Consider the following 54,310-nt stretch of genomic DNA (forward strand, 5'->3'; position numbering starts at 1 on the left):
AGTCGGCAGATGTCGATGAGGGCGTCGGCGCGGCGTTGGGCGGGGGTGCGGTCGTCGGTGGGGGTGGGGCGGGTGAGGGGGTGCAGGGCGGCGTGGACGGTGGCGGCGTCTTCGGCGCTGAGTACGCCGGTGACGCGGACGAGGCCGTCGAGGGGTAGCGACAGGGTCAGACTGCGTCGGCGATGGGCGCGGGTTTCTTGGCGGGTGAGGGCGGCTTCGTCGGCTTGGTCGGCCAGGTGGGGGCGATGTGGGTGAGGATGCGGTCGCCGACGCGGCGTAGTTGGTAGGCGGGCAGCCGCCCGGCCATCTCGATCATCGTGCGCTCGGCTTCGTCGATGATCCGGGTGACGTCGTCAGGGGTGAAACGCGGTGTCCCGTCGGTGCTGCCGGGGTCGGTGCTCGGGTCGGTGCTGTCCGGGTCGGCGGGGTGAGTTGGCTCGTTGAGCAGGGCCAGGTCGGCGGGGATGGCGTCGATGGTGGCGGCGATCACGGCGGCTTGGCGCAGGTTGGCTCGGCCGTCGAGGACGGCTTGTCCGATGGCGGGGTGGTGCAGGGCGGTGGCGGCCTCGGCGAGGTCACGGGCCTGGTGCGGGTCGAGGGCCAGCAGGGCGGCGAGCCATCGGGTGGTGGAGCGGTAGCCCTGGGCGGTGGGGATGCCACGGCCGGTGGCGTGGTGCACGAGCCGGGCTTGCAGGAGCATGGCGGTCTGCTCCAGGCGGTGGGCGGCGTGCAGGGCATCGGTGATGTCGTCGTCGGGCAGCGGCCACACCGGGATGGCGGCGAGTTTCGCCGCATCCTCGCCCAGCTGCTGCAGTTCCGTCATCACGGGACCCATAATCGAACACCTGTACGACACTTCTCCGCCGCGGCGAGTCGCCGAGGAGATCCACATTCACCATCTGAAAGCGGCCAAGGGCGAGTGCCGCGGGGAAGCGGTCGACCGATGAGTCGTGGGCGCCGGGACGGTCTGCCCGATCAGACGCTATGAAGGAGGAGATCCCGATGACCACCATGTTGACCGCGGCCCGGGCGGAAGCACTGTTCACCAGCGAGCTGGCCACCGGCAGCCGGCCTTCTTACGACGTCGTCGATGAGACGATTCGACTGGCCCTGCGCGCCCACGGTGGCGTGCGCGGCTGTGCGGCGGACGTGGCCGCGGAGTACGGCGATCATCCCGAGGTCGCGGTGCCTCGGATGCGCTGGGCGCTGGGGATGATCGATCGCATGTACCCGGCCCGGCGAACCGGACGCCATCGCTGGGCACTCGTCGCATGATCCCGCCGCACCGGGCGCTACCGAGGTGCGTCGGCCGACGCCATGGGCCGCGCGGCAGGCCAGGCGCCGCCCAGCCGCGCGGCAGGCCAAGCGCCGCTCAGCCGCGCGGGCAGCGATACGCGACGCGCGTGCCGGCCTGGATCGGCGCGGGCTCGACGATGTTGACGGTGGCGGTCTCGGTGGTCGTGCCGACGCCGCTGAACGTCCATTTGAGGATGAGCAGGACGGTGCGCTGACCTCGGCCGACCTGCTCGGTGAGGATGGCGCCGGGCGGTGCGTCCGAGCGGAACCACTGGTAGCGGATGACGCCGCGCTTGCCGTTGGTATGCACGGTCGCGACCACGTCGACGGTGACATCGCAGCGGTTTCCGGCGGGTCGGGGTACGGCGACCGTGGCACTTTCGATCGCGAGCGGGCTGAGCCGTTGCCACAGGTAGAGCCCGACCACGACGAGCAGCGCGAGGGTCAGCAGGCTGGACAGCAGCGAGACCAGCCGGCGCCACCAGGGGCGCGGGCGCTTGGCAGCGGCGGGCCAGTCCGGGGTGGCGGCGGTGGGCACCGGGACGCCGGGCCCGAAACGCATCTGGTCGTGGGCGCGCACGGTCGGCGCGCTCGACCCCGGGCCGGCCTGAGGCGAGCCGGCGTGGGGCAGCTGGGGCGAGCCAGCGTGAGGCGAGCCAGCCTGAGGCAGCTGAGGCGAGCCGGCGTGGGGCAGCTGAGGCGAGCCGGCGTGGGGCAGCTGAGGCGAGCCGGCGTGGGGCAGCTGAGGCGAGCCGGCGTGGGGCAGCTGAGGCGAGCCGGCGTGGGGCAGCTGAGGCGAGCCAGCCTGAGGCAGGCCGGCCCGTGGCGGGCCAGGCTGGTAATGAGCCGGCTGGTCCGAGGCAGGCGGATAAGCAGGCCGATGGGCCGCAGGAGAAGAGTCGAAGCTGACCGTCGCATCCGGTCCGCCGAAGTGCACGGTCGGGGCGGGCCGGTTGATGGTCGCCCACGGATCGGCGGCCGGCGGGAGCGCCTCGTCGTCGGCAGGTTCTCCGGGCCGCGTCATGCCCGCCGTCCCCGCGCCGACCAGTACCTCGGTGCACCAAGCACGGCTGCTCCTAACCGGGGGTACAGAAGTTTTGGAGGGTCACGTACACCGGCGACGCCGAGCTGCCCGAGTTGCCGGCGGCGTCGACCGCCACGACGGAGATCGGTATGCGGGTGGCCGTTCGCGGCATCGGCAGCGGGCCGAGCGTGCCCTGGAAGACGCCCCGCCCGTCCAGGCTCATCGCGCCGGTCGAGGTGGTTTTGCCCAGCACGTACCGGAAGCTGACCTTCAGCGCCGACGCATCGCCGCGGTCGTCGGTGACGGTGGCCCTGATGGTGCTCGCCTGGATGCCGTACGGGCAGCCCTCCGCCTCCAGCGACGCCGGGCTGGCGTCGACCTTGGTGACCGTGGGTGCGGTGGTGTCCGGCGGGGTGGCCGGAGAGGTGCTGGACGCGGAGGGGCTGGCCGACGGGGTCGGCGCGGTGGTCGCCGGCGCGCCGGTCGGCGTGGCGGTCGAGGGCGGACCGGCCGTGGCGCCCGGGTCCGCCGGGTCGGTCGGAGCGGTCGGCGCCACCGCATCGGTCGGGGTCGCGGTGCCGGCCGTGGTCGCCGGTTGGGCCGGCGTCGCCGCCGTGATCGCGCCGGACGGCCCGGACACCGGCGGATCGGCGGCGGCCGGGCTCGCCTGCCCGCCGGCGATGGCGGCCTGTTCGTCGGCGGCGACGAAGTGATAACCCGCCCCGCCGACCAGCAGGGCGGCGACGACGGCTCCGCCGGCCAGCAGGGCCCGCTTGCGCCCACTACGAAAAACCCGGAAGCGGCCCGAAGCGGCACCGCGGCCCACACTGGCGCCGAGCGCCGTCGACGCCACGCTCGTAGCGCCCGACGTGCCGTCCGGGAACGGCCACAACGCGGCGAGCAGCGCGGCCCGGCGGGCCAGGTCGCGCAGCCCGTTGTCCTCCCAGTCCGGGCCGTACGCCGCGCCGGCCACCCGCTCCAGCAGGTCGAGGAAGGCCAGGGCGTGCTGGGGCCGGTCGGCGGGCTGTTTGGCCATCCCGTGCCGGAGCAGGTCGTGCACCGGCTCCGGGGTCGACTCCGTCGGGATCGGCGCGTTGGCGTGCTGCTCGTGCAGCGCGAACAGGTTCGGCCCGTCGTACGGCGGCTTCCCGGTCAGGCACTCGAAGAACGTGGCCGTGGCGGCGTAGATGTCGCAGGCGGGCGTCACCGGCGCGCCCGTCCACTGCTCGGGAGCCATGTATCGGGGCGTGCCGGAGACGATCGTGTCGGCGCCCTGGCCGGCCGGCACCGCGATGCCGAAGTCGGCGAGCTTGCTCTGCCCCTCGCCCGTCACCAGCACGTTCTCGGGCTTGTAATCGCGGTGCACGACGCCGTGCGCGTGTGCCGCGCCCAGCCCGGCGAGCGAGCCCTTCAGCACCACCAGCGCCGACTCGGGGGTGGTCGGGCCGTGCGCGCGCAGCATCTGCCGCAGCGACACCCCATTGACCAGCTCCATCACGATCGCCGCGCCGTCGGCCGACTCGACGTACTCGTACAGCCGGCAGACGTGCGGGTCGTCGATCTGACCGAGCAGGCGCGCCTCCTCGCGGAAGGCCGCCCGGAACGAGGGGTCCGCACCCAGGTCGCGCACCAGATACTTGATCGCCACCGGGGTGCCGGTCGCGTCGTGGGTGGCGAGCACGACGCTGCCCGACGCGCCGGCGCCGAGCGGACGAACCGCCGTGTAGCCGGACGGCTGCCAACCGCTCATTCGAAGCGCTCCACGGCTCCAGGGGCGGATGCCTGCCCCCGCCGCGCCGACCATTGTGGCCACCGAAGGCCGATCGGGCATCCGCGCATCGGCTGCTCTCGCCGACCGGACGGCCGACCGTGAATGCCCGGATTTGCCGGTGTTCGGGCCGATCTCGCGGCCGATGATCGGCCGCGGGCGGTCCGTCTCATCGATGGCCGTGTAACCTTTCGGCCTCATCAGCGTCAATTCCGGCCCGGCCGTCGCGGGCCGTCCGGGACCCCGATTGCGAGAGCCATGATCCAGCGACGCAAGGTCATCATCGGGACACTGGGCGCCGCCGCCGCGGTGGCGACGATCGGTGGTTCCGCGCCGGGCTCGGCGAGTGCCGAGCCCGCGACGGTGGCCCCGGAGCGGGCCGGCGGCCCGCCGGTCGCGCCGGTCCGGCTGAGCGTGACGCCGTCGGGCGGGGCGACCGCGGTGTCGCCGGCGACACCGATCGTCGTCGCGGTCCAGTCCGGCACGCTGAAGTCGGTCGCCGTGACCTCGGGCGGCACCGTGGTCAGCGGTTCGGTCCAGGCGGACGGCACCTGGCGCTCCGCCGGCGCTCTGGCCTACGGCAGGACGTACCGGGTGATCGTGACGGCCACCGACAGCTCCGGCGTCGCGACCGAGAAGACGTCCAGCTTCACCACGGTCAAGCCGCACCATCAGGTCGAGGCGACCTTCCGGGCCAACGCCATGGCCTCGCTCAAGAAGGGCCACGCGTACGGCGCGGGCCAGCCGGTGATCATCGCGTTCAGCCGCGCCGTCAACAAGGCGGCCGCCGAGCGGGCCATCGAGATCACCACGTCCCCCGCGGTGAAGGGCAGGTTCTACTGGCGCGACGGCCGGACCGTGCATTGGCGGCCCGAGAAGTACTGGGCCGGTCGCACGTCGATCACGGTGAACGTCAACCTCTTCGGCGTCAAGCTCGGCAACGGCGTGTACGGCCGCAAGAACGCGTCGACCCGCTTCACCATCGGGCGTCAACTGATCGCGATCACCGACAACAAGGCGCATCTGACGAAGGTCTACATCGACGGCAAGCTGGTGCGCACGATGAAGTGCAGCCTCGGCAAGGGCGGATCGACCACCGGCGCCAACGGCGAGCACATCAGCTACTGGACCACCGGCGGGCCGCACGTGGTGCTGTCCAAGGAGCGCGTGCACAGCATGAGCTCGGCCAGCTACGGCATCACCGACCCGGACGACCCGAACTACTACGGGGCCGAGGACATCGAGTACTGCACCCGGATCACCTACTCCGGCGAGTTCCTGCACGCCGCGCCGTGGAATCACGCGCTGGGCCGGGCGAACCTGTCGCACGGCTGCATCAACCTGAGCGTGGCCGACGCCAAGTGGGTCTACGAGAACTTCATCGTCGGCGACGTGGTCGACGTCCGGCGCAGCCCGAGAGAGCTGCAGATCTGGAACGGGCTCGGCGACTGGACGGTCCCGTTCGAGAAATACGGCCGCTGAGCGGCATCCCCGGCCGCCGTGGACGGCCGGGGCCGCGGCGCTGCCGCCGGTCACGGTGGTGAGGGGCGACTGCGGCTTCGAGCTCAATTTCCCGTACGTGTCAAGCAGTTGATCTTCGGCCGCGAGCCACCACCGGGCCGTCACCGTCGCGACGTGCCGAGGGTCGCCGGTACCGGTTCCGGCGGCCTTTCGGGCAGACGTGGTTCCGGATCCGGTACGAGATGTCCGAAGCCTGCGTTATTGCCGATCTTCGCTGTCTTGACAGTCGCGGCCGCATGTAGCCATCTGTGTCCAGTCTGTTGCAAGCACATGACGGGAAGGACCCCTCCAGCATGACGACACGCGCCGGGCGGCAGGTCCGCCGGCAGTTCGGGCGGATCTTCGCGATAGGGCTGGCGGTGGTTACGGTCAGCACCCTGAGCGGCACCGCCGCGCACGCCCATCCCAGCAAGCCGGCCACGCCGGCCCTGGGCAGCAATGTCACCATCTTCGACCCGAGCATGCCGGTGGAGCAGATCCAGGCGGCGCTCGACGCGGCGGCGGCCAAGCAGACCGACGCCGAGATGAGCACCGACCGGTACGCGTTCCTGTTCAAGCCCGGCACCTATGGCACCGACGCAAAGCCGTTGCAGTTCAAGGTGGGCTACTACACCGAGGTCGCCGGCCTCGGCGCGAGCCCCGGCGACGTCGTGATCAACGGCAAGATCGAGGTCTACAACCGCTGTCTCGAGGACAACGGCACCAGCAACTGCCTGGCGCTGGTGAACTTCTGGCGCACGCTGTCCAACCTGTCCCTGCACATCAACGGGACCGGTCAGGAAGGCTGCCGCGCCGGGAACACCAACTTCTGGGCGGTCTCGCAGGCCGTCTCGCTGCGCCGGCTCGACGTCACCGGCGGCACGTTCTCGCTGATGGACTACTGCACCGCGGGCCCGCAGTACGCCAGCGGCGGCTACATTGCCGACTCCCGCTTCCCCACCGTGCTCAACGGGTCGCAGCAGCAGTGGCTGACCCGCAACAGCAAGCTGGACAGCTGGACGAACGCGGTGTGGAACCAGGTGTTCTCCGGCGTCGAGGGCGCGCCCGACGACGCGACGTTCCCGGACCCGCCGTACACCACCCTGGCGACGACGCCGGTCAGCCGGGAGAAGCCGTACCTGTTCGTCGACAACAAGGGCAAGTGGAACGTCCGCGTGCCCTCGGCGCAGAAGAACAGCAGCGGCGTCAGCTGGGCGAACGGGATCACTCCCGGCCGCACAGTGCCGCTGAGCGACTTCTACATCGCCAAGCCGTCCGACCCCGAGTGGAAGATCAACCTCCAGCTTCTGCTCGGTAAGAACCTGCTGTTGAGCCCTGGTGTGTACAACATCGACCAGAGCCTGCAGGTGTTCTGGCCCAACCAGGTGGTGCTCGGCATCGGCCACGCCACCCTGACCGCGGTCAACGGCGCCACGCCGCTGAAGGTGGCCGACGTCCCCGGCGCGATCGTCGCGGGCGTCACCATCGACGCCGGCACCAAGGAGTCGAAGACCCTGCTCCAGGTCGGCACCCGGAAGGGGCTGAACTTCAGCTCACCGGCCAACCCGACCACGCTGTCCGACGTGTACTTCCGCGTCGGCGGCCCGCACATCGGCAAGACCGACACCGCGCTCGAGGTCAACAGCGACAACGTGCTCATCGACCACACCTGGGTGTGGCGCGCCGACCACGGCATCGAGGGCTTCACGGGTGGCGACACCCAGCGGTGGAACACCAACACCGGCCGTCAGGGCGCCGTGATCAACGGCGACAACGTGACCGCGACCGGCCTGTTCGTCGAGCACTTCCAGAAGTACAACACCACCTGGAACGGCGACAACGGCACGACCATCCTGTATCAGAACGAGCTCCCGTACGACCCGCCGACCCAGGCCGACTGGATGAACGGCAACGTCGAGGGCTACGCCGGGTACAAGGTGGGCGCCAAGGTCAAGACCCACCAGCTGTACGGCGCGGGTGTCTACGTGTTCAACCAGAACAACCCGTCCATCCACACCGAGAACGGTTTCGAGGTTCCGGACCGTCCCGGCGTGAAACTGCACCACATCATGACCGTCAACCTCAGCGCCGGCACGATCGACCACGTGGTCAACGGCGTGGGCGAGGCGGCCGACACCACCAAGGTGGGCGTCCCGGTCTTCGTGACCGACTACCCGGCGTCCTGATCGAGGGCGGCCCGCGGCGACTCACCCGAAGAGTCGCCGCGGGCCGTTCGCTGTGCTACTCGCTGTTGACGGGGAGCAGCTCGAACACCGGGTGGCGGTCCGCCTCGGCCACGAAATCCTCGACCGGGGCGTCCTTGTCCGCGTCGAAGTAGGGCCGGGTGGCGCTGGCAACGGCGACGTAGCGCTTGAGCACCGGTCCGGCCTCGGCGGCCGGCAGCTCGCGTACGGCGTATTCGCGCCCGCCCCCGCGCCGGCCCAGGCGCACCCGGCCGGCGGCGCGGGCGTTGTGCACCCACGACACGGCTCCGTACGGCGCCACCAGCCACTGCCGCTGCCCCTCCCGGACCACCGTCGCCGGATGGGTCAGCGGGCGGCCGGTCTTGCGCCCGGTCGTGGTCAGCATGTACGTGCTGGGCACCAGGCCGGCCCGGACGAACACGCCGATGACGGCGTCGCCGATGCGGCGCCCGCGGCTGCGCCGGAACTGCCGGGCCCGCCGGCCGGGTGTGGTGTCACTCATCGATGTCTCCGTTCTCGGGTTGACGCCGGCTGCGGCTCGCCGTCCAGCCTGTTCCGCGAGCCGGGCGGGGTCAACCTCAGCGGTTCCGGAGGCGGTCGTACGCACCCGGTGATGTGATCAATATGATTTCGCCATGCTGAACTCGTCGGCGTTCCTCTCCGAGCGTCTGCTGCGGGCCGGCCTCCGCGACGTCGTGTCCGTGGAGCCGGTGTCCGGTGGGCTCGCCGCGCTCGCCGGCACGGCCACCCGCCGGAACGCGCCGCCGGTGTTCGTCAAGGCCTTCGCCGACCCGCCCGACGACGACGTCTTCGCCGCGGAGGCCGAAGGGCTGGCCGCCCTGCGCGATCGCGGCGGCGTCGCCACACCCGAGGTGATCCTGGCGAACCGCGAGCTGCTCGTCCTGACGATGCTGCGGCCGAGGCCGGCCGGCGAGAGCTTCTGGGAGCGGTTCGCGCACCAGCTCGCCCAACTGCACCTCAGCACGACCAACCCGCGGTACGGGTGGCACCGCGACAACTGGCTGGGCCGCCGCCGGCAGATCAACACCTGGGAGGACGACGGCTTCGCCTTCTTCGCGCGGCACCGCCTGCTGCGCTGGCTCGACCAGCCCCGGGTGGAGGCGGCGCTCGAGCCGGCCGACCGGGTGGCGCTCGAGCGCCTGTGCGACCGGCTGCCCGAGCTGCTGCCCGATCGGCCCGCCTGCCTGACGCACGGCGACCTCTGGGCCCAGAACGTCCTGGCCACTGCGGACGGACAGCCCGCGCTGATCGACCCGGCCGTCTCGTACATGTGGGCCGAGGTCGACCTCGCGCACGTGTGGACCACCTCGCCGCCGCCCGAGGCGCGCCGGTTCTTCGCGCTCTACGCGGAGCTGACCGGCCTCGATAGCGACTGGCGCGCCCGCATGCCGATCATCCAGTTGCGACAGCACCTGGCCGTGCTGGCCCAGTTCGACGACGACTGGGGCGCGGCCGACCAGATCCGCGCCACCCTCGCCCCGTTCCGGGCCCGGGCCTGACCGCGCCGGCCTGATCGCGCCGGCAAGGGATTCGCGCGGCCGCCGGCGAGGTACCGATCGACCTGTCCGGCTGCAATGATGTCCCTGTGCAACCTTTGCAGTCTGCCCCCGAGATCACCGTGCAGGCCCTCATGCGGGCCAGCCGGGCCTTCGTCGGGCTGACCGTGCGGGCCCTCTCGCAGGTCGACACCGACGTGACGCTGCCGCAACTGCGCGCGCTCGTGGTCCTGGCCGACCGCGGCATCCTGCGCGGCGCCGACATCGCCGAAGAGCTGCAGGTCAACCCGTCCACCGCCACCCGGATGACCGACCGCCTGGTGGCCAAGGGCCTGGTGCGGCGGGTGCGCTCGACCGACGACCGCCGGGTGGTGCGGCTGCGGCTGACCCGCGCCGGCCGGGAGATCGTCGAGCGGGTGATGGAGAAGCGCCGGGCCGCGCTCGAGCGGATCGTCGCCGAGACCGCGGAGGTCTGGCAGCCCGCGGTGATCGCGGCCCTCACGGCGTTCGCCGACGCGGCGGGGGAGATGCCCGAGCAGGAATGGTGGCTCGGCTGGGCGGGTAACAGGGTGGGCGCGGACGAAGTTTGAGGCGTGGCGGCCTGGCGCCAAAGGTTGCATGGTGCAATGGTTGGAAAATATCCGATCCATGACGGTCCAACTCGAGAGCGAGGCGGCTCAGCAATGACCACGGAAACTGCCGCCACCCAGCGCCGGGTGGCCGAGGCACGCACACACGGCCCGCTCGTCTGGCAGCGGACCGGCACGGTCGGCACCGAGCTGGTCCTGCGCGACGGCGTGGCGCCCGGCGTGGTGACCGGCACGATCGTGGTGGGCGGCCACCGGCCGTACACGTCCCGCTGGCACGCCGATCTCGACGGCGGCTGGCGGGTGTCCGCGCTGACCGTCACCACCGAGGGCAGCGGATGGCGGCGCAACCTGGCGCTGTCCCGCACCCCCGACGGCGGGTGGAACTGCGGCGTCGAGGAGTCGGGCACGCTCGACGCCCCGCCCGCGGGCATCGAGGCAGCGTCGGCGAACGACGGGTCGCGGCTCGACGGCGGCGCGGTGCTGCTGCTCGCCGACTCGCCGATCTTCCAGACCTGGGCGATGCGGGCGCTGCGCCTGAGCCCGGGGGCGGCCGCGGTGACCACTCCGGCCATCCGGGTGCGCATGCCGTCGCTGACGGTGGTGGCCGGCGAGGCGGTGTACCACCGGGTCGGCGACAGCAAGCTGCGGGTCGGTGGCGACGGCCCGGCGGTCACCTACGACCTGGATCCCGAGGGCATCGTGACCTATCGGGCGGGCCGGCTGCGCATCGCGCACTGACCGTCCGCGCCCGCTCCAGACGGTCACGGGGACAGAGTCCGGGCCACCCGGCGCAGGAAGTCCGTGTTGCCGGCGGTGCCGCGCAGCTGGTCCAGCAGCTGGCGCATGGCGTCGCGGCGGTCCTGCCCGGTCAGCGCCCGGCGCAGCTGGGCGAGCACGGCCAGCTCGGCCCGGCCGACCACGGCCTCGTCGTGCCGGGTGCCGCTCGCGGCGATGTCGATGGCCGGGTAGATCCGCGCCTCGGCCAGCGAGCGGTCCAGCTTGAGCTCCGCGTTCCCGGTGCTCTTGAACTCCTCGAAGATCAGCGTGTCCATCGCCGAGCCGGTCTCGACGAGGGCGGTCGCGATGATGGTGAGCGAGCCGCCGTCCTCGATGTTGCGGGCCGCGCCCAGCAGGCGCTTCGGCGGGTACAGCGCCGTCGAATCGAGGCCGCCGGACAGCGTACGGCCGCGGCCCGCCGCGACGAGGTTGTAGGCGCGGCCCAGCCGGGTGATCGAGTCGAGCAGCACGACCACGTCCTGGCCCTGCTCGACCAGCCGTTTGGCCCGCTCGACCGCCAGCTCGGCCAGCGCGATGTGCTCCTGCGGCGGCCGGTCGAACGTCGCCGCGACGATCTCGCCGCGCACCGTCCGCTGCATGTCGGTGACTTCCTCGGGCCGCTCGTCGACCAGCAGGACCATGATGTGGCACTCGGGGTTGTTGCGGGCGATCGCGTTCGCCGTCTGCTGCAGGATGATCGTCTTGCCGGCCCGGGGCGGCGCCACGATCAGCGCCCGCTGGCCCTTGCCGATCGGCGTGACCAGGTCGATGACCCGGGTGGTCAGCACGCTCGGGTCGGTCTCGAGGCGCAGCCGTTCCTGCGGATAGAGCGCGGTCAGTTCGTAGAAGTCCGGCCGGCGCTTCTGCGGCGGCCGTCCGTTGACCGCCTCCACCTGCAGCGTGGCCGGCTTGCGGCCCGGGATCCGGGCGAAGCCGGTGACCCGGTCGCCGCGGCGCAGCCCGAGCTGACGGACCTGGTGATAGGCGACCGGGATGTCGTGCTCGCCGGGCAGGTAGCCGTCGGCGCGCAGCCAGGCCCGGTCGTCGACGATGTCGAGGAGCGCGTCGACGGCGACATCGGCGGTCTCGGCGGGGCGGGATTTGGGTACACGGGTAGCGAGATCTGTCATCGAGGGACTCCTGGAGAAACAACACCGCGTCTTCGCGTACGCCGATGCGCACGCTCGCGGCGTGTTGGGAAATGAACGTGGCCGGCTTTGCAGCTCTCGGCCGGAACCTGCGGGGGCTTGCGCCAGCATCCGCGGTTCGACTGCGCCCAAGGTAGCACACCGCCGCCTGCCGCAGTCCTCAGGGTCCTGCCAGAGATTTCTCACCGAACTCTTACCGCCGGAGGGCAATCTTTTGGGACGCGCGCTCCGTCTTACAGGGGGAGGATGTCGCGACGAGGAGATGATCTTGAAGAGGAAAGCCGTTGCCCGCCGGCGCGGGCCACGCTGGGCCCGCTGGTGCATCACCCTCGGCGCGTTGCTGACCGTCGTGGGCGGCGGCTCGGTCGTGGCGATCCAGGCGACGGTGGGCGCGGCGACCCGGTCGGTCGCCCAGCAGAGCCTGCTCGGCTCGGCCGCCAATTCCCAGGTCAAACACGCCGACGTCAAGGGCGCCAAGAACGTCCTGCTGGTCGGCATCGACGCCCGCAAGGACGCGCTGCCGACCGCCGGCACCCGGTCCGACTCGATCATCCTGCTGCACATCGCGGCCGATCACGACACCGGTTACATGATCTCGCTGCCGCGCGACAGCTACGTGCCGATCCCGGCGTACGACAACGGCGCGCAGAAGTTCGGCGGCGGCAAAAACAAGATCAACTCGGCGTTCTTCTTCGGCAGCCGCGGGCTGACCGGGCCGGACGCGCTGTCGCACGGCTTCGAGCTGCTGTCGCTGACGATCAAGGAGCTGACCGGGATCACCCCGGACGCCGGCGCGATCATCGACTTCCAGGGCTTCCGCAACGTGGTCAACGTGCTGGGCAAGGTCTGCATGTACGTCGACGAGGACACCACCTCGATCCACATCGGCAAGGACAACAAGACCGGGAAGTTCGCGAAGCCGTACGTGATCAACAAGGACGGCACGCTGCGGTCCAAGATCAAGGGCGTAACCCCGAACTTCTACGCCAAGGGCAACCACTGCTTCACGCCGTCCGAGGCGCTCGACTTCGTCCGCCAGCGCGACCTGCTGGCGAACAAGGACTTCGACTACGGCCGGCAGCGGCACCAGCAGCAGTTCTTCAAGGCGATCGTCAATCAGGCGGTGAAGGACGGCCTGTCCTCGCCGACCAAGCTGCCCGGCCTGATCAAGGCGATCGGCTCGACGATGACGGTCGACAGCGGCGGCATCTCGCTCGAGGACTGGGTCTTCGCGATGAAGGGGATCAACCCCAACGATCTGATCACCATCAAGACGAACGAGGGCAAGTTCAACCCCGAGAAGGTGGCCGGCATCGGCGAGGTCGAGATCCTCAGCCCGGACAGCATGCGGCTGCTCGAGGCGGCCAAGGACGACACCGTGGCCCAGTTCGCCGCCGAGCACCCGACCTGGGTGGCGAGCGCCTGACGTCGCCGGCCGGATCGCCCGGCTCTGGTGGCTCGTGCCGGGCGCTGTCCGGCGAGGATGTCACTCTCGCGGGGTAGCGCCGTCGCACACGGTTGTGGGTACCGTGACATCAGCACCCCACCACCCATCAGAATGGGGAGCCATCGTGGGCGGGTTACCGCTCCTGCACAAGGTCGCCCTCGGCGACCACGTCTGCTGGACCGTCGACGACGACGCCACCCGCATGGAGGCGATCGCCGCTTTCGTCCGCGCCGGCCTGCGCGCCCGGCACAAGGTGATCTACAGCGGCGACGAGCCCGAGGCCGTTCTCGACGCGCTGGAACGCCACGGGGTCGGCACCCGGGCCGCGCTCGGCGAGGGGCGGCTGAGCGCGGTGACCGCCGAGTCGAGCTACCTGGCCGGCGGTGTCTTCGACCCCGGGGGCACGCTGAGCGCGTGGCACGCCGAGGTGGCGCAGGCGCGCGCCGAGGGCCACCCGGGCCTCCGCGTCGTCGGCGACATGACCTGGGCCACCCGGCGGGTTCCCGGCGCCGAGGACCTGCCGTGGTACGAGGCCGAGATCAACACGGTCTTCCTGGAGGGGTACGTGGCCGGCGTCTGCGCGTACGACCGGCGCCGCTTCGACCCGCTGCAGTTGCGGCGGCTCGGCTTCGCCCACCCCGGGGCGGCCGGCCCGCACACCCCGTTCGAGCCCGAGGCGTCGCTGCGGGCGAGGCGCACGACCGACCCGTACGGCCTGCGCCTGGCCGGCGAGGTCGACCTGTCCAACCGTGACGCGCTGCGGGCGGTGATCGCGCACCTGTTCGACGGCGCGCCGGCCGCCACCGTCGACGTCGCCGGCCTGACCTTCGCCGACACCGCGGCCGCCCGCATCCTGGTCGAGGCCGCGGCGGACGGCCCGGTGCGGCTGGTCGGCTGCTCGCCGTCGCTGTGCAAGCTGCTCGCCTTCCACGGCGCCGACGGCGTCGCCGGCCTGACGGTGGTGCCACAATGACCACCTTCGACCATCCCGGGCTGCTCTACCGCGAGCCCGGCGGCTTCCTCGACGGCACGGTCCCGTTCGTCCGCGCCGCGGTCGAGGCGGGCGACCCGGTGCTGGTCGCCCTCCCCGGCGACCACCTCGGGCTGCTGCGCGACGCGCTCGACGGCGTCGCCGGCCGGGTGGTGTTCGCCGACATGGCGACGGCCGGCCGCAACCCGGGCCGGATCCTGCCCTCGGTGCTGCTGCCGTTCGCGGCCGCGCACGCCGGCCACCGGGTGTCGATCGTGGGGGAGCCGGTCTGGGCCGGGCGCACCGAGGCCGAGCGGCCCGCCTGCGCCCAGCACGAGGCGCTGATCAACGCGGCCTTCGCCGGCGCCGACGCGAGCATCCTCTGCCCGTACGACGAGGCGGCCCTCGGCCCGGCGGCGATCGCCGACGCCTGGCGCACCCACCCCGTGATGATCTCGCGGGGCGATCGGATGCCGAGCCCGTGGTACGACGGCGACCCGATCGCCACCGCCGAGGCGGTCAACGCGGCGCTGCCGCCGCCACCGGCGGAGGCCGAGTCGGTCGGCTACGAGGGTCTGCGTGACCTGTCGGTGGTGCGGTCGTTCGTGCGCCGGCGCGCGGCCGCGGTGCTCGGCCCGGACCGCACGCAGGGCATGGTGCTGGCCATGCACGAGCTGGCGACCAACACCATCAAGCACGCGGGCGGGCCGGGACGCGTCACGGTCTGGACCGAGCCCGGCCGCATCGTGTGCCAGGTCGACGACCGCGGGCACATCACCGACCCGCTCGCCGGCCGCCGCCTCCCGCCGCCGCTGAGCCCGTGCGGGCGGGGACTGCTGATGGTCAACCAGGTGTGCGACCTGGTACGCGTGTGCACCGGCCCGGCGGGAACGACGGTCCGCGTGCACATGGCCTTCGACCAGGGTCTGTCCTGCCGATCCGTCGCGTCCTAGTTCCGCGCGGCCGGCACGGCCGGCGCCGGGACTGCCGCTCGCGGCTCGGTCAGCATCAGGCCGAGCGCCCAAGCGGCCAGTGGAGCGGCGCACAGGATGGTGAAGACGCCCTGTGGGCCGTGGCTCTGTGCCGCCAATCCCAGCAACGGCGCGAACAGGCCGCCGATGCTGACGCCGAGGCCGAGCGTCACGCCGGCGGCCGTGCCGGGGCGGCCGGGCAGGCAGTCCTGACCCAGCTTGACCAGCACCGCGAACGGGATGTTGAGCGCGACGCCGACCAGCGCGGCGAAGCACAGTGCCCGTTCGCCGCGCCCGGCCCGCGGCGGCGGCCCGGTGCCGGCGATGGCCGCGCAGCAGGACGAAGGCGATCAGCACGGCCGGCGGGAGGAACAGAACGGTGGCCGGGACACCCCAGGTGACCAGGGCAGGGGTGGCGAGCACCGGCGCGAGGAAGAAGCCGACGCTGCCGCCGGCCGCGAAGACGCTCATCGCCGTGGTGCTGTCGCCGGCCACCTCGCGGGCTGCCTGGCCGGCCGCGGGATGGAACATCGCCACGCCCAGGCCGGAGAGCAGGATCAGCGTCCAGACCGCCGGATAGCCGCCGGCCAGCCCGGACAGGCCGATCCCGGCCAGCGCGACCCCGGCGGCGGCCGGCCAGCCCAGCCGGAAGCGGTCGGCGAGCATGCCGATGAACGGCTGCGGCACCGAGCTGCCCAGCGCGGCCGCGAGGGTGAGCCCGGAGGCGGCGACGTAGCTGTAGCGGTGGTCGAGGACGAAGTACGGCAGGGTGCTGCCGGTCACCCGCGTGGCGGCGGATTGCGGCTACCGCAGCCCGAGCGCGTTCATCGAGGCGTTCCGCGCGGCCTTCGGCACCACCCCGGGCCGGTACCTGCCTCGAAACTTTCGCCCATAGCCGAAGGAACAGTCGGCTTTCTTCCGGCGCGCCGGGGTTCGGCGGATCGTGCGGGCGCACCCGTATGCAGCTCGGTTACCGCGTCGCTCGCCTCGGCCGGCCGGGCGGGCGACCACCGACTGTTATCGATAACAATCGGGTCTCCGGCCGCCGCCCGAAAGTTTCCGGGGGAAGTTTCGCCAACATGTCGCCGACGTTGCCGGAACTGTTGACATGGTCATTGTTAGCGTTCACACTCGACGCCACGCCGCTGCCCCCGAAGAAGGAGTTAAGCGCAATGAGATTTTCCCGGATGGGGGCCGTGGCCTCCGCCGTCGTCCTTACCGCCGCCCTCGCCGCGTGTGGCTCGAGCGAGAAGACCGCCGACAAGGCGGCCTCCGGCGGTGACACCGCGGGCGCCCTGATCGGCGTCACCATGCCCACCAAGCGGTCGGAGCGGTGGATCTCCGACGGTGACAACCTGAAGAAGCAGCTCGAGGCTCTCGGCTACCAGGTCGACCTGCAGTACGCCGAGGACGACATCCCCACCCAGACCCAGCAGCTGGACAACCAGATCACCAAGCACGCCAAGCTGCTGATCATCGCGTCGATCGACGGCACCGCGATCACCACCCAGCTGGAGAACGCGAAGGCGAACAACATCCCGGTCATCGCGTACGACCGCCTGATCCGCAACAGCCCGAACGTCGACTACTACGCGACCTTCGACAACTTCAAGGTGGGCGTGCAGCAGGCGACCTCGCTGCTGACCGGCCTCAAGGTGCTCAACGCCGACGGCTCGAAGGGCAGCGCGAAGGGCCCGTTCAACATCGAGCTGTTCGCCGGCTCGCCGGACGACAACAACGCGACCTTCTTCTTCAACGGCGCGATGAGCATCCTCAAGCCGTTCATCGACGACAAGACGCTGACCGTCAAGAGCGGCCAGACCGACTTCAAGACGGTCGCCATCCTGCGCTGGGACCCGGCGACCGCGCAGAAGCGCATGGAGGACCTGCTGACCTCCACGTACAAGGGCGGCGCGAAGGTCGACGGCGTTCTTTCGCCCTACGACGGCCTGTCCATCGGCATCCTTTCCGCGCTGAAGAGCAACGGATACGGTACGGCGGCGCAGAAGTACCCGGTCGTCACCGGCCAGGACGCCGAGCTCGCGTCGGTCAAGTCGATCATCGCGGGTGAGCAGTACTCGACGATCTACAAGGACACCCGCCAGCTGGCCAAGACCACGGTCGAGATGGCCGACGCCGTCCTCAAGGGTCAGAAGCCGCAGGTCAACAACACCACCGACTACGACAACGGCAACAAGGTCGTCCCGTCGATGCTGCTGCAGTCGGTGATCGTCGACAAGACGAACTACCAGAAGGAACTCATCGACACCGGCTACTACACCCAGGCGCAGCTCGGGTAATGAGCGACACCATCCTCTCGATGCGGAGCATCACCAAGACGTTCCCCGGGGTCAAGGCCCTGCAGGACGTCAACCTGGAGGTGCTCCGCGGCGAGATCCACGCGATCTGCGGGGAGAACGGCGCCGGAAAGTCCACCTTGATGAAGGTGCTTTCCGGCGTCTACCCGTACGGCGACTACGAGGGTGAGATCACCTTCGAGGGCGAGCCCTGCCGGTTCGGCGGCATTCGCGACAGCGAGCACCGCGGCATCGTGATCATTCACCAGGAGCTCGCGCTTGCTCCCAACCTGTCCATCGCGGAGAACATCTTCCTGGGCAACGAGCAGGCCACGCGAGGGTTCATCGACTGGAACAAGACCAACGCGGCGGCGTCCCAGTTGTTGCGCCGGGTCGGGCTGAGCGAACACCCGGTCACTCAGGTGCTCGACCTCGGGGTCGGCAAGCAGCAGCTGGTGGAGATCGCGAAGGCGCTCTCCAAAGAGGTTCGCCTGCTCATCCTCGACGAGCCGACCGCGGCGCTGAACGACGAGGACTCGGCCCACCTGCTGGATCTGCTGCGCGGCCTGCGCGACTCCGGCATCACCTGCGTGATCATCTCGCACAAGCTCAACGAGGTGCTGGCGATCGCCGACCGGGTGACCATCCTGCGCGACGGCCGGACGATCTCGACCACGCCGGTGTCCGAGCTGACCGAGAGCCGGATCATCTCGGGCATGGTGGGCCGCGACCTCGATCACCGGTTCCCGCCGCACGAGCCGACCGTGGGCGAGGAGATCTTCCGGATCGAGGACTGGACCGTGCACAGCCCCACCCAGCACGGCCGGCTCCTGGTCGACAACGCGTCGCTGTCGCTGCGGCGCGGCGAGATCGTCGGGCTCGCCGGGCTGATGGGCGCCGGCCGGACCGAGCTGGCCATGAGCGTCTTCGGCCGCGCCTACGGCGCGAACATCAGCGGGAAAATCTTCAAGGACGGCAAGGAGATCCGCTTGCGGTCCGTGCGTGACGCGATCAGACACGGCATCGCGTACGCCACGGAGGACCGCAAACGATACGGCCTGAACCTGATCGAGGACATCAAGCGCAACATCTCCGCGGCGGCTCTGGGCCGGCTCGCCCACCGCGGCTGGGTCGACGACAACGAGGAGTACCGGGTCGCCGACGGGTACCGCACGTCGATGAACATCAAGGCGCCCAGCGTCTCGAGCATCACCGGCAAGCTCTCCGGCGGCAACCAGCAGAAGGTCGTGCTGTCCAAATGGATCTTCACCGATCCGGACGTGCTGATCCTCGACGAGCCCACCCGCGGCATCGACGTCGGCGCCAAGTACGAGATCTACACGATCATCAACCGCCTCGCCGACCAGGGCAAGGCGGTGCTGGTCATCTCGAGCGAGCTGCCCGAGCTGCTCGGGCTGTGCGACCGCATCTACACCCTCTCGGCCGGCCGGATCACCGGTGAGGTGCCGCGCGCCGAGGCCACCCAGGAGGGCCTGATGACCCTCATGACCGCCGGACAGGAGGCAGGCAAGTGAGCCTCGCACCCACCAACGCCGACCTCGCCGTGGACACCTCACCGGAGGCACCCGCGCCCGCCGGCGGCCGCCGCTTCTCCATCAACCTGCGGCAGAGCGGCATCTACATCGCGTTCGCGCTGATCGTGCTGCTGTTCACGGTGCTCACCGGCGGCGACATGCTGCAGCCGCAGAACATCAGCAACATCATCGTCCAGAACTCCTACATCCTCATCCTCGCCATCGGCATGATCCTGGTGATCATCGCGGGTCACATCGACCTGTCGGTGGGCTCGATCGTGGCGGCCACCGGCGCGATCTCCGCGGTGCTGATGGTGGAGAACCACGTGGCGTGGCCGATCGCGCTGATCATCACGCTGGTGTTCGGCGCGCTGATCGGGGCGTGGCAGGGCTACTGGGTCGCGTACTTCGGGATCCCGGCCTTCATCGTCACGCTCGCCGGCATGCTGCTGTTCCGGGCGATCACCCTGTCGATCCTCGGCAACCGGGGCATCGGCCCGTTCCCGGACGAGGTCCGCACCCTGGCGAACGGCTTCACCGACGGCTATCTCGGCAACGTCGGCCTCGGCGTGCTGGGCGGGGCCGACCTGTTCAGCCTGCTGATCGGCCTGCTCGCGGTGGCCGGGCTGATCGTGGCCCAATGGCGGTCGCGGGCCGGGCGGGTCCGCTACGGCCAGGGTGTCGACCCACTGTGGATCTTCATCACCAAGATCGCGGTGGCGACGTTCGTCATCATGTTCGTCGTCGTGCAGCTGGCCCGGTTCCGCAACCTGCCGTGGGTGCTGGTGCTGCTCGCGGGCCTCGTGCTCGGCTACTCGGTGCTGGCCAACCGGTCGGTGTTCGGCCGCCAGATCTACGCCGTGGGCGGCAACCTGCAAGCCGCGACGCTGTCCGGTGTGAAGGTCAAGTCGGTCATCTTCTGGATCTTCGTCAACATGGGCGTGCTGTCCGCCCTGGCCGGCATCATCTTCTCCGGCCGGCTCAACCAGGCCAACCCGACCGCCGGCAACCAGTTCGAGCTGGATGCCATCGCGGCGGCCTTCATCGGCGGCGCGGCGGTGCAGGGCGGCGTGGGCAAGGTCGTCGGCGCCATCACCGGCGGCCTGATCATGGGTGTGATCAACAACGGCATGAGCCTGATCGGCGCTCCGTCCGAGCGGGTCATGCTCGTCAAGGGCGCGGTCCTGCTGGCCGCCGTCGCGTTCGACGTGTGGACCAAGCGGCGGGCCGGCGCCTCGCGCTGACCCCGGGTCCGGTTGGGGCGCCCCGCTTCCGGGGCGCCCCTTCCCGTCAGTGACCCATCAGCCGGGCCCTCGTCTCCTGCATCTCGGCGATCTGCTCCGCCGACATCGCGGCCCGCGCCTCCGCTCGCGTGCGGCTCATCTCGGCGAGTTCCTCCTCGCTGAGCGTGGCCGCCCACTCCCGGCGCGCGCGGTGCATCTCCTCGAGCTGCTCGGGCGTCAGTGGCTGACTCATCGTGACCATCTCCTCGATCAACGCGACGAACTGCGACGGCTCCGGGTCGTCGAGCCGCTCCAGCAGGCCCCGCAGGCTCGCGCGTACCTGCTGGGCCTGGCGGATCCGCTCCTCGGTCTCGGCCAGCTGACGGCGCAGGATCTCCCGCGGATCCTCGCCGCCGGCTTCCAGGGCCGCCGCGATGTCCCGCAGGGAGAGGCCGAACCGCCGCAACGCGAGAATCGTGTGCAGCCGGCGCACGTCGTCGCCGGTGTAGCACCGATGCCCGCCGGCCGTCCGCGACGACGGCCGCAGCAGGCCCAGCCGGTCGTAGTGGTGCAGCGCCCGCACGGTCACCCGGGTGGCCCGGGCCAGCTCCCCGATCCGCCACTCCCGTTGCTCGGCCATCGTCCCCCTTGCCGGTCGCCTTCGTCGCTGTTTTCGCTGTCTCCTCGACGCTAGGACCTGACGCGGCGTCGGGTTCAAGAGGCAGGAAAAACTACAGCAGCGCCTTGGCGAACCGCGCTTCCAGCGTCGCCGCCCAGCGGGTGACCGCCGGCAGGGTGGCCGCGAAGGCCACGGCGACCGCCATGTAGAAGATCACGATCGTGCCGTAGCGGTCGCCGAGCCCGAGAAGCTCGGGCAGGTCGACGCCGTCCTTCGGGAGCGCCCAGCCCCACAGCGACCAGGTGGCCCCGCTGAGCACCCCGGTCCACCAGGTCGCCACGACGGAGAAGGCGACGGTGCTGGGCGCGAGCCGCAGCACCGCGTGCGTGAGGTCCCGCCAGGACTGCGGGTCGGCGAGCACGGCGATCATCCGGGCCGGCGCCGAGGCCGACTTGGCGGCCCGGTAAGCCGGCGCGGGAAGGGCCGAGCCGAGCACCGGCGCGACCCGGGCGCGCTCGGCGATGGCGAAGCCACGCGCCCCCATCAGGGTCGCGGCGAGCAGCGGCACGCCGACTACGGCCACCACCAGGCCGGCGCCGGCCGCGAAGCCGGTGAGGCAGACGGTGAACGCGATCGCGGCCAGCGGGAATCCGGTGAGCACGTAACGGGTGTCGGTGACGAGCCGCCCCCACGCGCGAACCGCCGGCGCGGGGGCGAGCTGGGTGTGGACCGGTGTCGTCGTCATGCCCATGACGCTATTCATCGATCGCCGCCCGGCCGATCCGGCGAGCCGCCCGATCGATGGTGGGGTTAGCACTACCAGCGGCCATATGCAGCGGCCACGCGGCTGCACCTTGCGCGCCCGGCCGGAATCGCTAGGCCGGACAGGCCGGCGCGACGAAGTAGGCGTGCGCTCCGCGGGTGAAGCGGCACCCGAACGCCGGCGAAGCCACCACCTTCGGGTTGAGGATCGCGTCACCGGCCGGGCGGTGTCCGGTGTAGACCCACCTGGTCAGGTCGTCGAACCCCGCGGTCAGCTCCGCCTGGGTGAAGTCGCAATGACCCACGCCGCGGATCGCCCGCGACACGAACGGGCGACCGTGCGCGGCGGCGCGAAGGGCGTAGATCTGCTCCATCGAGAACGGCACGAACAGGTCGCCGATGTCGTGCAGCGACAGCACGGGAACTCGCGGGTTCCCGTCGACGCGCGGGATGCCGGCGAGCCCCCGATCGGCGACGGCCGTGTGCCGCACGCGCAGCACCGAAGCGTTGAGCCGCCATTCGTCGGCGGTGGGCCAGATGCGGTCGGTGCTGCGGTAGAGCGTGAGCCGGTTGTCGGTCACGTTCCCGGGCGCGATGTCGGCGGTGCCTCCGGACAGGCCCGGATACAGACCGAAGAGGAACGGCATGTCGCTCAGCGGCGCCAGCGAGGTCGCGGCGTTCCAGTAGGCGAACGCGCTGTCGAAGCCGGGCCGCGAGCCGCCGGTGCGGCGTTCCACCACGTCGGACCACGTGCGGCCGGCCGCGGTCAGCTCCGGCGGTCGCCCGACGTTCACCCCGAGGGCCGGCAGCATCGCGGCCACCGAAGCGCGCCACCGATCCTCGAAGTCGGGCCCCGGGTGCAGCGGGAAGGTGATCGGCGTTCGGGTCAGCGCGGCCGCCGTCACGTTGGCGTCGAGGAAATAGTCGAACAGCTTCGCGTCGCCGAGGACGCCGCAATAGGGCATCGCGCCGGCGAAGGCCCGCGGGTAGGTCTCGATCGCCACCGCGGTGACATGCCCGCCCATCGACGCGCCGGTCATGATGACGCTTCGCGCCGGGCGCCCGGTCGCCTGGCGGAAAAGACCGATCATCGCGTACGAGTCCCGCACGCCCTGCCCCACGTCGTAACCGTTCGTCGCGTAGCTCGAGGCCGCCCACGCGTATCCCGCGTCGATGTAGTGCGCGCGCAGGCCGGGCGAATCCACATAGACGGTGGTTCCGGTGCCGCGGTAGCCGTGTGCGTAGACGACGAGCCGCCCGTTCCACTTGGCGGGCACCTCGATCCGGTACGCCGCGCCCGCGCTGATCCCCGTGTAGGTGCGGGCGCCCGCCAACGGCACGAACGGCGTCCCGCTGATGTCGCAGTCCGGATCGGCGACCGTGTACCCCGGCTGGGTGCTGCTCGGCACCGGCGCGGTGCAGACGGGAGGATCCGCGAGCGCCGGCGAACCGGCCATCGCGAACGCCGGCACGAGAGCAAGGGCGACAGCGGCACGCTTCCAGGCAGTGATCATCGTCGTTACCTCCCGGTAACATCCAATGCCCGCCATCGACGGCTGTCAAGACCGTGATCACCGCGCTGACCTGCTTGAGCGGCAATACGGCTACAGGCTGGGAAAGGAGCTGTCCACAACCCCTCGGAACGTCGTCTACTACTACGTCAAGTGAACCGAGGGAGGCAGCAGTGACCGCCGCCGAGCGCTGGACGGAGGCCCTGGCGTACGCCGAGGAGCGTCGCGAGGCGCTGCTGGCCCGCGAGCCCAGCGGCCGCGACGGGCTCGACCTGCTCGAGGCCGAGCTCGAGCGCGCCTGCCTCGCCGCCGCGCTCGGCAACTCCCGGCTCGGTGAACGGTCCCTCGCCGCCGCCTCGGCCGCGGCGACGGCCGCCGGGATCGCCTGGATGCGCGACCGCGGCCGCGTCGAGCTGCCGGTGCTCGGCCGCGGGCAGCAGCGTCGTGACCACCCCGGCGGCGTGCGGGAATTCCCGGCCGAGGGCGTGCCGATGAGCCCGAACACGTGGTTGATGGCGGTCGGCGTGTGCCGCGCCCTGCGCGACGAGGCGGGGCTGGCCGTGCTGGGCGATCCGCGGCTGCTGGAGCGATTGGGCGAGCGGGGCGAAGCCTTCTGGACGCCGGTGGGAGCGGCCCTGGCGCGGCCGGACGCCGGGACGATCGGGGCGGCGCGCGAGTCGCTCGCGAAGACGGTGCGGGCGCCGCGGCACTCGCCGGGGGCGGGCGAAGCGCCGGCCGAACCGGATGACGTCGCTCTGCGCGTACGCCCGCTCCTTGATCTTGTCGCGGCCGGCGAGCAGACGGCGTTCGACGCGGCGCTCGCCGCCGCCCTGCGGTGTCACCAGGAGTTCTTTGCCCGGCAGGACGGGGAGCTCGAGGTGTTCGGCCTGCTCGCCCTGCCGGTCATCGGCCTCGCGGCGCTCGGCCACGACCGGGGACTCGCGGTCCGGGTGGGCGCGGGGTCGCTCCCGCCCGATCTGGTACGCGGCGCCGTCCGCCCCCTCGGGACGGTCCGTTACCACTTTCCGGCCGGGCGGCTGCACCGCTCTGAGGAGGCCACCTGGTTTCTGGACCTGGAGGGGTTCCCGCGTGCGGGACGCGCGCACGGCATGCGGATGCGGGCCGGAAAGATGACGGCGACCTACACCGCCTCGAACGGGCCCGGTCTGCCCGAGGCCTGCCTGCGGGTCGAGCCGCCGCCACCGGCCGGGGGCGCCGAGCACCGGACGGCTGTCGGCGGGGAGGACCTGATGGATGTCGGCGAGCTCGTGCTGACCGCCGACCTCCTCTCGGCGCGCGCCGGGGACGACCGCCAGCGCCGCGCCTGGCTCGCCGAGGCCGCCGACTGCCTGGCCGCCGCCCGCGCCCGGCCCGAGCCCCGCTTCGTGCACGAGCGCGGCTGGGCCGCCTACCGCGCCGAGCCGGGACGCTTCCACCCCGACCGGCTGGCCGCCGTCGAGACCGCGTGGCGGGAGATGCTCGACGAGTGGGAGGCCGGCGACGCCCGCACGCAGTCCGGGGTGTCGATCACCGTGCTGCGCCTGCGACTCGAGCCGATGCTGCAGGCCATCGCGGTCGACCGCACCGGCGTGGCGCTGCGCGAGATGCGGCCCCGCGACGAGGATTACGCGAAGACCTTCACGCCCGGCACGGTCGAGCGGGCGCGGCGCCGCTACGAGGAGCTGTGGGCCGGGCCGCTCGACTTCCGCCACCCCGATCCCGAGGCGCGAGTGGAGATTCACGTGGCGCCGGCCGGGATGCTCGGCGACGCCAACGAGCTGTCCCGGTTCTTCCCGGGCGGGTATCGCTCGATCGCCGGGCTGCTCATGCCCAAGCGCGTGTGGGCTGCCTGGCGATATGTGACGCCGGGGCGGACCGCGGGCCTGTCCTACGACGGGCTGGCCTGGTGCGACGACCATTGGGCCTGGTTCCCCAAGCCGTACCGCCTGCTGGCCGTGTAGTTACCTTGTGCGGCATGCGTTTACCGCCGCTGCCCACCCCAGCCCCGATCGATGTGCCGAGCCGCGTCGTGGGCGACCGTCCCACCCAGCTCACCAAGCCGATCACGATCAGTCCCTACGACCCGGCCTGGCCCGCGCGCTTCCGCCGGGAGGAGGCGCGCATCCGGGCCGCGCTGGGCACGAAAGCCCTTGCGGTCGACCACGTCGGCTCCACGGCGGTGCCGGGACTGGCGGCCAAGGACCGGGTCGACATCGACCTGATCGTGGCCGACCCCGCCGACGAGGACGCCTACGTGCCGGCGCTGGCCGACGCGGGCTACCGGCTGGCCACCCGGGAGCCGTACTGGTACGAGCACCGCTGCCTCTGGGACGCGAACCACGACGTCAACCTGCACGTCTTCGGCCCGGACTGCGACGAGCACCTGCGCCATCTGATCCTGCGGGACTGGCTGCGCGCCCACCCCGGCGACCGCGACCGGTACGAGGCGGCCAAGCGCGAGGCCGCCGCGGCCAGTCCGATGTCGATGAACGGCTACGTCGCCGGAAAGGCCGGCGTCATCCTCGACATCCTGCGCCGGGCCGGGCTCAGCTGACGAGGCGGCGTTTCCGCCGGGCCGGGCTCAGCTGACGACGGCGTTTCCGCCGGGCCGGGCTCGGCTGACGACGACGGGCGGGGGAGCGGTGCTCTCCCGCACCACCAGCGTGGTCGGGACCAGCACCGTGCCGGCCTCGGCGCGCTCGTCGTGGATCTGCTCGAGCAGCCCGTGCACGCAGCGCCGGCCGACCTCGGCGAAGTCCTGGTGGACCGTGGTGAGCGGGGGCAGGTAGGCGGCGGCGTCGGGGATGTCGTCGAAACCCACCACGCTGACCTCCGCGGGCACCCGCCGGCCCCGCTCGTGCAGGGCGCGCAGCACGCCGAGCGCCATCTGGTCGTTGGCCGCGAAGATGGCCGTGCAGGACGGCTCGTCCGCCAGGGCCAGGCCGGCCGCGTAGCCGGAGGCGGCCGACCAGTCGCCGCGCTGGACCGGCGGCACGACCCGGCCGGCGTCCTCGAGCACCGCGCGCCAGGCCGCCGCGCGCCGCTCCGAGGAGAACGACTCGGCCGGGCCGGTCACGTGCCAGACCGTCTCGTGGCCGAGGCCGAGCAGATGGCGCACGGCCTGGCGGGCGCCGTCGGCCTGGTCGGTGTCGACGACCGGGTAGCGATCGCCGGCGTCCGAGTCGACCACCACCACCTGCACGCCGGGCGGCAGGGTCAGGTTGACCGCGTCGAGGAGGTGCACCTCCATGATCACGATGATGCCGTCGACCGCCAGCTCGCCGAGCCGGGTGAACGCGCCGAGCACGCCGTCCTGGGTGGGCGCGGCCACCGGGAACAGCGTGATCGCGTACCCCTCCTGGGCGGCCTGCGTCGCGATGGCCTCGACGGTGCGGCTGTTGCCGGTGGTCGCCAGCGTGAACAGGATGACGCCGATGGTGCGGAAGCTGCCGCGCTTGAGCGCACGTGCGGCGCTGTTCGGCCGGTAGCCGAGTTGTTCCATCGCGTGCAGAACCTGCCGGCGGGTGGACTCGATCACGCCGGGGTGCCCGGTGGAAACCCGGGAGACGGTCTGCGCCGAGACCCCGGCCAGGCGGGCGACATCGGCCATCGAGACGCCGCGCGTCCGCCGATGCGACGAAGCGTTCTGGCTTCTTGACGACCCGTTCACGCGGTGAAACTATCACCTCGATGTTTACGTAAACATACCGTCGCCCGACTCCGGGAAACAAAGTCACACACGATCGAACGCCTCGTCGAGGCCCGATGTTTGCGCAAACATCGACACGCCGCGGGATCGGAAGGGTGAGGGGCATGGCAACAACCCAGGTCGCGGCGCCACCGGGCGGTCGCATACGGCGCCGGTCGTGGCGAGGCTGGCAGTTCGTCGCCCCGTTCATGCTGGTCTTCGCGCTGGTCTTCCTCGCGCCGATCGCGTACTCGATCTACCTGAGCCTGTTCCGGAACCGCCTGGTCGGCGGCAACTCGTTCGCCGGGCTGGACAACTACCGGCAGGCGATTCAGGATTCGCAGTTCTGGTCGGCGTTCGGCCGGGTCGCGCTGTTCCTGGTCGTCCAGGTGCCGATCATGCTGTTCCTGGCCCTGCTGGTGGCGCTCGCCATCGACTCCGGGCGGCTCTACGGCCGGTCGTTCTTCCGGATCACGATCTTCCTGCCGTACGCGGTGCCGGCCGTCGTCGCGACGCTGCTGTGGGGCTTCATGTACGGCAGCCGGTTCGGCCTGGTCGGCAACCTCAACGACGCCCTGCACGTGACCCTGCCCGACCCGCTCGCCCCGCGCCTCGTGCTCGCGAGCATCGGCAACATCGTGACCTGGGAGTTCGTCGGTTACAACATGCTGATCTTCTACGCGGCGCTGCGCACCGTGCCGCACTCGCTCTACGAGTCGGCCGAGATCGACGGCGCCGGCCAGTTCCGGATCATCACGGCCATCAAGTTGCCGGCGATTCGCGGCGCCCTGGTGATCGCCACCATCTTCTCGGTGATCGGCAGCTTCCAGCTGTTCAACGAGCCGGCCATCCTCAAGCCGCTCGCCCCCAACGCGATCACCACGTTCTTCACCCCGAACCTGTACGCCTACTCGCTGTCGTTCTCCGGTCAGCAGTACAACTACGCGGCCACGGTCGCGATCATCATGGGCCTGATCACCATGGTCATCGCGTACGTCGTGCAGCTCCGCGGCGCCCGGGAGGGCTGATGTCCACGGGGTTGCGTTCCGCCACCCGTACCCGGGAAATGTCGCCCAGCGCGGCCGGCCGCACCAAGCGCGGGCGCAAGCGCAGCCTGACCCTCACCGTGCTGACGGCGCTGATGGCGCTGTACACCCTCGTGCCGCTCGCGTGGCTTTTCTTCAACGCGACGAAAACCCAAGAAGGGCTGTTCACATCGTTCGGGCTGTGGTTCGACGACGGAAAGTTCGCCCTGTTCGCCAACATCAAAGACACGCTCACGTACGACGACGGAATCTTTCTCCGCTGGCTGGGCAACACCCTGCTGTACGTGGTCATCGGTGCCGGCGGCGCCACCTTCCTGGCCGCGCTGGCCGGCTACGGGCTGGCCAAGTTCGACTTCCCGGGCCGCAAGGGTGTGTTCGCCGTCGTGATCGGCGCGGTCGCGGTCCCCGGCACCGCCCTCGCCGTCCCGCAGTTCCTGCTGTTCGCCCAGCTCGGCCTCACCGACACCCCGTGGGCCGTGATCATCCCGTCGCTGGTCACGCCGTTCGGCCTGTACCTGATGTGGACCTTCGCGGCCCGGGCCGTCCCGGACGAGATCCTCGAGGCGGCCCGGGTCGACGGCGCCGGCGAGTTCCGCACCTTCTTCCGGATCTCCGTGCCGCTGCTCGGTCCCGGGCTCGTCACGGTGCTGCTCTTCACCGTCGTCGCGACCTGGAACAACTATTTCCTGCCGCTGATCATGCTGAAGGACCCGGACTGGTACCCGCTCACGATCGGCCTCAACGCGTGGAACGCGCAGTCCGGCACCGCGGGCGGCCAGGCCGTCTTCAACCTCGTCATCACCGGTTCGCTGCTCACCATCCTGCCGCTGATCGCGGCGTTCCTGCTGCTCCAGCGCTACTGGCAGTCCGGCCTCGCCGCCGGAAGCGGCAAAGAATGAAAGGATCCCTCATGCGCAAGCTTTGGCCGGTGGCGGCGGCCGCCGCCCTCACCCTGGCGCTGGCCGCCTGCGGTGGCGGCGACGACTCCTCGGACTCGTCCTCGTCCTCCGGCGCCGGTGTCTCGGACTCCGGCGTCGCCGCGGCCCTCGAGAAGGGCGGCACGCTGACGGTCTGGGCCTGGGAGCCCACCCTCAAGCAGGTCGTGACGAGCTTTCAGCAGAAATACCCGAACGTGAAGGTCGACCTGGTCAACGCCGGCACCGGCGACAAGCAGTACACCGCGCTGCAGAACGCGATCGCCGCCGGCAAGGGCGTGCCGGACGTCGCGCAGATCGAGTACTACGCGCTGCCCCAATTCGCCCTCGGCAAGTCGCTGACCAGTCTCAAGGGGTACGGCGCCGAGGACCTCAAGGCCGATTTCACCCCGGGCCCGTGGAACTCGGTGCACTCCGGCGGGGACATCTACGGCCTGCCGATGGACTCCGGCCCGATGGCGCTGTTCTACAACAAGGACGTCTTCGACAAGTTCGGCGTCAAGGTGCCCACCACCTGGCAGGAGTACCTCGACGCGGCCCGCACGATCCACAAGGCCGATCCGAAGGTCTACATCACCAGCGACACCGGTGACGCCGGCTTCACCACCAGCCTGATCTGGCAGGCCGGCGGCAAGCCGTACCAGGTCGACGGCACCACCGTGACGATCAACTTCACCGACCCGGGCAGCACCACCTTCACCCAGGTGTGGCAGCAGCTGATCAGCGAGAAGCTGGTCGCCCCGATCTCCGGCTGGACCGACCAGTGGTTCCAGGGCATCGCCAACGGCACCATCGCCACCCTGCCCACCGGCGCGTGGATGCCGGCCAACTTCACCTCCAGCGCGCCCAGCGGCTCCGGCAAATGGCGGGTCGCCGACATGCCACAGTGGACCCCCGGGGCCAAGGCCAGCGCGGAGAACGGCGGCAGCTCGCTGGCCATCATGGACAAGGGCGCCAACAAGGCCCTGGCCTACGGCTTCATGAAGTACGCCGCCGACGACGAGGGCGTGCAGATCCGGGTGGACAACGGCGCCTTCCCGGCCACCACCAAGCAGCTCTCCGATCCGAAGTTCCTGAGCACCGAGTTCGCGTACTTCGGCGGTCAGAAGGCCAACGAGATCTTCGCGAAGTCCGCGCGGAACGTCGTGCCCGGCTGGTCGTACCTGCCGTTCCAGGTCTACGCCAACAGCATCTTCAACGACACCGTCGGCAAGGCGTACGTCTCGGGCACCACCCTCGCCGACGGCCTGAAGGCCTGGCAGGACCAGTCCACGAAGTACGGCACCCAGCAGGGCTTTACCGTCAAGTGACACCCGGGGGCCCGCCGCGGCGGGCCCCCATGTTAAGGAGATCGTGTTGAGTTCCACCCGTTGGCTGCGCCGCACCGGTGAGCCGCGCCTCGAGTACGGCGCCGACTACAACCCCGACCAGTGGCCGCGCGAGGTCTGGGACGACGATGTCCGGCGCATGCGCGAGGCCGGGGTGACCATCGTGTCGCTCGCGATCTTCTCCTGGGCGCGGATCGAGCCGGCCTCCGGCGAATACGACTTCGCTTGGCTCGACGACGCGATGGACCTGATGCACGCCAACGGGATCCTGGTCGACCTCGCCACCGCGACGGCCTCGCCGCCGCCGTGGCTGACCACCGCGCACCCCGAGATCCTTCCGGTCGACCGGCTCGGCAACACGATCTGGCCCGGCGGCCGGCAGCATTGGCGGCCCACGTCGCCGGTCTTCCGCGCACACGCCCTGCGCCTCGTGCGCGCCATCGCCTCGCGTTATGCCGATCATCCGGCGCTGGCCGCCTGGCACGTCAACAACGAGCTCGGCTGCCACCACGTCCACGACTACTCGGACGACGCCGCCGACGCGTTCCGGGCCTGGCTGCGGGCGCGTTACCGGACGATCGAGGCGCTCAACGACGCCTGGGCCACGGCCTTCTGGTCGCAGCGCTACGGGTCGTTCGAGGAGATCCTGCCGCCGCGGCTGGCCGCGACCTATCCGAATCCCGGCCAGCAGCTCGACTTCAAGCGGTTCTCGTCGGACGCGCTCAAGGACTACCTGATCGCCGAGCGGGATCTGCTGCGCTCGATCACCCCGGACGTGCCGGTCACCACGAACTTCATGGTGATGGGCGAGCAGAACGCGATGGATTACGCCGACTGGGCCGCGGAGGTCGACTTCATTGCCAACGACCATTACCGTACGCCCGGCGCGCGCTCGGCCGACGAGCTGTCGTTCTCGGCCAACCTGACCGGCAACCTCGCCGGCGGCCGGCCGTGGTTCCTGATGGAGCACTCGACCAGCGCGGTGAACTGGCGGCCGGTCAACCTGGCCAAGCGGCCGGGCGAGCTGGAGCGGGACGCGCTGCTGCACGTGGCGCACGGCGCCGACGCGGTCTGCTTCTTCCAGTGGCGGCAGTCCAAGGGCGGCGCCGAGAAGTACCACTCGGCGATGCTGCCGCACGCCGGGGCGGACAGCTCGCTGTTCCGGTCGGTGGTCGCGCTGGGCCGGCGGCTCGAGTCGCTGGCGTCACTGGCCGGCACGCCGCGGACGCCGGCCCGGGCGGCGATCCTGTTCGACTGGCAGTCGTGGTGGGCGTCCGAGCTCGACTCGCACCCGACCAACCGGCTGCGCTACCGCCGGGAGGCGCTCGACTGGTACACCGCGTTCCTCGACCTCGGGGTCCGGGCCGACGTGGTCCCGGTCGCGGCCGATCTGTCCGGCTACGACGTGGTCGTCGCGCCGATCCTGTACGTGGTGCCGGCCGCGCTGGCCGAGCGGCTCACGTCCTACGTGGACGACGGCGGTCACCTGGTGACGACGTACTTCTCCGGGATCGTCGACGAGCACGACCAGGTGTGGCTGGGCGGGTATCCGGGCGCGCTGCGAACGTTGCTCGGCATTCGCATCGAGGAGTTCGCCCCGCTGCCGGACGGCGAGCGGGCCGACCTCGGCAACGGCCTCGCCGGCACGATGTGGAGCGATCGGATCGACGTCACCGACGCTGCGGTGGAGGTGCTGGCCTCGTACCGGAGCGGCGATCTGGCCGGCCGGGCGGCGGTGACCCGGCGGCCGGCGGGTGCGGGCTCCGCCTCGTACGTGTCGACGCGTCTCGGGCCCGAAGGGCTCGGGGTGGTCCTCGGCGAGCTCCTCGCGCGTGCCGGGGTGACCAGCGATGTGCCGGCGGAGCTGCGCGGCCGCGTCGAGGTGGCCCAGCGCGGCCGGTACCGCTTCGTGTTCAACCGGACCGAGGGACCGGTGGACATCTCGGCGCTCGACCCGGCGAACCCGATGCTCGCCGCCCGGGCAGCGGCGGTGATCCGCGCCTGACCGTTCCGGGTGCGGGGTGGTCCCGGTGGCGCTGGTGACGCCACCGGGACCGCTGCGTTCCGGCCGGTTCCGGTCCCGGGGTCAGCCCTTGATCTGCTTGGGGCCGTCGCCGGCGGTGCCGATGCTGATCTTGCGGGGCTTGGCCTTCTCCGACATCGGGATGTGCAGGGTCAGCACGCCGTTGTCGTAGGTGGCCTCGAGCTTGTCGGTGTCGAGGGTGTCCGCGACGAACAGCTGGCGGCTGAAGACACCCATCGGGCGTTCCGCGATCACGGTCTCGACGCCGTCCTTCTGCGTGCGCTGCCGCTGGGCCTGAACCTGCAGCACGTTGCGCTCGACGGTCAGCTCGATCGAGTCGGGGTCGACGCCGGGCAGGTCGAAGTACACGTTGAACCAGTCACCGTCGCGCTCGGCGTCGACATGCATGACGGCCGGCCGGCCGGCGGTGCCGGTGAGCTGCTCGAAGAGGCGGTCCATGTCGCGGAACGGGTCGGTGCGCATCAGCATGGTCATCTCCTCCTTGGTGCCCCTTCACCGAAGGCGTCTCGTTCCGGGGATCTCCCGTGGTTGAGTGCCCTTGACTCAACTTACTTCCACCCATACAACGAACTCATGGCAGTGTCAAGTCCTCGGCGAGATGACCGGCATTGGCCCGCACACGCTGCGCGCGTACGAGCGCTCCGGACTCGTACGGCCCGCGTCGTTGCGGCAGCGACGTTCCGGCCACTGACCGGCGAGGGCCGCCGCCGCGAGACGAACTACAAACCTGTACTTCGTGCCGAGATCTTGCCGTTGACCAGCGCGAACGTCACGCTGGAAAGAACGGGACGCGCGAGCCGCGGAAGACATGAGTCACTGAGGGTCACACTCACCCGCGGCCCGGCGTCCCTTTCCAGCGGCTCCGCCACGCGTTGCCCGACCGCAGCTTCGCACGCAAAGCGTCGCGCACACCCAGCTCAGACCGGGAACAGACCCTCGCTCCCGGCGGCTTCCTAGCGGCGGCCGAACTCGTGGGACAGGACGTATCGGGCGACGCCGTTGCCGATGCGCACGCCCTGCTCGTCGGCGGAGCGGAAGTGGACGCCGGCCCAGATGCGGGCCTCGACCACCTCGTCCAGGGCCCGCCGAGAAGCTGGGCGTACTGCCGGCTGGTCAGCGCGGGCGGCTCCGCGGTGCGGAACATGTCGTTGCGCGGGATCACGAACGAGCGCAATCACGAACGAGCGCATCGACCCGACCCACGCGCCGTCCGACGCGTTCGTCGGCGGGGTGGGCCGCCAGACGCCCGGCGTCGTGCCGGCCGTCCAGGCATCCGTGGGATCGAAGGCGCCGTCGTGCACCCGCGCGGCGATCATCGCGTCCGCGGCCCGCCGCCGTTGCCTCTGCCCCGGCACCGAGGGCAGAGGGACGGCGCGGCGCCGGCCATCGGGGGGAGAGGCCGGCGCCGCCGATCCGGGTCGCCGCCCGCCGGCGGCGGGCCGGCCGGGCGGCGACGACTTCGCACTTCGAGGAGCGGTGCGGCGGGGGACGGTTTGCGGGTACGGCGGGGAGTGCCGGCTAGAAGGGGAAGGACGCGGGCTGGCTGCGGACGGTCACCCAGCGCGTGTCGGTGAAGGCGTCGATGTTGGCCTGGGCGCCGCCGAAGCGGGAGCCGGTGCCGGACGCCCCGGTGCCGCCGAACGGGGCGTTGGCCTCGTCGTTCACGGTCTGGTCGTTGATGTGCACGATGCCGGTGGGTATCCGGTCGGCCAGCTCGACGCCGCGCATCGCGTCGCGGGTGACGATGCCCAGCGACAGGCCGTACTCGGTGGTGGTGGCCAGGGCGATGGCCTCGTCGACGGTGCCGAAGCGGGCGACCGGCGCGACCGGGCCGAAGATCTCCTGGGCGAACGCGGGCGTCGAGGTGGTCACGCCGGCGAGGACCGTGGGCTGGTAGAAGAGGCGGTCGAAGCTGCCGCCCGCGGCCAGCCGGACGCCGTCGCCGACCGAGGAGGTCACCAGGTCGTGGATCTTGTCGCGCTGGCCGGCGTCGATGACCGGGCCGAGCGCGACCTGCTCGCGGGCGGGGTCGCCGACCGGCAACTTGGCGGCCTTGTCGGCGAGGCGCTCGACGAAGTCGTCGTAGACGCGCTCGTGCACCAGGTGCCGGCCGGTGGTCATGCAGATCTGACCCTGGTGGAACCAGCTGCCCCAGGAAGCCAGGTTGACCGCGGCGTCCACATCGGCGTCGTCGAGGACGAGCAGCGCCGAGTTGCCGCCGAGCTCGAGGTGGGCGCGCTTGAGGTGGCGGCCGGCCAGCTCGCCGACCCGGCGGCCCGCGGCGGTCGAGCCGGTGAACGAGATGACCGGCACCCGGGGATCGGTGAGCATCGCCTCGCCGACGTCGGCGCCGCCGACCAGCACCTGCAGCAGGCCGTCGGGCAGCCCGGCCTCCTGGAAGATCCGGGCGAACACGAGGCCGCCGGTCACCGCCGTACGCGGATCGGGCTTGAGCAGCACCGCGTTGCCGAGGGCGAGCGCCGGAGCGACCGACCGGATGCCCAGGATGATCGGCACGTTGAAGGGCGAGATCACCCCGACCACGCCGACCGGGTAGCGCCGGGCCATCGAGAGCCGCGGCTCCTCGGAGGGGATCAGCGAGCCGTAGGGCCGGCTGGGCAGTGCGGCCGCCTCCCAGCACTCCTGCTCGGCGACGTGCAGGGCGAAGCCGGCCAGCCCGGGGATCGCGCCGACCTCGCGCACGTTCCACCAGCTGATCTCCTCGGCGTGCTCGGCCCACAGCTGGGCGGCCTTGCGGAGGACGGCGGCGCGGGCGGAGTGCGGCAGGGCTGCCCACTCGCGCTGGGCGTCGGCGGCGACCTTGGCGGCCCGGGCCACGTCGTCGGGGGTGGCCAGGTTGACCTGGCCGAGCGATTCGCCGGTGGCCGGCTCGATCACGTCGGCGGCGGCGCCGCCGCCGGGGCGCCACGACCCGCCCTCGAAGATCTGGTCGTTCCAGCGGGACTGATCGAGCAGAGCCATCGTCGGCACCTTCCCACGAGAAAGTTTCGCCGAATCTAGGCCCGAAACGATCCCGAAACAACGCGGTGTTTCACATAGTCGAACGGTAGCCCAATTGATGCGAGATCTCGGCCGCCGTGCGCCGCAGCGGCCCGGCCAGCCGGCTGACCACCGACTCGACCGAGGCGGTCCAGGTCGTCAGGTGCACGGCCACGTTGATCGCCGCGACCACATGCCCGGAGCGGTCGCGGATCGGCGCCGCGATCGAGCGCAGGCCGGGCGCCAGCTCCTCGTCGTTGACCGCGTAGCCGGCCTGCCGCACCTTGGCCAGGGCGGCGACCAGCTGCTCCCGTACGGTGATCGTTTTCGGCCCGCGGCGGGCCAGATCCATCCGGTCGAGCAGCGCGCGCAGCGCCGCCGGGTCGCGGTGCGCGAGCAGCACCTTGCCCATCGAGGTGCAATAGGCGGGCAGCCGCGAGCCGACGTGCAGATTGAGGTCGACGGCCAACCCGGTGGTGCGGCGGGATCGGCGGCGTTCCACGTACACGATGTCGGCGCCGTCGAGAACCGCCATGCTGGCCGCGCAGCCGGTCTCGTCGGCGAGCGCCTGCAGGCGGCCGGCCGCGATCCCGGTGATCTCCATCGAGCTGATCGCGGCGAAGCCGAGGTCGACCACCCGCGGGCCGAGCGAGTACTTGCGGGTGTCCGGGTCCTGCTGGAGGAAGCCGAGGCTGGTCAGCGTCGCTACGTAGCGGTGGGTGGTGCTGCGGTTGAGGTCGACGGCGCGGGACAGGTCGGCGATGCCGAGGACCGGGCCGTTGGCGGCGAACTCGCTGAGGATCCGCAGGCCCCGCTCGAGCGATTGGGAGAACGACGGCTGCGCCATGCTGTTCACCATATCAACGCTCATTCCGGATATTCGAACGTGGTCGGCCCCGAAGCCCGCCGCAGCCGGTAGCATCGGCCCGTGATCGAGCCGGTCCTGCACCACATCGGCGGCGCCCGGGTCGCGTCGATCAGCGGGCGCACGCATCCCGACCACGACCCGTGGAGCCGGGCGGTGCTCGCGGAGGTGGCGTCCGGCGACGGCGAGGACACCCGGCGGGCCATCGAGGCCGCTCAGGCCGCCTTTCCGGCCTGGTCGGCGATGACGCCGAGCGAGCGGCAGCTGATCTTCATCCGGGCCGCGGACGCGCTCGACCGGCGGCGCGCCGAGGTGCTCGGCCTGCTGGCCGCCGAGACGGGGTGCGGGCCGTATTTCGCGAAAGTTCAGGTTGACTTCTGTCTCGCCATGCTGCGCCAGGCCGGGTCGCTCGCACACGCGCCGACCGGGCAGGTGCTGCCGGCCGACCTGCCCGGGTCGCGGGCGCTGGCGGTGCGGCGGCCGGTCGGCGTGGTCGCCGCGATCGCGCCGTGGAACGCGGCGCTGACGCTGGCCGGGCGGGCGATCGCCGGTCCGCTCGCGCTGGGCAACACGGTCGTGCTCAAGCCCAGCGAGGAATCGCCGATCACCGGCGGCACGCTGTGGGCCGACGTGTTCGCCGAGGCCGGGCTGCCCGCCGGGGCGGTCAACGTGGTCACTCATGCCCCCGGCGACGCCGGGATGATCGCCGAGGAGCTGGTCACCCATCCGCTGGTGCGGCGGATCAGCTTCACCGGATCGACGGTCACCGGGCGGCGGCTCGCCGAGCTGGCGGCCCGGCACCTCAAACGGCCGGTGCTGCAACTTTCCGGGCACAACGCGCTGATCGTGCTGGCCGACGCGGACCTTTCGCTGGCCGTCGACGCGGCCGCGTACGGCGCCTTCGTCCACCAGGGCGAGGTCTGCATGTGCGTGCGCCGCATCATCGTCGACCGGGCCGTTCGCGCGGAATTCACGGCGCGCTTCGTCGAGAAAGTTTCGCGACTTCCGGTCGGCGACCCGCGCGACCCCGCGACGGTCGTCGGCCCGCTGATCAACGAGTGGGCGCTGAGCCTGGTCGAGCGGCGGGTCTCCGAGGCGGTCTCGCTCGGCGCCCGCGTGCTGACCGGCGGCGTGGCGGCGCCGCCCTGCTACCCGCCGACGGTCCTCACCGACGTGCCGCCGGAGGCCGAGATAGCTTTCGAGGAAACTTTCGGCCCGGTGGCGCTGCTCGAGACCGCCGACGGCCCGGCGGACGCCGTTGCCCGGGCCAACGAGTCCCGCTTCGGCCTGACCGCCGGCATCATCTCGGCGAACACCTACGGCGCGCTGGATCTGGCCCGGCGCCTCGAGGTCGGGATCGTGCACATCAACGACCAGACCGTGAACGACGAGCCGCAGATGCCCTTCGGCGGCCTCAAGGAGAGCGGCTGGGGGAGATTCGGCCTGCAGTTCGCGAGCGAGGACTTCACCGAGCTCCAGTGGATCACCCTGCGCGACACGCCCCGGTCCTTCCCGTTCTGAGTCCGCCCCGTTCTGAGTCCGCGCGATGAACCGCCGGGGGGCCGGATCCGTATCCACCGGCGACCGGGTTGCCCCACCGAGCGCTACGAGGGACGAACATCTTGCTGCTCCGCCGAATCCGCACCATCTCCGGCGCGGTGCTCACCGTCCTGGCCGCAGTCCTGGTGTACGTGGCGCTCGTCGTGCCGGACGCGGTCGCGAAACCGAAGAACGGAACTTTCCTCGAGGTCGCGTTCCTGCGGCTCCCGATCGAGGCGATCATCGGCGCCGCGGTGCTGCTCGCGCTTTCGCCGAGATGGCGCAAGCCGGTCGCGGCGTTGTTCGGCCTCGGGCTCGGTCTCGTGGTGATCCTGAAGGTCGTCAACATGGGCTTCCGGATCGTGCTCGGCCGGCGGTTCAACCCGGTGCTCGACTGGCCGCTGTTCCAGGACGGCTTCAACGCGCTCAGCGAGACCGACGGCCGCGGCAAGGCGATCGCGGCGGCCGTCGGGGCGGTCGTGTTGTCGCTGCTCGCGCTGGTGGTGTGCACGCTGGCGGTGCTGCGCCTGACCCGGCTGACGGTGCGGTTCCCCGGTCCGGCCCGGCGCACCCTGGCCGGCCTCAGCGCGGTGTGGATGGCGCTGGCGATCAGCGGGATCACCTGGTTCCCCAACGCCCCGGTCGCCTCGGACACCGCCGCCGACCTGCTGAAGACGACGGTCACCCAGGTTCCGGCGGCGATCAAGGATCAACGGCAGTTCGCGTACGCGTCGGAGCACGATCCCTATCGCAACGTGGCGGCCCGGGACCTGGTCAGCGGGCTGGCCGGCAAGGACGTGGTCATCGGCGTGGTGGAGAGCTACGGCCGCTCGGCGCTCGCCGACCCCGGCATGAGCGCGATAGTTTCCCCGGCCCTCGCCGCCGACGAGCGGAAACTTTCCGCCGCCGGTTTCTCGGCGAAGTCCGGCTGGCTGACCTCGTCGACCTACGGCGGCGGCAGCTGGCTCGCCCACGCCAGCTTCCAGAGCGGCCTGTGGATCACCAGCCAGCAGCGGTACCGGCAGCTCGCCGCCAGCGACCGGATCACGCTGACCAGCGCCTTCCACAAGGCCGGGTGGCAGACGGTCGGCATGGAGCCCGGCAACACCGTGGCCTGGCCGGAGGCGTCCTTCTACGGCTACGACACCGTCTACGACTCGCGGAACCTCGGCTACCAGGGCCCGCGCTTCGGCTGGTCGCGGATGCCCGACCAGTACACGCTCGCCGCCTTCCAGCGGAACGTGTACGCCACGAAGCAGCGCCCCCTGATGGCGGAGATCACCCTGACCTCCAGCCACGAGCCGTGGACGGCGATCCCGCGGATGATCGACTGGGACGAGGCCGGCGACGGCAGCGTCTACGCCCCGATGGTGCGGGGCGCCGAGAAGCGCGGCACGCTGTGGGGCTCGCCGGAGCGCACGCAGATCCAGTACGCCAAGTCGATCGCCTACTCCGTGGACAGCCTCATCTCCTGGGCCGCCAAATACGGCGACAAGAACCTCGTGCTGATCATGTTCGGGGATCACCAGCCGATGCCCATCGTCAGCGGCGCGGACGCCGGCCACGACGTCCCCGTCACGATCATCGCCCACGACCGGTCGGCCCTGGAGCGCGTCGCCGACTGGAACTGGGCGGACGGCCTGCGGCCGCGGGCCGGCACGCCGGTGTGGCGGATGGACGAGTTCCGCGACAAGTTCTTCGCCGCCTACGGAACCCAGAACACGGTCGCCCTCCGGGCGCCGCGCTGAGCCCGCCGCCGTCCCGGGCCTACAGCCGGGTTGCGGCGCGCACCAGGCCGGCGAGGGGGAGCGAGCGGCTGTGCGGCGGCCACGCGATCACCGTCGTGACGTGCGGCGCGTCCGCCAGCGGGACCGCGGCCAGGTCGTGGCCCAGCATGGGGCGGCAGGACTCCGGCAGGACGGCCGACGCGCGGCCCAGGGCGATCAGCTGGAACAACTGCGTGCTGTCGTGCACCTCGGGGCCCGGGCCGTCCGGATAGGTGCCGTCCGCGCCGGGCCAGCGGGGCAGCGGCAGGCCCGGCAGCGCGCTCACGTCGGCCATGCGCAGGCTCGTGCGGGTGGTGAGCGGGTGGCCGGCCGGCAGCACGACGACCTGGCCCTCGGTGGTCAGCTCCTCGACGTCGAGGCCGGCGGTCGAGTCGAAGGGCAGATGCAACAGCGCCACGTCGGCGCGGCCGTCGCGGAGCAGGCGCTCCTGCTCGCCGACGCCGCACAGCAGCACCTCGACCTCGACGGCGCCGGGCTCGGCCGCGTACGCGTCGAGCAGTTTGGGCAGCAGCTCGCCGGCCGCGCCGGCCTTGGTGACCAGCACCAGCCCCGGCTTGCCGGGCACCGCCCGGCGGGTGCGGCGCTCGGCGGCCTCGACCGCGTCCAGGGCGGCCCGGCCCTCGTGCAGCAGCACGGCTCCGGCCTCGGTGAGCGCGACGCCCCGGCTGTCGCGGTCGAGCAGCGAAACCCCGATCCGGCGCTCCAGCCGCGCGATCGCCCGGGACAGCGGCGGCTGCGCGATGCCGAGCCGCCGGGCCGCCCGGCCGAAGTGCAGCTCCTCGGCGACGGCGACGAAATAGCGCAGCTCCCGCGTCTCCACGATTCGACGATACCCGCCGGGTATCGCCGGCCACCCGGACGGCGTCGGCGACCGATCGGTGAGCGCGCGGACCGGGCCGAAGCCGGCGATACCCGCCGGGTATCGCCGCCCACCCAGATGGTGTTGGCGGCCGTCCGGCGGCGCCGACAGGATCGGGTGATGAGCGAACGGACGACGATCGCGCTGGTCACCGGCGCGAACAAGGGAATCGGGTACGAGATCGCGGCGGGGCTGGGCGCGCTCGGATGGAGCGTGGGCGTGGGCGCCCGGGACGACGCGCGCCGGGAGGAGGCGGTCGGGAAACTGCGGGCGGCGGGCGCGGACGCGTTCGGCGTGCCGCTCGACGTGACCGACGACCGGAGCGTGGCGGCGGCCGCCCGGCTGCTCGAGGAGCGCGGCGGGCTCGACGTACTCGTCAACAACGCCGCGATCACCGGCGGCCGGCCGCAGGAACCGACGCTTGTGGACCCGGCGATCGTGCGAAATGTCGTGGAAACCAACGTGCTCGGGGTCATCCGCGTGACCAACGCGATGCTGCCGCTGCTGCGCCGGTCGGCGCGCCCGCGGATCGTGAACATGTCGAGCACGGTCGGCTCGCTGGCCCGCCAGAGCGTGCCGGGCGCCGAGACCGGGCCGATCTCGGCCGCCTACGCGCCGTCGAAAAGTTTCCTCAACGCGGTCACCATCCAGTACGCGAAGGAGCTGGGCGACACGAACATCCTGATCAACGCCGGGTGCCCGGGTTTCTGCGCCACCGACCTGAACGGCCACCGCGGCTTCCGCACGCCGCAGCAGGGCGCCCGGATCGCGATTCACCTCGCCACGATCCCGGACGACGGCCCGACCGGCGGATTCTTCGACGACGAGGGCCCGGTGCCGTGGTGAAAAGCAACTGGCAACGGCGCGATGGTCTCAGGTCATGCCGCGCCAGCTGTCGCGCAGGACCTGCCGCGAGACGATGTCGGCCTGACGGGTCGGCTCCGGGATCCGGAAGTGCGAGCTCAGCGCGATCGCCAGGTCGGTGGCGTCGGCCAGGCCGATGCGGTGCCCGACCGAGACGTACACGGGGTTGACCTCGGTCTGGGTGCGCACCGCGCGGCCGAGCACCTCGCCGCCCTCGGTCAGCGGCGCCCACTCGCCGCGGCGCGGGCCGGGCTCGGCGTGGCTGCCCAGGTACAGCGATTTCGCGATCCCGAAGGCCGGCAGGTCGAACAGCACGCCGAGGTGACTGGCGAGGCCGAAGCGGCGCGGGTGGGCGACGCCGTAGCCGTCGCAGACCAGCATCTCGGGCCGCTGCCCGAGGCGGCCGAGGGCCGCCAGCAACAGGGGCAGCTCGCGGAAGGCGAGCAGACCCGGCACGTACGGGAAAGTGATGTCACCCTCGGCGGTGGCCACCTCCCGCACCCGCAGGCTGTGCACCTCGACCGTGACCGCGGCGGCGACGGCCCGGCGGCTGCCCACCGCGTACGAGATGTCCACACCGGTGACCGTGGCCGGCGTCTCGATCCGTCCCTGCGGGAGCAACAGCCGTTCCCGCAGGGACTCCTGAATCCGTTCCGCCTCGGCGGCGTCCGCCGGTGCCACGAACGGCACGACTGTCCAGTTCTGCGTCATCGCTCGCCCTCGGGGAAGTGCGTGCATTCCACCATGCGCCGGCGAGCGTCCGTCAACCACCCCGCGGCCGCGCGACTCCCGTCAGATCCCCGCGAGATCCAGCGCGAGGGTGAGCCCGCCGCTGACGACGAGGATGGCGGTGATCAGGGTGGCGCGCCCGCCCGCCTTCCGCGCGGCCCGCCAGTAGAGCGCGGCGCCGGCGAGCAGCAGCAGCGCCTCGATGGTGGCGGTCAGCGCGTGGTACTGCCACAGCCCGAGGCCGAGCCGGGGCAGGTCGCCGAGGTTGCCCGGCAGGATCGGCATGTCGGCGCGGTGCACCAGCAGGTCGAGCAGCCAGTGGGAGAACACGACCGCGCCGATGACCACGCCGGCCCGCCGGTTCTTCCACCAGAGCGCGCAGAGCCAGCCGGTCACCGCCGCGATCAGCAGGGCGCCCACCAATGAGTGGGTGTAGTCGGCGTGGATGATGCCGTCGCCGTAGCCGCCGTCGGTGCCGGGGACGTCGTCGATGGTCTCGATCCCGGCCAGGAACAGCGGGGCGAAGATGATGTCGAGCCAGACCGTGGCGAGCATGAGAGCCCACAGCGGCACCGGTTTCTCGGCCGACTTGACCGCCGCGGCGAGGCCGAAGTGTCCAGTGATCATTTCCCGGACCGCCGCACGCGGGGCCACCGCACGAGCTTGGCGTCGAGGACGCCGGCCAGGGCGGCGAACAGCAGCACGCCCACGAAGAACGACATGGTCTTTCCTTCCGTAAAGTGAACTAGAGTTGCGTTAAGATGAGCGTACACCACTAACGCAACTGGAGTTTCCATTGGTTTCACGCCCCGGGGGCCGCACGGCCCGCACGCGTACGGCGGTGGCCGCCGCCCTCCAGGAGGAACTGCTGGAAGTCGGCTATGCGGGCACCACGATCGAGCGGATCGCCCGCCGCGCCGGTGTGGCCAAGACGACGTTGTACCGGCGGTGGGGGAGCGTCGGCCAGCTCGTCGTGGACCTCTTCCACGAGGCCGCCGCCGTCGAGATCCCGGTCGCCGACACCGGCTCGCTGGAGGGGGACCTGCGCGCGCTGGCCCGCAGCGCGGTCACCCTGCTGCTGCACCCGCGCAGCCGCGCCGTCTTCGACATCGTGGTGGGCGAGGCCGTCCACGACGAGGCGGCCCGCGCCGCGCTGACCGACTTCTTCGCCGGGCGGGTCGCCAACGCCGCCCCGATCGTCGCCCGCGCGGTGGCCCGGGGCGAGATCCCGGCGAACACGGACGCGGCCGAGGTCATCCGCCAGCTGGGGGCGCCCTACTACGCCCGCCTCTACATCACCGGCGACCCGATCGGCGAGGCGGACGCGGACCGGGCGGCGGCGGTGACCGCGATGGCGGCTCGGGCCGGGCTGCTCGCCTGATGTGCAAAGTGGATTGCGCGATTCGTGCGCGAAATGGATCGCGGGCCCGCCGCGCGAGCCCGGATCGCGCGCGTCACGTGCAACCCGAATTGCGCGTTTGCGCTGGTGAGGGAGCCGGGCGATAGTACGCGGCATGTCGCTCGTCCGCCGTATCGCCGTGCTGGTCAGCATCGCGGCCGTCGTCCTCGCCCTCTCCGGGGCCGGGGCGCAGGCGCATCGTGGCACCACCCTGTACGTGTCACCGCACGGGTCCGATTCCGCCGCCGGCACCGCACGCTCCCCGCTGCGAACGCCGCAACTCGCCGTCGATCGGCTCGGGCGCTCCGGCGGGACGGTCGTCCTGGCCGGCGGCAGGTACGCGGGTCAGCGGATCGTCGTCGAGAACCGGGCCCATGTCACGGTGCGGGCCGCCGTGCGGGCGACCCCGGTGCTCGACGGCGCCGGCCTCAAGCCGCCCGCGGACCAGAGCGGCATGGTCGAGATCCGCGACAGCTCCGACGTGACCGTGCAGGGCCTCACGGTGACCGGTTACCGCACCAGGTCGACGGCGGCGGTGCCGATCGGCATCTTCGTGACCGGCTCGGGCCACGCGATCCGGCTCACCGGCAACCACGTGCACCACCTCGGCAACGACAACGGCACGCTGGGCAGCTTCGAGATGAACGCGCACGGCATCGCCGTGTACGGCACCAGGGCGGCCCGGCCGATCTCGGACGTCCGGATCACCGGCAACGAGCTGGACCACCTCGTCCTCGGCGCCAGCGAGACGCTTGTGCTCAACGGCAACGTCGACGGCTGGTCGGTGACCCACAACGTCATCCACGACAACAACAACATCGGCATCGACGCCATCGGGTTCGAGGACACCATCGCCGGGCCGGCCCGCTTCACCGAGGTCAACCGGGCGCGGCACGGGCTCATCGCCGGCAACAGGGTGTCCCGGATCATCAGCGAGGGCAACCCCGCGTACTGGGAGGACGGCGCCTGGTGCAACTGCGCCGACGGCATCTACGTCGACGGCGGCGGCTCGATCACCATCACCGGCAACCAGGTGGACGCCTCCGACATCGGCATCGAGGTCGCCTCGGAGTGGAAGCAGGGCCGCACGAACGCCATCCGGGTCACCGGCAACACCGTCACCCGCAGCCGCTTCACCGGCCTGGCCATCGGCGGGTACGACGAGGACCGCGGCGAGGCGTACGACATCACGGTCACCGGTAACTTCCTGCGCGGCAACAACACGCTGCGGGACGGGTCGCCCGAGCTGCTCCTGCAGTACTACGTCCACGACACCACGATCACCGGCAACACCGTCGTCTCGGCGAACCCGGGCCAGGCGGTGCTGCTCCAGCGGGTCGAGCCGGCCGGCGGCGCGGCCCGGAACGCCCGGCTCGTGCTCGACCACAACGCGTACGGCGGCCGGGTGCCCGCCGGGCAGGAGCTGTACATCTGGAACGGCGTCGAGCGGCGGGGTCTCGCCGACTACCGGGCGGCGAGCGGCCAGGACCGGGCGAGCACGTACCGAACCACCCGATAGGGGTGTAACGCGCCGCGGCCGGTCAGCGCTCTTCTCGCTATGTCGAATCGCGTACTGGGCGGCCGCTACCGACTGCAACGACGGCTCGGGCGCGGTGGCACCGCCACCGTGTGGGAGGCGCGCGACACCCGCCTGGACCGGAACGCGGCGGTCAAGATTCTGGACGCGAGCGCGCGGACCGATCCGGCGGCGCTGGAGCGACTGCGCCGCGAGGCCCGGTCGGTGGCCGGCCTGGCGCACGACAACATCGTCGGGGTGTACGACGTGGACATCGCCGAGGACGCCGCGTACCTGGTGATGGAGCTGGTGGACGGCCGGAGCCTGACCGAGACGATCGCGCAGCGCGGGCGGCTGCCGGTCGGCTCGGCGGTCTCGATCGCCGCGCAGGTCTGTGACGCGCTGGGCGCGGCGCACGCGGCCGGCGTGGTGCACCGCGATATCAAGCCGTCGAACATCCTGGTCACGCCGTCCGGCCTGGTGAAGGTGTGCGACTTCGGCGTCGCGCTGCTCGACCGGGCCGGCGGGGACGCGGCGCTGACCGGCGCCGGCAACGTCGTGGGCACGTGTCAGTACATGGCCCCCGAGCAGGCGGCCGGCGACCCGGTCGACGGGCGCGCCGACCTGTACGCGGTGGGCTGCGTGCTGTACGCGATGCTGGCCGGGGCGCCGCCGTTCGCCGCGGACCACCCGATCGAGGTGCTCGACCTGCATCTGAACGAGCCGCCGGTGCCGCTGCGGGCGCACCGCGACGACGTGCCGCCCGAGCTGCAGCGGCTGGTGGACGAGCTGCTGGCCAAGCGCCCCGCCGACCGGCCCCGGACCGCCTGGTCGGTTCGGGACCGGCTCCGGGCGGTCAGCGAGCGCACACCGGAGCCCGCCGACCCGCAGGCCGTCGCAGCCGCCGCCACCAGGCTGCTCCCCGAGGTGACGGCGGTGCTTCCCGCGGCGCGCGCCGGGCGCGGCCATCGGTGGGCCGGGGATCCGAAGTACATGCTGCTGGCCGGCGCCGCCGCCGTGCTGGCGATCGCCCTGGTGTTCGCCCTGGCGACCGGCGGTGGCCGGCCGCCCGCCGTACCCGCCGCCGACCCCGCGGCGCCCGCGGTGTCCGCGAGGGCCTCGGCCACCGCGACGGGGCCTTCGCCCGCGCCCTCGCCGGCCGTCGCGAGCCCGGCGCCCGCCCGCGCCACCCCGGCCGACCGGCTCGCCGCCCTCACCGTCGTGCTCCAGCAGCAGGCCGACAGCGGACAGTTGCCGCGCAAGCCGGCCAAGTCCCTGCTCCGCGACCTCGAACGCGTCACCCGGGCCCGCGACGCCGGCAAGGCCGAGGACGCCGCCGAGAGGTTCGACAAGTTTCGCGAGCGGGTGCGCGAGCTCCGCGCGAAGGGCGAGCTCGACGGCGACGCCCTGCCGGATCTCGACGGGATCGCGGCGACCCTGAGTCCGTCTTTCGGCTGATGCTCGCCGTGACCGTGTCGGACCTGATCAGCCGCCAGTGAGGGAGAGGCCGGCGGGGAGGAAACCGCGGCGCGGAGCGACAATGGGCCGATGGACTACGTCGGCCGGGTGCCCGCCCCACCGCTCGACCTGTTCATCGACGACATCTACTGCATGAGCGGCCGGCCGCGGCACCGCCTGATGAGCGTGCCCCCGATGCCGTCCGCGCACCTGTTCGTCAACCTCGGCGGGCCCGTGCGCCTGTGGGACTCCGACCCCGCCGTGCCGCCGGTGGTGCTCACCGGCGGCTGGTTCATGGGGGTCTGGACCAGGCGCTTCGTGGTCGAGTACCCGAAGCCGCTCCGGCTCGTCGGGGTGCACTTCAAACCGTGGGGGCTGTCCCCGTTCGTCGACCCGCCGGCCACCGAGCTGCGGGACACGTGGATGCCGGTCGACGGCGGCTGGCGGCGGTCGGTGGAGCGGATCCGCGACCGGGCCGGCGACCGCGCCCCGGCCACCGCGACCCTGCGGGTCCTGGAGCAGGAGCTGCGATCGCGGCTGGCCGGCCGGTCGGCACGCGGGCTCGGCCTGGTCCAGCACACCGGCGAGCGCCTCGAGGCGGCCAACGGCGCGGTCCCGATCGGCGCGCTGACCGACGCCGCCGGGGTGACCGGCAACCTGCTGGCCGCGCGGTTCAAGCAGCACGTCGGGATCACCCCGAAGCGGATGGCGCGGATCTACCGGTTCGCCCAGCTGATCACCTCGGTGGACCCGCGGCGCCCGGTGGACTGGGCCGAGCTCGCCCACGCGGCCGGGTACTTCGACCAGGCGCACTTCAGCCGGGAGTTCAAGGACTTCACCGGGCACACCCCCACCGGCTACCTGGACCTGCGCCGCCGCTTCCCGGCCGAGCCGGGATTCCCGCCGGACGCGGGCCCGATGCCGGCCGAGTGATTTTTTACAAGCCGGGCGGCCGCCCGCCCGACAGGATCGGGGGCGACCGCACAAGGAGGAGCACTCGTGGGCACAGTGATCATGCACAGCGTGGCGTCGGTGGACGGCTTCATCGCCGACGACAAGGACGACGTCGGTCCCCTGCACGACTGGTACTTCGGCGGGGACGTCCCGATCGTCGAGGGCGGCAGCATGAAGGTCTCGCGCGCGTCGGCGGACTACGTCCGGTCGACGTGGGCCGGCCTCGGCACGATCATCATGGGCCGCCGCCTCTTCGACCAGGTGAACGGCTGGGAGGGCGAGCCGCCCGCGGGCGACCATGTGGTCGTGGTGTCGCACCGGCCCAAGCCCGAGGGCTGGCACCCGGAGGCCTCGTACCACTTCGTCGACGACGTGACCGCGGCGGTCGCCAAGGCCAAGGAGCTCGCCGGCGACCGGGACGTCGCCGTGAACGCCGGCGAGGTGGGCGGCCAGATCCTCGCGGCCGGGCTGGTGGACGAGGTGGCGATCGACGTGGTGCCGGTGGTCTTCGGGTCGGGCCGGCGCTATTTCGGCGGCGTCGACGGGCAGCACCTGCTGGCCGACCCGCATGTGGTCATCCAGGGCGAGCGGGTCCTGCACCTGCGGTTCAAGGTGCGCCGCTAGCGTTGGTACTTTCGGCACGTTGTGCCACCGTCCGTGCCTGTTTCGTCGACGGGAACCCCCGGAACGAGTGAGGATTTTCATCGCGGGCCATACCGGAATTTGATGGGGTCCGTGTGATCATGCTCCGAACGAAAATCCCGGCGGCGGTGGTGGAGGACCCGGTGGGCATGACGGCGATGGTGTCCGCGGTGCGGACACAGGTGCTGGGACTGGTCGCGCGCCGGTTCACCGGCGGCAACGGCCCGTACGCGGGCTTGTCGATGTTGCCGGAGAAGATCCTCTGGCCGTTGCACCGCGACGGCCTCGACCCGGTGCCGCGGATGGCTGAGTGGCGCTCGCGGCGCCCGGTCGCCCGCCTGCCCCTGCCGTTCGGCCTGCGTGCCTGGCTGGTCACCGGCTACGAGCCGGTCCGCCAGGTGCTCGGCAGCGTCGACAACTACAGCAACGACTTCGGCAAGTTCGCCGGCCGGATCGGCATCAGCGTCGCCCAGGACCCGGGCGGCCTCGGATTCGCCGACCCACCGGTGCACAGCCGCCTGCGCAAGGTGCTCACGCCCGAGTTCACCATGCGCCGCCTCGCCCGCCTCCAGCCCCGCATCGACGCGATCGTGGCCGGCCGCCTGGACGCGATGGCCGAGATGGACGGCACGGCCGACCTCTGGCACGATTTCGCGCTGCCGATCCCCGCCCTGACGATCTGCGAGCTGCTCGGGGTCCCGTACGCCGATCGTGATTATTTTCAGAAGTTGAGCACCGCCCGGTTCGACATGGCCGACGGCGCGCACACCACGCTCGACACCATCGGCGAGTCCCTGACCTACCTCGGGGGCCTGATCACCGAGCAGCGCCGCAACCCCGGCGACGGCCTGCTCGGCTCGCTGATCCGGGCGCACGGCGACGAGATCGACGACCGCGAGCTGGCCGGCCTGGCCGACGGCGTGCTCACCGGCGGGCTGGAGACGTCGGCGAGCATGCTGGCGCTCGGCGCGCTGGTGCTGATGAGCGACGAGGGCATGGCCGCCCGCATGCGCGAGGGCGACAACGTCGACCAGATGGTCGAGGAACTGCTGCGTTACCTCACGGTGGTGCAGGTGGCCTTCCCCCGGGTGGCGGTCCGGGACGTACGCGTCGGGGGCGCCGACATCCGCGCCGGCGACGTGGTGATCTGCTCGCTCAGCGGCGCCGACCGCGACGACGTGATCGGCGACGACCCCGAGCGGATGGACCCCGCCCGCAACCCGCACAAATCGCACATGGCGTTCGGATACGGCATCCACCGCTGCGTCGGGGCGGAGCTGGCCCGGATGGAGCTGCGCACGGCGTACCCGGCGCTGATCCGCCGCTTCCCGGGGATGACGCCGGCGGTGCCGCCGGCCGAGCTCAAGTTCCGCCGGGCCTCGATCGTCTTCGGCCTCGACGAGCTGCCGGTCAACCTCGGGGATTCCCTGTTACATTGATGGCTGTCTCTCTACTGCCGGGAGGTAGCACATGCGCAGGCGAACCGTCGTCCTGGCCGCGGCCGGTGCCACCACCGTGCTGGCCGCGATGGCCGCGCTGGTCGCACCCGCCGCGGCGGCGACGCCCAGCTTCGACTTCACCCGGCCCGACGTGGTCGCGACCGGCGCCGAGGTGCCCTGGGGCCTGACCTTCCTGCCCGACGGCAGCGCGCTGACCGCCGAGCGGATGTCCGCCCGGATCCTGCGGCTGCGGCCCGGCGCCGCGCCCGGGACGGTGGCCACAGTGCCCGGCGTCGTGCCCGGCGGCGAAGGCGGCCTGCTCGGCCTGGCCGCGTCCCCGACATACGCCCAGGACAATTACCTGTACGCCTATCTCACCGCGGCCGCCGACAACCGGATCGTCCGGTTCCGGCTCAGCTCGCCGCAGACCGTGGAGCCGGTTCTGACCGGGCTGGCCAAGGCGAGCATCCACAACGGCGGCCGGATCGCGTTCGGCCCGGACGGCATGCTCTACGCGGGCGTCGGCGACGCGGGCAACACCGCCAACGCCCAGAACCAGCAGAGCCTCAACGGCAAGATCCTCCGGATGCGTCCCGACGGCAGCGTGCCGGCCGACAACCCGTTCGCCGGCTCGCGCGTCTACAGCCTCGGCCATCGCAACGTGCAGGGCCTGGCGTGGGACGCCCAGGGCCGGCTGTTCGCCATCGAGTTCGGCCAGAACACCTGGGACGAGGTCAACCTGATCGTGGCCGGCGGCAACTACGGCTGGCCCACCGTCGAGGGCACCGGCACCGACCCCCGCTTCCGCAACCCGATCGTGCAGTGGTCCACCGCCGAGGCCTCGCCGAGCGGCGCCGCCATCGTCGGCGACACCCTGTATGTGGCCGCCCTGCGCGGCACCCGCCTGTGGCAGGTGCCCCTCGACGGCAACGGCGGCGCCGGCACCCCGACCGCCCAGCTGACCGGGAGTTACGGCCGGTTGCGCACCGTCGAGGCCGGACCGGACGGCTGGCTGTGGGTGACCACGAGCAACCGCGACGGGCGCGGCACCCCGGCGGCCACCGACGACCGGGTGATCCGCTTCCCGCGTACGGGCGTCTCGCCGTCGCCCTCATCGGCCTCGCCCTCATCGGCCTCGCCGTCGCCGTCCTCGCCCTCGCCGTCTCCCTCGGGATCGGCCGCGTGCGCGGTCCGGTACGAGGTCAACCAGTGGAACACCGGCTTCACCGCGTCGGTGACCGTCACCAACGCCGGGCCGGCGATCGCCTCGTGGACCTTGGCGTGGACCTTCCCCGGCAACCAGCAGATCGGCAACGCCTGGAACGCGACCTACACCCAGTCCGGCCCGGCGGTGACCGTTCGCAACGCGTCCTGGAACGGCGCTGTCCCCACGAACGGCACGGTCACCTTCGGCTTCCAGGCCACCCACAGCGGGACCAACGCCGCGCCCAGCGACTTCCGCCTCAACGGCGTCGCTTGCATGGCATCCTGACGCCATGCGGTAGCGCGCTATGCGCAGGCTATGCAGTGGCGCGCGAACGGCCGCGCGGTGAGGCGCTCTTCGGCGATCGGCCGGCCGCACCTCTCGCAGATGCCGTACGTGCCGTCGTCCACCCGGCGCAGCGCCTCGTCGACCTCGGCCATCCGCTCGCGCGCCGCGGCCAGCAGCGCGGTCAGCTGGGCGCGCTCGAAGCCGATGGTGGCGCCCTCCGGGTCGTGCTCGTCGTCGGCGTTCGAGTCCCGCGACGCGGTGAACAGCGCCTGCAGGTCGCGGGCCAGCGTCGCCGCCTCGGATTCCGCGCTCGCGCGCAGCCGCAGCAGCTCGTCCCGCACCATTCCCGCAGCTTAACGAGCGGCGAGCCGCCCGGCATGGTGCCGGGCGGCTCGTGGTGTAACGGGACAGTCAGCGGAGCTGGACGTTGAACATCGGGTCAGCGGCCAGCCTCTTGAAGGTGGCGAGGCTCTTCGCCGAGCTGTTGATGCTGATGTCGCGGTCGCCGAAGGCGTCCTTCTTGGTGTCGAAGTAGACGATCGCCTTGATGGCGGGGCGCTTGCGCAGCTCGGGCAGCACGCTGTCGTACTGGGCCGACTTGTCGGTGACCCGGCCGACGCGGTGGTAGGCGCCCCACTCGGCGACCATGATGGGCTTGCTCTTGTGGTTGCGGACGGCCCAGTCGTAGAAGCCGGCGCCGCCGGGGGCGCGGCGGTCGAGCAGGTCGCCGAACAGGCCGTGGTGGTAGTAGTTCTGCTCGGCGCTCACGTACGAGTCGAGGCCGACCCAGTCGACCACGTCGTCACCGGGGTACAGGTCCTTCCACCAGGACTGCGCCATCCACTTCTCGTTGCCCATGTAGGCGACGACGCTGACCGCGTTGCTGACGCCCTTCGCGCGCAGGCGCTGGATCACGTGGCGGAACGACGCGCGGAAGTCCTTCGCGGTCATGCCGGAGCCCGCGTTCGGGCGCACGTCGTCCTCGGGCTCGTGGTTGAGCACGAGGAAGAACTTCTTGTTCGCGTACGTCGCCTTGATCCGCGCCGCGAAGGCGTCGATGCGCCGGTCGAGCTTGCCGGCGGCGACGTTCGCCCAGGTCGAGCCGTACTCCACGCGCCAGTTCAGCAGCAGCACGCGGGGGTGCGCCCGGTCCTGGGTCATCGCGATCTCGGCGGCGGTGGGGAACTTCTCGTCACCCTTGTGGTACGTGTGGAAGATGGTGGAGGTGCGCCCGGAGAGATTCTCCCAGGTGCGCAGCTCGTGGTCGCGCGGCAGGTTCGTGAAACCGCCGGCGGCGGCGCCCCACAGCACGTTGCAGCTCGGCACCAGCTTGGCGTCGGTCACGCACGCGGTCTTGGCGACCGGCGCGCCGGCCGCTGCCTGGGCCGCCTGGCCGGCTCCGCTCAGGGCCGCGCCGACACCGGCGAGCACAGCGGCAAGCGAGTACACGGACTTGCGAAACATTCAATCTCCCCCGCGTTGTCCAGCCGCGTGGTCGGCCGGGCATGCGAAAGAGATTCCGGGGCGAACGGTGCACGGCAAGTGCCCGCCGGGGTGCCGGGCGGTTGCGTCCGGCGCAGCCCGCACGGCAACCGCCCGGCGGGGTGCGCGTCAACCGTGGCGATCGGCGGCGCCGGCCCCGGGTTGAGGTTTCACACCCCCCCGGGCTGTGCCCTCGGCGCCGAGCCAGCCGCGGATGCCGGTCAGGATGCCGGGCCCGTGCTGGGCGGTGACGCCGGACGCCAGGTCGGCGATGGTCACCGAGCGCAGGGACGCGCGCCAGGCATCGTCGGCCGCGATCATCGCCTGGTGGATGGCGCACGGCGTCCGGCACGCCTCCGGGGACGCCGGCATGGGGCCGCGGGTGCGGATGTCGGTGCAGGTGAAAGCGGGGGAGCGGCCGTCGATCGCCTCGACCACGTCGAGCACCGTGATCTCCGACGGCGGGCGGCTCAGCGCGTAACCCCCCGCGTGGCCCTGGACGGCGTGGATCAGGCCGGCCCGGGCCAGCGCCTGGAGTTGTTTGGCCAGGTAGGTGGGGGAGACGTCGTGCAGCTCGGCGAGGCGGGCGGCGGGCACCGGACGGTCGGCGGCGGTCAGCGCGAACGCGCAGTGCAGGGCCCACTCGACACCGCCGGACATCTTCATGGTCACAGCCTACTTGACTCGGATAAGTCGTGTCCGAGTAGAGTCCCGGACAAAGAATATCCGAGTTGAGGAGGGTGCGGATCATGAAGATCGTCGTCTTCGGGGGAACCGGGCTGATCGGGCGCAAACTGATCGAGCTGCTGGCGGCCGGGGGGCACGAGGCGGTCGCGGCGTCGCGGTCGACCGGCGTCGACGCGGTCACCGGGGAGGGCCTGGCCGGGGTGGTGGCCGGCGCCCAGGTGGTGGTGGACGTGACCAACCCGCCGGTCTGGGGCGACGACGAGGTGCTGCACTTCTTCCGGACCTCCTCGCGCAACCTCGTCGCGGCGGAGCGGGCGGCCGGCGTCGGGCACCACATCGCGCTCACCATCGTCGGCGCCGACCTGCATCCGGGCGGCGGCTACCTGCGCGCCAAGGTCGCCCAGGAAGAGGTGGTCGTGGCGTCCGGCGTGCCGTACACGATCGTGCGCGCAACCCAGTTCTACGAGTTCCTCGCGACGATCGCGGACGCGTCGACCGTCGACGGCGTGGTGCACGCGCCGATCGGCCAGTTCCAGCCGCTGGCGGCCGATGACGTGGCGGCGGCGCTCGCCGAGGTGGCCGTGGGTGAACCGGCCAACGCGATCGTCGACCTGGCCGGGCCCGAGCGGCTGCCGATGGGCGACTTCCTGCGCCGGTTCCTCGACGCGACCCACGACAAGCGCGAGGTCGTCGACGACCCCAAGGCCACCTACTTCGGCGCGCTGCTGTCGGAGAAGTCTCTGGTGCCGGCCGGAGAGGCACGGATCGGCGCGACGACCTTCCCCGAGTGGCTGAGCCGCACTGAGGGTGCTCGATAAAACTGGTATCTATACGTTACGGTGCTGCCTCATGGTGGAGATGATCGAAGTCGGGGACTTCCGGCGGTCCCGGCGGATGGACGCGGTCACGGCGGCGAGCGTGGTGCTCACCATCAACGCCGCGCTGTTCCTGCTGACCGCGGTCGTGGGCGCGCCGTTCCTGCTCTACATCTTCGCCGACGACGACACCGGCACCTGGGACCGCATGTGGCCGCTGGTCACCTGGTGGTCCGTGGCCGCCCTGGTGGGCACCGCGTCCGCCCGGGTGGCCGTGCAGGCCGTCGGCCGCGGCAACCACGATTTCCGCCGCGGCGGCGTGGTGGCCGCGCTCGCCACCGCCGCGGCCATCAGCGTGCTGGTCGTGACGTCGTTCGGGCGCTCGCCCGCGCTCGCCGCGGTGGGCGCGCTGTTCGCCCTGGCGAACCTCTTCGCCGCCGTTGCCCTCGGCAACGCCGACAACCCGGTGACCGAGGAGGACTTCGAGCTCGAGGAGGACCTCGCCGACCGCGAGGACGAGATCGCGTACGGGCCGGACGCCGAGCTCGAGCCGGCGGAGGAGACGCCGGCCCGGGAGACGATC

General features: G+C 71.6%; 52 protein-coding genes and 2 pseudogenes (1 of these 54 cut by a window edge). 32 read left to right on the forward strand and 22 right to left on the reverse strand.

The genetic code is table 11. From position 1 onward, the window contains the following. Both ACFQS1_RS26610 and ACFQS1_RS26615 read right to left on the reverse strand, forming a co-directional pair. A pseudogene (locus ACFQS1_RS26610) lies at window positions 1-257 on the reverse strand (DUF222 domain-containing protein); the annotation flags it as partial. Then, window positions 167-826, reverse strand: a complete 660-nt coding sequence (locus tag ACFQS1_RS26615) for a hypothetical protein (protein ID WP_378973344.1) — start codon at window positions 824-826, stop codon at window positions 167-169. The gene ACFQS1_RS26615 and the pseudogene ACFQS1_RS26610, both read right to left, overlap by 91 nt. Before the next feature lie 176 nt (window positions 827-1,002). On the opposite strand from ACFQS1_RS26615, the gene ACFQS1_RS26620 reads away from it, so the two are divergent. Then, window positions 1,003-1,275 (forward strand): hypothetical protein, encoded by a 273-nt coding sequence (locus tag ACFQS1_RS26620; RefSeq protein WP_378973347.1) that lies wholly within the window; start codon window positions 1,003-1,005, stop codon window positions 1,273-1,275. 97 nt (window positions 1,276-1,372) lie between these two features. On the opposite strand, the gene ACFQS1_RS26625 is transcribed toward ACFQS1_RS26620, so the two are convergent. Next, window positions 1,373-1,876 carry a hypothetical protein gene (locus ACFQS1_RS26625; RefSeq protein ID WP_378973349.1) on the reverse strand — a complete coding sequence of 168 codons (504 nt, stop codon included), beginning with the start codon at window positions 1,874-1,876 and terminating at the stop codon, window positions 1,373-1,375. 496 nt (window positions 1,877-2,372) lie between these two features. After that, entirely contained in the window at window positions 2,373-4,070 is a 1,698-nt protein-coding gene (locus ACFQS1_RS26630) for a serine/threonine-protein kinase (RefSeq protein WP_378973351.1), read from the reverse strand. A 276-nt stretch (window positions 4,071-4,346) separates the two neighbouring features. On the opposite strand from ACFQS1_RS26630, the gene ACFQS1_RS26635 reads away from it, so the two are divergent. Together ACFQS1_RS26635 and ACFQS1_RS26640 are read left to right on the forward strand one after the other, a co-directional pair. Next, complete coding sequence (locus tag ACFQS1_RS26635; RefSeq protein WP_378973354.1) at window positions 4,347-5,570, forward strand: L,D-transpeptidase; 1,224 nt, start codon at window positions 4,347-4,349, stop codon at window positions 5,568-5,570. Window positions 5,571-5,902: 332 nt separating this feature from the next. After that, window positions 5,903-7,774: an adenylyl cyclase gene (locus ACFQS1_RS26640; protein ID WP_378973356.1), complete on the forward strand. Its 1,872-nt coding sequence runs from the start codon at window positions 5,903-5,905 to the stop codon at window positions 7,772-7,774. 55 nt (window positions 7,775-7,829) lie between these two features. On the opposite strand, the gene ACFQS1_RS26645 is transcribed toward ACFQS1_RS26640, so the two are convergent. Further along, window positions 7,830-8,294 (reverse strand): nitroreductase family deazaflavin-dependent oxidoreductase, encoded by a 465-nt coding sequence (locus tag ACFQS1_RS26645; protein ID WP_378973358.1) that lies wholly within the window; start codon window positions 8,292-8,294, stop codon window positions 7,830-7,832. A 133-nt stretch (window positions 8,295-8,427) separates the two neighbouring features. Here ACFQS1_RS26645 and ACFQS1_RS26650 point away from each other — a divergent pair, with 133 nt between their 5' ends. The 3 genes from ACFQS1_RS26650 to ACFQS1_RS26660 all read left to right on the forward strand — a co-directional run bounded on the left by ACFQS1_RS26650 (window position 8,428) and on the right by ACFQS1_RS26660 (window position 10,637). Continuing rightward, window positions 8,428-9,312: a fructosamine kinase family protein gene (locus ACFQS1_RS26650; protein ID WP_378973361.1), complete on the forward strand. Its 885-nt coding sequence runs from the start codon at window positions 8,428-8,430 to the stop codon at window positions 9,310-9,312. Window positions 9,313-9,398: 86 nt separating this feature from the next. Next, window positions 9,399-9,899: a MarR family winged helix-turn-helix transcriptional regulator gene (locus ACFQS1_RS26655; protein WP_378973363.1), complete on the forward strand. Its 501-nt coding sequence runs from the start codon at window positions 9,399-9,401 to the stop codon at window positions 9,897-9,899. Window positions 9,900-9,992: 93 nt separating this feature from the next. Further along, entirely contained in the window at window positions 9,993-10,637 is a 645-nt protein-coding gene (locus ACFQS1_RS26660; RefSeq protein WP_378973366.1) for a putative glycolipid-binding domain-containing protein, read from the forward strand. Window positions 10,638-10,660: 23 nt separating this feature from the next. Here ACFQS1_RS26660 and rho read toward each other — a convergent pair whose 3' ends face one another. Further along, entirely contained in the window at window positions 10,661-11,806 is a 1,146-nt protein-coding gene (rho, locus tag ACFQS1_RS26665) for a transcription termination factor Rho (protein ID WP_378973369.1), read from the reverse strand. Between the two features lie 280 nt (window positions 11,807-12,086). On the opposite strand from rho, the gene ACFQS1_RS26670 reads away from it, so the two are divergent. The 3 genes from ACFQS1_RS26670 to ACFQS1_RS26680 all read left to right on the forward strand — a co-directional run bounded on the left by ACFQS1_RS26670 (window position 12,087) and on the right by ACFQS1_RS26680 (window position 15,194). Continuing rightward, the gene (locus ACFQS1_RS26670) at window positions 12,087-13,250 is read left to right on the forward strand and encodes an LCP family protein (RefSeq protein WP_378973371.1); all 1,164 of its coding nucleotides are present in this window, start codon (window positions 12,087-12,089) and stop codon (window positions 13,248-13,250) included. A 145-nt stretch (window positions 13,251-13,395) separates the two neighbouring features. Next, window positions 13,396-14,244, forward strand: a complete 849-nt coding sequence (locus tag ACFQS1_RS26675; RefSeq protein ID WP_378973374.1) for an MEDS domain-containing protein — start codon at window positions 13,396-13,398, stop codon at window positions 14,242-14,244. Then, window positions 14,241-15,194: an anti-sigma factor RsbA family regulatory protein gene (locus ACFQS1_RS26680; protein ID WP_378973376.1), complete on the forward strand. Its 954-nt coding sequence runs from the start codon at window positions 14,241-14,243 to the stop codon at window positions 15,192-15,194. Before ACFQS1_RS26675 ends, ACFQS1_RS26680 begins: the two co-directional genes overlap by 4 nt. Here the strand turns inward: ACFQS1_RS26680 and ACFQS1_RS26685 are convergent. Beyond that, window positions 15,191-15,442, reverse strand: a complete 252-nt coding sequence (locus ACFQS1_RS26685) for a hypothetical protein (RefSeq protein ID WP_378973379.1) — start codon at window positions 15,440-15,442, stop codon at window positions 15,191-15,193. The genes ACFQS1_RS26680 and ACFQS1_RS26685 overlap by 4 nt on opposite strands. A 112-nt stretch (window positions 15,443-15,554) precedes the next feature. After that, a pseudogene (locus tag ACFQS1_RS26690) lies at window positions 15,555-15,995 on the reverse strand (MFS transporter); the annotation flags it as partial. 4 nt (window positions 15,996-15,999) lie between these two features. Here ACFQS1_RS26690 and ACFQS1_RS26695 point away from each other — a divergent pair. From ACFQS1_RS26695 to mmsB, 4 genes are all read left to right on the forward strand, one after another. Then, window positions 16,000-16,107, forward strand: coding sequence for an AraC family transcriptional regulator (locus ACFQS1_RS26695; RefSeq protein WP_378973574.1), 108 nt, complete (start codon window positions 16,000-16,002; stop codon window positions 16,105-16,107). 277 nt (window positions 16,108-16,384) lie between these two features. Beyond that, window positions 16,385-17,512, forward strand: coding sequence for a multiple monosaccharide ABC transporter substrate-binding protein (chvE, locus tag ACFQS1_RS26700; RefSeq protein ID WP_378973381.1), 1,128 nt, complete (start codon window positions 16,385-16,387; stop codon window positions 17,510-17,512). Beyond that, complete coding sequence (gene mmsA, locus ACFQS1_RS26705; RefSeq protein WP_378973384.1) at window positions 17,512-19,044, forward strand: multiple monosaccharide ABC transporter ATP-binding protein; 1,533 nt, start codon at window positions 17,512-17,514, stop codon at window positions 19,042-19,044. The genes chvE and mmsA overlap by 1 nt, the downstream gene beginning before the upstream one ends. Next, window positions 19,041-20,288, forward strand: coding sequence for a multiple monosaccharide ABC transporter permease (gene mmsB / locus ACFQS1_RS26710; RefSeq protein WP_378973387.1), 1,248 nt, complete (start codon window positions 19,041-19,043; stop codon window positions 20,286-20,288). The genes mmsA and mmsB overlap by 4 nt, the downstream gene beginning before the upstream one ends. A 46-nt stretch (window positions 20,289-20,334) precedes the next feature. Here the strand turns inward: mmsB and ACFQS1_RS26715 are convergent, their stop codons facing one another. The 3 genes from ACFQS1_RS26715 to ACFQS1_RS26725 form a co-directional block, all read right to left on the reverse strand. After that, entirely contained in the window at window positions 20,335-20,907 is a 573-nt protein-coding gene (locus tag ACFQS1_RS26715) for a MerR family transcriptional regulator (RefSeq protein ID WP_378973389.1), read from the reverse strand. A gap of 91 nt (window positions 20,908-20,998) precedes the next feature. After that, a complete protein-coding gene (locus ACFQS1_RS26720) occupies window positions 20,999-21,631 on the reverse strand; it encodes a sensor domain-containing protein (protein ID WP_378973391.1) in 633 nt (210 codons plus the stop codon). A 130-nt stretch (window positions 21,632-21,761) separates the two neighbouring features. Beyond that, a complete protein-coding gene (locus ACFQS1_RS26725; protein WP_378973394.1) occupies window positions 21,762-23,162 on the reverse strand; it encodes an alpha/beta hydrolase family protein in 1,401 nt (466 codons plus the stop codon). A 170-nt stretch (window positions 23,163-23,332) separates the two neighbouring features. Between ACFQS1_RS26725 and ACFQS1_RS26730 the strand changes: the two genes are divergently transcribed. Continuing rightward, window positions 23,333-25,120, forward strand: a complete 1,788-nt coding sequence (locus ACFQS1_RS26730; RefSeq protein ID WP_378973397.1) for an Imm49 family immunity protein — start codon at window positions 23,333-23,335, stop codon at window positions 25,118-25,120. A gap of 14 nt (window positions 25,121-25,134) precedes the next feature. Then, complete coding sequence (locus tag ACFQS1_RS26735) at window positions 25,135-25,713, forward strand: GrpB family protein (RefSeq protein WP_378973399.1); 579 nt, start codon at window positions 25,135-25,137, stop codon at window positions 25,711-25,713. Between the two features lie 27 nt (window positions 25,714-25,740). Here the strand turns inward: ACFQS1_RS26735 and ACFQS1_RS26740 are convergent, their stop codons facing one another. Beyond that, a complete protein-coding gene (locus ACFQS1_RS26740) occupies window positions 25,741-26,769 on the reverse strand; it encodes a LacI family DNA-binding transcriptional regulator (RefSeq protein WP_378973402.1) in 1,029 nt (342 codons plus the stop codon). Window positions 26,770-26,972: 203 nt separating this feature from the next. On the opposite strand from ACFQS1_RS26740, the gene ACFQS1_RS26745 reads away from it, so the two are divergent. The 4 genes from ACFQS1_RS26745 to ACFQS1_RS26760 are packed head-to-tail and all read left to right on the forward strand — an operon-like array spanning window position 26,973 to window position 32,161. After that, window positions 26,973-27,875 carry a carbohydrate ABC transporter permease gene (locus ACFQS1_RS26745; RefSeq protein ID WP_378973404.1) on the forward strand — a complete coding sequence of 301 codons (903 nt, stop codon included), beginning with the start codon at window positions 26,973-26,975 and terminating at the stop codon, window positions 27,873-27,875. After that, window positions 27,875-28,792, forward strand: coding sequence for a carbohydrate ABC transporter permease (locus tag ACFQS1_RS26750; protein WP_378973406.1), 918 nt, complete (start codon window positions 27,875-27,877; stop codon window positions 28,790-28,792). The genes ACFQS1_RS26745 and ACFQS1_RS26750 overlap by 1 nt, the downstream gene beginning before the upstream one ends. Window positions 28,793-28,803: 11 nt before the next feature. Then, complete coding sequence (locus tag ACFQS1_RS26755; RefSeq protein WP_378973409.1) at window positions 28,804-30,138, forward strand: ABC transporter substrate-binding protein; 1,335 nt, start codon at window positions 28,804-28,806, stop codon at window positions 30,136-30,138. Window positions 30,139-30,181: 43 nt separating this feature from the next. Beyond that, on the forward strand, window positions 30,182-32,161 hold the full coding sequence (locus ACFQS1_RS26760; RefSeq protein WP_378973411.1) for a beta-galactosidase: 1,980 nt from the start codon (window positions 30,182-30,184) through the stop codon (window positions 32,159-32,161). 81 nt (window positions 32,162-32,242) lie between these two features. Here ACFQS1_RS26760 and ACFQS1_RS26765 read toward each other — a convergent pair whose 3' ends face one another. Beyond that, window positions 32,243-32,668 carry an Hsp20/alpha crystallin family protein gene (locus ACFQS1_RS26765; RefSeq protein ID WP_378973413.1) on the reverse strand — a complete coding sequence of 142 codons (426 nt, stop codon included), beginning with the start codon at window positions 32,666-32,668 and terminating at the stop codon, window positions 32,243-32,245. Window positions 32,669-32,798: 130 nt separating this feature from the next. Here ACFQS1_RS26765 and ACFQS1_RS26770 point away from each other — a divergent pair, with 130 nt between their 5' ends. Then, complete coding sequence (locus ACFQS1_RS26770) at window positions 32,799-32,891, forward strand: MerR family transcriptional regulator (RefSeq protein WP_378973416.1); 93 nt, start codon at window positions 32,799-32,801, stop codon at window positions 32,889-32,891. A 262-nt stretch (window positions 32,892-33,153) separates the two neighbouring features. Here ACFQS1_RS26770 and ACFQS1_RS26775 read toward each other — a convergent pair whose 3' ends face one another. From ACFQS1_RS26775 to ACFQS1_RS26785, 3 genes are all read right to left on the reverse strand, one after another. Further along, window positions 33,154-33,555: a phosphatase PAP2 family protein gene (locus tag ACFQS1_RS26775; RefSeq protein WP_378973418.1), complete on the reverse strand. Its 402-nt coding sequence runs from the start codon at window positions 33,553-33,555 to the stop codon at window positions 33,154-33,156. A 163-nt stretch (window positions 33,556-33,718) separates the two neighbouring features. Next, complete coding sequence (locus tag ACFQS1_RS26780; protein ID WP_378973421.1) at window positions 33,719-35,182, reverse strand: benzaldehyde dehydrogenase; 1,464 nt, start codon at window positions 35,180-35,182, stop codon at window positions 33,719-33,721. A 70-nt stretch (window positions 35,183-35,252) separates the two neighbouring features. Then, entirely contained in the window at window positions 35,253-36,047 is a 795-nt protein-coding gene (locus tag ACFQS1_RS26785; RefSeq protein ID WP_378973424.1) for an IclR family transcriptional regulator, read from the reverse strand. 81 nt (window positions 36,048-36,128) lie between these two features. Here ACFQS1_RS26785 and ACFQS1_RS26790 point away from each other — a divergent pair, with 81 nt between their 5' ends. Both ACFQS1_RS26790 and ACFQS1_RS26795 read left to right on the forward strand, forming a co-directional pair. Beyond that, entirely contained in the window at window positions 36,129-37,586 is a 1,458-nt protein-coding gene (locus ACFQS1_RS26790) for an aldehyde dehydrogenase family protein (RefSeq protein ID WP_378973426.1), read from the forward strand. 101 nt (window positions 37,587-37,687) lie between these two features. Then, on the forward strand, window positions 37,688-39,352 hold the full coding sequence (locus ACFQS1_RS26795) for a sulfatase-like hydrolase/transferase (RefSeq protein WP_378973429.1): 1,665 nt from the start codon (window positions 37,688-37,690) through the stop codon (window positions 39,350-39,352). Between the two features lie 19 nt (window positions 39,353-39,371). Here the strand turns inward: ACFQS1_RS26795 and ACFQS1_RS26800 are convergent, their stop codons facing one another. Further along, window positions 39,372-40,211, reverse strand: a complete 840-nt coding sequence (locus ACFQS1_RS26800; RefSeq protein WP_378973431.1) for a LysR family transcriptional regulator — start codon at window positions 40,209-40,211, stop codon at window positions 39,372-39,374. Window positions 40,212-40,370: 159 nt separating this feature from the next. Here ACFQS1_RS26800 and ACFQS1_RS26805 point away from each other — a divergent pair, with 159 nt between their 5' ends. Next, complete coding sequence (locus tag ACFQS1_RS26805) at window positions 40,371-41,096, forward strand: SDR family oxidoreductase (protein WP_378973434.1); 726 nt, start codon at window positions 40,371-40,373, stop codon at window positions 41,094-41,096. Between the two features lie 27 nt (window positions 41,097-41,123). On the opposite strand, the gene ACFQS1_RS26810 is transcribed toward ACFQS1_RS26805, so the two are convergent. Both ACFQS1_RS26810 and ACFQS1_RS26815 read right to left on the reverse strand, forming a co-directional pair. Beyond that, window positions 41,124-41,825, reverse strand: a complete 702-nt coding sequence (locus tag ACFQS1_RS26810; protein WP_378973436.1) for an endonuclease V — start codon at window positions 41,823-41,825, stop codon at window positions 41,124-41,126. A gap of 81 nt (window positions 41,826-41,906) precedes the next feature. After that, a complete protein-coding gene (locus tag ACFQS1_RS26815) occupies window positions 41,907-42,470 on the reverse strand; it encodes a metal-dependent hydrolase (RefSeq protein ID WP_378973439.1) in 564 nt (187 codons plus the stop codon). A 214-nt stretch (window positions 42,471-42,684) separates the two neighbouring features. Between ACFQS1_RS26815 and ACFQS1_RS26820 the strand changes: the two genes are divergently transcribed. The 7 genes from ACFQS1_RS26820 to ACFQS1_RS26850 all read left to right on the forward strand — a co-directional run bounded on the left by ACFQS1_RS26820 (window position 42,685) and on the right by ACFQS1_RS26850 (window position 50,743). Next, window positions 42,685-43,224 carry a TetR/AcrR family transcriptional regulator gene (locus tag ACFQS1_RS26820; RefSeq protein ID WP_378973441.1) on the forward strand — a complete coding sequence of 180 codons (540 nt, stop codon included), beginning with the start codon at window positions 42,685-42,687 and terminating at the stop codon, window positions 43,222-43,224. A gap of 133 nt (window positions 43,225-43,357) precedes the next feature. Continuing rightward, window positions 43,358-44,761 (forward strand): right-handed parallel beta-helix repeat-containing protein, encoded by a 1,404-nt coding sequence (locus ACFQS1_RS26825; RefSeq protein WP_378973443.1) that lies wholly within the window; start codon window positions 43,358-43,360, stop codon window positions 44,759-44,761. 39 nt (window positions 44,762-44,800) lie between these two features. Then, a complete protein-coding gene (locus tag ACFQS1_RS26830) occupies window positions 44,801-46,216 on the forward strand; it encodes a serine/threonine-protein kinase (protein ID WP_378973446.1) in 1,416 nt (471 codons plus the stop codon). 90 nt (window positions 46,217-46,306) lie between these two features. Next, on the forward strand, window positions 46,307-47,149 hold the full coding sequence (locus ACFQS1_RS26835; protein ID WP_378973449.1) for a helix-turn-helix domain-containing protein: 843 nt from the start codon (window positions 46,307-46,309) through the stop codon (window positions 47,147-47,149). 66 nt (window positions 47,150-47,215) lie between these two features. Then, on the forward strand, window positions 47,216-47,794 hold the full coding sequence (locus ACFQS1_RS26840; protein WP_378973451.1) for a dihydrofolate reductase family protein: 579 nt from the start codon (window positions 47,216-47,218) through the stop codon (window positions 47,792-47,794). Window positions 47,795-47,913: 119 nt separating this feature from the next. Continuing rightward, window positions 47,914-49,251, forward strand: coding sequence for a cytochrome P450 (locus tag ACFQS1_RS26845; RefSeq protein ID WP_378973454.1), 1,338 nt, complete (start codon window positions 47,914-47,916; stop codon window positions 49,249-49,251). A 31-nt stretch (window positions 49,252-49,282) separates the two neighbouring features. After that, entirely contained in the window at window positions 49,283-50,743 is a 1,461-nt protein-coding gene (locus tag ACFQS1_RS26850; RefSeq protein ID WP_378973456.1) for a PQQ-dependent sugar dehydrogenase, read from the forward strand. A 17-nt stretch (window positions 50,744-50,760) separates the two neighbouring features. Here ACFQS1_RS26850 and ACFQS1_RS26855 read toward each other — a convergent pair whose 3' ends face one another. The 3 genes from ACFQS1_RS26855 to ACFQS1_RS26865 all read right to left on the reverse strand — a co-directional run bounded on the left by ACFQS1_RS26855 (window position 50,761) and on the right by ACFQS1_RS26865 (window position 52,891). After that, window positions 50,761-51,087 (reverse strand): TraR/DksA family transcriptional regulator, encoded by a 327-nt coding sequence (locus ACFQS1_RS26855; protein WP_378973458.1) that lies wholly within the window; start codon window positions 51,085-51,087, stop codon window positions 50,761-50,763. A gap of 67 nt (window positions 51,088-51,154) precedes the next feature. Further along, window positions 51,155-52,207 carry a glycoside hydrolase family 26 protein gene (locus ACFQS1_RS26860; RefSeq protein ID WP_378973459.1) on the reverse strand — a complete coding sequence of 351 codons (1,053 nt, stop codon included), beginning with the start codon at window positions 52,205-52,207 and terminating at the stop codon, window positions 51,155-51,157. Window positions 52,208-52,354: 147 nt separating this feature from the next. After that, entirely contained in the window at window positions 52,355-52,891 is a 537-nt protein-coding gene (locus tag ACFQS1_RS26865; protein ID WP_378973460.1) for an RrF2 family transcriptional regulator, read from the reverse strand. Window positions 52,892-52,974: 83 nt separating this feature from the next. On the opposite strand from ACFQS1_RS26865, the gene ACFQS1_RS26870 reads away from it, so the two are divergent. Both ACFQS1_RS26870 and ACFQS1_RS26875 read left to right on the forward strand, forming a co-directional pair. Continuing rightward, window positions 52,975-53,730 (forward strand): SDR family oxidoreductase, encoded by a 756-nt coding sequence (locus tag ACFQS1_RS26870; RefSeq protein ID WP_378973462.1) that lies wholly within the window; start codon window positions 52,975-52,977, stop codon window positions 53,728-53,730. Between the two features lie 31 nt (window positions 53,731-53,761). After that, a protein-coding gene (locus tag ACFQS1_RS26875; RefSeq protein ID WP_378973464.1) for a hypothetical protein crosses the window boundary here: on the forward strand, window positions 53,762-54,310 show its 5' portion. Its footprint extends 129 nt past the window's final position; 549 of the gene's 678 nt are visible here — the first part of the coding sequence; the start codon lies at window positions 53,762-53,764; its stop codon lies beyond the right edge, outside the window.

It is taken from the genome of Paractinoplanes rhizophilus (assembly GCF_042664765.1).
GTDB lineage: Bacteria > Actinomycetota > Actinomycetes > Mycobacteriales > Micromonosporaceae > Actinoplanes > Actinoplanes rhizophilus.

What these genes read in the sequence shown, in the direction of transcription:
- ACFQS1_RS26620 (WP_378973347.1), top strand. Translation starts at nt 1,003, where the DNA reads ATGACCACCATGTTGACCGCGGCCCGGGCGGAAGCACTGTTCACCAGC.
- ACFQS1_RS26630 (WP_378973351.1), bottom strand. Translation starts at nt 4,070, where the DNA reads ATGAGCGGTTGGCAGCCGTCCGGCTACACGGCGGTTCGTCCGCTCGGC.
- ACFQS1_RS26635 (WP_378973354.1), top strand. Translation starts at nt 4,347, where the DNA reads ATGATCCAGCGACGCAAGGTCATCATCGGGACACTGGGCGCCGCCGCC.
- ACFQS1_RS26640 (WP_378973356.1), top strand. Translation starts at nt 5,903, where the DNA reads ATGACGACACGCGCCGGGCGGCAGGTCCGCCGGCAGTTCGGGCGGATC.
- ACFQS1_RS26645 (WP_378973358.1), bottom strand. Translation starts at nt 8,294, where the DNA reads ATGAGTGACACCACACCCGGCCGGCGGGCCCGGCAGTTCCGGCGCAGC.
- ACFQS1_RS26650 (WP_378973361.1), top strand. Translation starts at nt 8,428, where the DNA reads ATGCTGAACTCGTCGGCGTTCCTCTCCGAGCGTCTGCTGCGGGCCGGC.
- ACFQS1_RS26660 (WP_378973366.1), top strand. Translation starts at nt 9,993, where the DNA reads ATGACCACGGAAACTGCCGCCACCCAGCGCCGGGTGGCCGAGGCACGC.
- rho (WP_378973369.1), bottom strand. Translation starts at nt 11,806, where the DNA reads ATGACAGATCTCGCTACCCGTGTACCCAAATCCCGCCCCGCCGAGACC.
- ACFQS1_RS26670 (WP_378973371.1), top strand. Translation starts at nt 12,087, where the DNA reads ATGATCTTGAAGAGGAAAGCCGTTGCCCGCCGGCGCGGGCCACGCTGG.
- ACFQS1_RS26680 (WP_378973376.1), top strand. Translation starts at nt 14,241, where the DNA reads ATGACCACCTTCGACCATCCCGGGCTGCTCTACCGCGAGCCCGGCGGC.
- chvE (WP_378973381.1), top strand. Translation starts at nt 16,385, where the DNA reads ATGAGATTTTCCCGGATGGGGGCCGTGGCCTCCGCCGTCGTCCTTACC.
- mmsA (WP_378973384.1), top strand. Translation starts at nt 17,512, where the DNA reads ATGAGCGACACCATCCTCTCGATGCGGAGCATCACCAAGACGTTCCCC.
- ACFQS1_RS26715 (WP_378973389.1), bottom strand. Translation starts at nt 20,907, where the DNA reads ATGGCCGAGCAACGGGAGTGGCGGATCGGGGAGCTGGCCCGGGCCACC.
- ACFQS1_RS26720 (WP_378973391.1), bottom strand. Translation starts at nt 21,631, where the DNA reads ATGACGACGACACCGGTCCACACCCAGCTCGCCCCCGCGCCGGCGGTT.
- ACFQS1_RS26725 (WP_378973394.1), bottom strand. Translation starts at nt 23,162, where the DNA reads ATGATCACTGCCTGGAAGCGTGCCGCTGTCGCCCTTGCTCTCGTGCCG.
- ACFQS1_RS26735 (WP_378973399.1), top strand. Translation starts at nt 25,135, where the DNA reads ATGCGTTTACCGCCGCTGCCCACCCCAGCCCCGATCGATGTGCCGAGC.
- ACFQS1_RS26740 (WP_378973402.1), bottom strand. Translation starts at nt 26,769, where the DNA reads ATGGCCGATGTCGCCCGCCTGGCCGGGGTCTCGGCGCAGACCGTCTCC.
- ACFQS1_RS26745 (WP_378973404.1), top strand. Translation starts at nt 26,973, where the DNA reads ATGGCAACAACCCAGGTCGCGGCGCCACCGGGCGGTCGCATACGGCGC.
- ACFQS1_RS26750 (WP_378973406.1), top strand. Translation starts at nt 27,875, where the DNA reads ATGTCCACGGGGTTGCGTTCCGCCACCCGTACCCGGGAAATGTCGCCC.
- ACFQS1_RS26755 (WP_378973409.1), top strand. Translation starts at nt 28,804, where the DNA reads ATGCGCAAGCTTTGGCCGGTGGCGGCGGCCGCCGCCCTCACCCTGGCG.
- ACFQS1_RS26765 (WP_378973413.1), bottom strand. Translation starts at nt 32,668, where the DNA reads ATGCTGATGCGCACCGACCCGTTCCGCGACATGGACCGCCTCTTCGAG.
- ACFQS1_RS26770 (WP_378973416.1), top strand. Translation starts at nt 32,799, where the DNA reads ATGACCGGCATTGGCCCGCACACGCTGCGCGCGTACGAGCGCTCCGGA.
- ACFQS1_RS26780 (WP_378973421.1), bottom strand. Translation starts at nt 35,182, where the DNA reads ATGGCTCTGCTCGATCAGTCCCGCTGGAACGACCAGATCTTCGAGGGC.
- ACFQS1_RS26785 (WP_378973424.1), bottom strand. Translation starts at nt 36,047, where the DNA reads ATGGCGCAGCCGTCGTTCTCCCAATCGCTCGAGCGGGGCCTGCGGATC.
- ACFQS1_RS26805 (WP_378973434.1), top strand. Translation starts at nt 40,371, where the DNA reads ATGAGCGAACGGACGACGATCGCGCTGGTCACCGGCGCGAACAAGGGA.
- ACFQS1_RS26810 (WP_378973436.1), bottom strand. Translation starts at nt 41,825, where the DNA reads ATGACGCAGAACTGGACAGTCGTGCCGTTCGTGGCACCGGCGGACGCC.
- ACFQS1_RS26815 (WP_378973439.1), bottom strand. Translation starts at nt 42,470, where the DNA reads ATGATCACTGGACACTTCGGCCTCGCCGCGGCGGTCAAGTCGGCCGAG.
- ACFQS1_RS26825 (WP_378973443.1), top strand. Translation starts at nt 43,358, where the DNA reads ATGTCGCTCGTCCGCCGTATCGCCGTGCTGGTCAGCATCGCGGCCGTC.
- ACFQS1_RS26830 (WP_378973446.1), top strand. Translation starts at nt 44,801, where the DNA reads ATGTCGAATCGCGTACTGGGCGGCCGCTACCGACTGCAACGACGGCTC.
- ACFQS1_RS26835 (WP_378973449.1), top strand. Translation starts at nt 46,307, where the DNA reads ATGGACTACGTCGGCCGGGTGCCCGCCCCACCGCTCGACCTGTTCATC.
- ACFQS1_RS26845 (WP_378973454.1), top strand. Translation starts at nt 47,914, where the DNA reads ATGCTCCGAACGAAAATCCCGGCGGCGGTGGTGGAGGACCCGGTGGGC.
- ACFQS1_RS26850 (WP_378973456.1), top strand. Translation starts at nt 49,283, where the DNA reads ATGCGCAGGCGAACCGTCGTCCTGGCCGCGGCCGGTGCCACCACCGTG.
- ACFQS1_RS26855 (WP_378973458.1), bottom strand. Translation starts at nt 51,087, where the DNA reads ATGGTGCGGGACGAGCTGCTGCGGCTGCGCGCGAGCGCGGAATCCGAG.
- ACFQS1_RS26860 (WP_378973459.1), bottom strand. Translation starts at nt 52,207, where the DNA reads ATGTTTCGCAAGTCCGTGTACTCGCTTGCCGCTGTGCTCGCCGGTGTC.
- ACFQS1_RS26865 (WP_378973460.1), bottom strand. Translation starts at nt 52,891, where the DNA reads ATGAAGATGTCCGGCGGTGTCGAGTGGGCCCTGCACTGCGCGTTCGCG.
- ACFQS1_RS26870 (WP_378973462.1), top strand. Translation starts at nt 52,975, where the DNA reads ATGAAGATCGTCGTCTTCGGGGGAACCGGGCTGATCGGGCGCAAACTG.